The sequence below is a fragment of the Brevibacillus brevis genome, assembly GCF_900637055.1.
Taxonomy (GTDB): Bacteria; Bacillota; Bacilli; order Brevibacillales; family Brevibacillaceae; genus Brevibacillus; species Brevibacillus brevis.
The window spans coordinates 780172-837842 of record NZ_LR134338.1 but is presented as its reverse complement, the minus strand read 5'-3'; the positions used below and the strand labels follow the sequence as shown (position 1 = coordinate 837842).

Annotated in this window: 49 protein-coding genes (2 of these 49 only partly in view); 12 read left to right on the top strand and 37 right to left on the bottom strand. The window is 51.0% G+C overall.

The window, feature by feature from the left end; translation table 11 throughout:
* Both EL268_RS04355 and EL268_RS04350 read left to right on the top strand, forming a co-directional pair.
* A protein-coding gene (locus EL268_RS04355) for a BMP family ABC transporter substrate-binding protein (RefSeq protein ID WP_106656208.1) crosses the window boundary here: on the top strand, window positions 1-364 show its 3' end. 647 nt of this gene lie to the left of the window's left edge; the window shows 364 of its 1011 coding nt (coding positions 648-1011); its start codon lies beyond the left edge, outside the window; its stop codon occupies window positions 362-364.
* Between the two features lie 5 nt (window positions 365-369).
* The gene (locus EL268_RS04350) at window positions 370-2190 is read left to right on the top strand and encodes a sensor histidine kinase (protein ID WP_106656207.1); all 1821 of its coding nucleotides are present in this window, start codon (window positions 370-372) and stop codon (window positions 2188-2190) included.
* On the opposite strand, the gene EL268_RS04345 is transcribed toward EL268_RS04350, so the two are convergent.
* Complete coding sequence (locus tag EL268_RS04345) at window positions 2187-2987, bottom strand: alpha/beta hydrolase family protein (RefSeq protein WP_106656206.1); 801 nt, start codon at window positions 2985-2987, stop codon at window positions 2187-2189. The two genes, EL268_RS04350 and EL268_RS04345, sit on opposite strands and share 4 nt — an antisense overlap.
* A 5-nt stretch (window positions 2988-2992) precedes the next feature.
* On the bottom strand, window positions 2993-3880 hold the full coding sequence (locus tag EL268_RS04340; RefSeq protein WP_106656205.1) for a LysR family transcriptional regulator: 888 nt from the start codon (window positions 3878-3880) through the stop codon (window positions 2993-2995).
* A 118-nt stretch (window positions 3881-3998) separates the two neighbouring features.
* On the opposite strand from EL268_RS04340, the gene EL268_RS04335 reads away from it, so the two are divergent.
* A complete protein-coding gene (locus tag EL268_RS04335; RefSeq protein WP_106656204.1) occupies window positions 3999-4385 on the top strand; it encodes a rhodanese-like domain-containing protein in 387 nt (128 codons plus the stop codon).
* Window positions 4386-4438: 53 nt separating this feature from the next.
* Here the strand turns inward: EL268_RS04335 and EL268_RS04330 are convergent, their stop codons facing one another.
* From EL268_RS04330 to EL268_RS04310, 5 genes are all read right to left on the bottom strand, one after another.
* Window positions 4439-4852 (bottom strand): S1 RNA-binding domain-containing protein, encoded by a 414-nt coding sequence (locus EL268_RS04330; RefSeq protein ID WP_047073233.1) that lies wholly within the window; start codon window positions 4850-4852, stop codon window positions 4439-4441.
* 127 nt (window positions 4853-4979) lie between these two features.
* A complete protein-coding gene (locus tag EL268_RS04325) occupies window positions 4980-6098 on the bottom strand; it encodes an acetate/propionate family kinase (protein ID WP_106656301.1) in 1119 nt (372 codons plus the stop codon).
* 64 nt (window positions 6099-6162) lie between these two features.
* The gene (locus EL268_RS04320; RefSeq protein ID WP_106656203.1) at window positions 6163-6666 is read right to left on the bottom strand and encodes a VanZ family protein; all 504 of its coding nucleotides are present in this window, start codon (window positions 6664-6666) and stop codon (window positions 6163-6165) included.
* 109 nt (window positions 6667-6775) lie between these two features.
* On the bottom strand, window positions 6776-10024 hold the full coding sequence (locus EL268_RS04315) for an efflux RND transporter permease subunit (RefSeq protein ID WP_106656202.1): 3249 nt from the start codon (window positions 10022-10024) through the stop codon (window positions 6776-6778).
* Window positions 10017-11267, bottom strand: coding sequence for an efflux RND transporter periplasmic adaptor subunit (locus EL268_RS04310; RefSeq protein WP_106656201.1), 1251 nt, complete (start codon window positions 11265-11267; stop codon window positions 10017-10019). Before EL268_RS04310 ends, EL268_RS04315 begins: the two co-directional genes overlap by 8 nt.
* 265 nt (window positions 11268-11532) lie before the next feature.
* On the opposite strand from EL268_RS04310, the gene EL268_RS04305 reads away from it, so the two are divergent.
* The 3 genes from EL268_RS04305 to EL268_RS04295 all read left to right on the top strand — a co-directional run bounded on the left by EL268_RS04305 (window position 11533) and on the right by EL268_RS04295 (window position 13793).
* Window positions 11533-12225 carry a CoA transferase subunit A gene (locus EL268_RS04305; RefSeq protein ID WP_015893185.1) on the top strand — a complete coding sequence of 231 codons (693 nt, stop codon included), beginning with the start codon at window positions 11533-11535 and terminating at the stop codon, window positions 12223-12225.
* A gap of 46 nt (window positions 12226-12271) precedes the next feature.
* A complete protein-coding gene (locus tag EL268_RS04300; RefSeq protein ID WP_048034676.1) occupies window positions 12272-12928 on the top strand; it encodes a CoA transferase subunit B in 657 nt (218 codons plus the stop codon).
* Between the two features lie 100 nt (window positions 12929-13028).
* Complete coding sequence (locus EL268_RS04295; RefSeq protein ID WP_106656200.1) at window positions 13029-13793, top strand: alpha/beta hydrolase; 765 nt, start codon at window positions 13029-13031, stop codon at window positions 13791-13793.
* On the opposite strand, the gene EL268_RS04290 is transcribed toward EL268_RS04295, so the two are convergent.
* Window positions 13771-14985, bottom strand: coding sequence for an MFS transporter (locus EL268_RS04290; RefSeq protein ID WP_106656199.1), 1215 nt, complete (start codon window positions 14983-14985; stop codon window positions 13771-13773). The two genes, EL268_RS04295 and EL268_RS04290, sit on opposite strands and share 23 nt — an antisense overlap.
* 124 nt (window positions 14986-15109) lie before the next feature.
* On the opposite strand from EL268_RS04290, the gene EL268_RS04285 reads away from it, so the two are divergent.
* On the top strand, window positions 15110-16003 hold the full coding sequence (locus tag EL268_RS04285; RefSeq protein ID WP_106656198.1) for a LysR family transcriptional regulator: 894 nt from the start codon (window positions 15110-15112) through the stop codon (window positions 16001-16003).
* Between the two features lie 77 nt (window positions 16004-16080).
* Here the strand turns inward: EL268_RS04285 and purU are convergent, their stop codons facing one another.
* From purU to EL268_RS04260, 5 genes are all read right to left on the bottom strand, one after another.
* On the bottom strand, window positions 16081-16977 hold the full coding sequence (purU, locus tag EL268_RS04280) for a formyltetrahydrofolate deformylase (RefSeq protein ID WP_056492164.1): 897 nt from the start codon (window positions 16975-16977) through the stop codon (window positions 16081-16083).
* Between the two features lie 111 nt (window positions 16978-17088).
* On the bottom strand, window positions 17089-17769 hold the full coding sequence (locus EL268_RS04275) for a TetR/AcrR family transcriptional regulator (protein WP_007728114.1): 681 nt from the start codon (window positions 17767-17769) through the stop codon (window positions 17089-17091).
* A gap of 17 nt (window positions 17770-17786) precedes the next feature.
* Window positions 17787-18926 carry an ABC transporter permease gene (locus EL268_RS04270; RefSeq protein ID WP_106656197.1) on the bottom strand — a complete coding sequence of 380 codons (1140 nt, stop codon included), beginning with the start codon at window positions 18924-18926 and terminating at the stop codon, window positions 17787-17789.
* Window positions 18923-19681: an ABC transporter ATP-binding protein gene (locus EL268_RS04265; RefSeq protein ID WP_106656196.1), complete on the bottom strand. Its 759-nt coding sequence runs from the start codon at window positions 19679-19681 to the stop codon at window positions 18923-18925. The genes EL268_RS04270 and EL268_RS04265 overlap by 4 nt, the downstream gene beginning before the upstream one ends.
* Window positions 19678-20868 (bottom strand): HlyD family secretion protein, encoded by a 1191-nt coding sequence (locus EL268_RS04260; RefSeq protein WP_106656195.1) that lies wholly within the window; start codon window positions 20866-20868, stop codon window positions 19678-19680. The genes EL268_RS04265 and EL268_RS04260 overlap by 4 nt, the downstream gene beginning before the upstream one ends.
* Window positions 20869-21196: 328 nt before the next feature.
* Here EL268_RS04260 and EL268_RS04255 point away from each other — a divergent pair, with 328 nt between their 5' ends.
* Window positions 21197-21574 carry a VOC family protein gene (locus tag EL268_RS04255; RefSeq protein ID WP_173617000.1) on the top strand — a complete coding sequence of 126 codons (378 nt, stop codon included), beginning with the start codon at window positions 21197-21199 and terminating at the stop codon, window positions 21572-21574.
* Window positions 21575-21640: 66 nt separating this feature from the next.
* On the opposite strand, the gene EL268_RS04250 is transcribed toward EL268_RS04255, so the two are convergent.
* On the bottom strand, window positions 21641-23839 hold the full coding sequence (locus tag EL268_RS04250; RefSeq protein ID WP_106656194.1) for a DNA topoisomerase III: 2199 nt from the start codon (window positions 23837-23839) through the stop codon (window positions 21641-21643).
* Between the two features lie 246 nt (window positions 23840-24085).
* Between EL268_RS04250 and EL268_RS04245 the strand changes: the two genes are divergently transcribed.
* Genes EL268_RS04245 through EL268_RS04235 form a run of 3 tightly spaced genes read left to right on the top strand, consistent with a single transcriptional unit; the run spans window position 24086 to window position 26572 of the window.
* Window positions 24086-24595 (top strand): MerR family transcriptional regulator, encoded by a 510-nt coding sequence (locus tag EL268_RS04245; protein WP_106656193.1) that lies wholly within the window; start codon window positions 24086-24088, stop codon window positions 24593-24595.
* Window positions 24588-25028: an SRPBCC family protein gene (locus tag EL268_RS04240; protein ID WP_106656192.1), complete on the top strand. Its 441-nt coding sequence runs from the start codon at window positions 24588-24590 to the stop codon at window positions 25026-25028. Before EL268_RS04245 ends, EL268_RS04240 begins: the two co-directional genes overlap by 8 nt.
* Window positions 25025-26572: an MFS transporter gene (locus tag EL268_RS04235; protein ID WP_106656191.1), complete on the top strand. Its 1548-nt coding sequence runs from the start codon at window positions 25025-25027 to the stop codon at window positions 26570-26572. Before EL268_RS04240 ends, EL268_RS04235 begins: the two co-directional genes overlap by 4 nt.
* 86 nt (window positions 26573-26658) lie before the next feature.
* Here the strand turns inward: EL268_RS04235 and pyrH are convergent, their stop codons facing one another.
* The 8 genes from pyrH to EL268_RS04195 form a co-directional block, all read right to left on the bottom strand.
* Window positions 26659-27393, bottom strand: a complete 735-nt coding sequence (pyrH, locus tag EL268_RS04230) for a UMP kinase (protein WP_106656299.1) — start codon at window positions 27391-27393, stop codon at window positions 26659-26661.
* 172 nt (window positions 27394-27565) lie between these two features.
* Window positions 27566-28084: a ribonuclease FAU-1 family protein gene (locus EL268_RS04225; protein ID WP_106656190.1), complete on the bottom strand. Its 519-nt coding sequence runs from the start codon at window positions 28082-28084 to the stop codon at window positions 27566-27568.
* Window positions 28085-28201: 117 nt separating this feature from the next.
* The gene (locus EL268_RS04220) at window positions 28202-29623 is read right to left on the bottom strand and encodes a branched-chain amino acid transporter BcaP (RefSeq protein WP_106656189.1); all 1422 of its coding nucleotides are present in this window, start codon (window positions 29621-29623) and stop codon (window positions 28202-28204) included.
* A gap of 117 nt (window positions 29624-29740) precedes the next feature.
* On the bottom strand, window positions 29741-30208 hold the full coding sequence (locus EL268_RS04215) for a DinB family protein (protein ID WP_106656188.1): 468 nt from the start codon (window positions 30206-30208) through the stop codon (window positions 29741-29743).
* Between the two features lie 554 nt (window positions 30209-30762).
* Window positions 30763-34590, bottom strand: coding sequence for a helicase-exonuclease AddAB subunit AddA (gene addA / locus EL268_RS04210; RefSeq protein WP_106656187.1), 3828 nt, complete (start codon window positions 34588-34590; stop codon window positions 30763-30765).
* Window positions 34559-38056: a helicase-exonuclease AddAB subunit AddB gene (addB, locus tag EL268_RS04205; protein WP_106656186.1), complete on the bottom strand. Its 3498-nt coding sequence runs from the start codon at window positions 38054-38056 to the stop codon at window positions 34559-34561. Before addB ends, addA begins: the two co-directional genes overlap by 32 nt.
* A 15-nt stretch (window positions 38057-38071) precedes the next feature.
* Window positions 38072-41722: an AAA family ATPase gene (locus EL268_RS04200; protein ID WP_106656185.1), complete on the bottom strand. Its 3651-nt coding sequence runs from the start codon at window positions 41720-41722 to the stop codon at window positions 38072-38074.
* Complete coding sequence (locus tag EL268_RS04195) at window positions 41719-42960, bottom strand: exonuclease SbcCD subunit D (protein ID WP_106656184.1); 1242 nt, start codon at window positions 42958-42960, stop codon at window positions 41719-41721. Before EL268_RS04195 ends, EL268_RS04200 begins: the two co-directional genes overlap by 4 nt.
* Before the next feature lie 171 nt (window positions 42961-43131).
* Between EL268_RS04195 and EL268_RS04190 the strand changes: the two genes are divergently transcribed.
* Entirely contained in the window at window positions 43132-43881 is a 750-nt protein-coding gene (locus EL268_RS04190; protein ID WP_106656183.1) for a hypothetical protein, read from the top strand.
* 422 nt (window positions 43882-44303) lie between these two features.
* Here the strand turns inward: EL268_RS04190 and EL268_RS04180 are convergent, their stop codons facing one another.
* The 15 genes from EL268_RS04180 to EL268_RS04105 form a co-directional block, all read right to left on the bottom strand.
* Complete coding sequence (locus tag EL268_RS04180) at window positions 44304-45218, bottom strand: COX15/CtaA family protein (protein WP_106656182.1); 915 nt, start codon at window positions 45216-45218, stop codon at window positions 44304-44306.
* A 122-nt stretch (window positions 45219-45340) separates the two neighbouring features.
* Entirely contained in the window at window positions 45341-46276 is a 936-nt protein-coding gene (gene cyoE / locus EL268_RS04175; protein ID WP_106656181.1) for a heme o synthase, read from the bottom strand.
* Window positions 46277-46319: 43 nt separating this feature from the next.
* On the bottom strand, window positions 46320-46778 hold the full coding sequence (locus tag EL268_RS04170; protein WP_106656180.1) for a DUF420 domain-containing protein: 459 nt from the start codon (window positions 46776-46778) through the stop codon (window positions 46320-46322).
* Between the two features lie 43 nt (window positions 46779-46821).
* Window positions 46822-47694 carry a cytochrome c oxidase assembly protein gene (locus tag EL268_RS04165; protein WP_106656179.1) on the bottom strand — a complete coding sequence of 291 codons (873 nt, stop codon included), beginning with the start codon at window positions 47692-47694 and terminating at the stop codon, window positions 46822-46824.
* A 563-nt stretch (window positions 47695-48257) separates the two neighbouring features.
* Window positions 48258-49700, bottom strand: coding sequence for an NAD-dependent succinate-semialdehyde dehydrogenase (locus tag EL268_RS04155; RefSeq protein WP_106656178.1), 1443 nt, complete (start codon window positions 49698-49700; stop codon window positions 48258-48260).
* Between the two features lie 24 nt (window positions 49701-49724).
* The gene (gene paaD / locus EL268_RS04150; protein ID WP_106656177.1) at window positions 49725-50228 is read right to left on the bottom strand and encodes a 1,2-phenylacetyl-CoA epoxidase subunit PaaD; all 504 of its coding nucleotides are present in this window, start codon (window positions 50226-50228) and stop codon (window positions 49725-49727) included.
* 17 nt (window positions 50229-50245) lie between these two features.
* Window positions 50246-51079, bottom strand: a complete 834-nt coding sequence (gene paaC / locus EL268_RS04145; protein ID WP_106656176.1) for a 1,2-phenylacetyl-CoA epoxidase subunit PaaC — start codon at window positions 51077-51079, stop codon at window positions 50246-50248.
* A 17-nt stretch (window positions 51080-51096) separates the two neighbouring features.
* Window positions 51097-51429, bottom strand: coding sequence for a 1,2-phenylacetyl-CoA epoxidase subunit PaaB (gene paaB / locus EL268_RS04140; protein WP_015893218.1), 333 nt, complete (start codon window positions 51427-51429; stop codon window positions 51097-51099).
* 10 nt (window positions 51430-51439) lie between these two features.
* Window positions 51440-52408 (bottom strand): 1,2-phenylacetyl-CoA epoxidase subunit PaaA, encoded by a 969-nt coding sequence (gene paaA / locus EL268_RS04135; protein ID WP_106656175.1) that lies wholly within the window; start codon window positions 52406-52408, stop codon window positions 51440-51442.
* Between the two features lie 115 nt (window positions 52409-52523).
* Window positions 52524-53351, bottom strand: coding sequence for a methyl-accepting chemotaxis protein (locus tag EL268_RS04130; protein ID WP_106656174.1), 828 nt, complete (start codon window positions 53349-53351; stop codon window positions 52524-52526).
* Between the two features lie 84 nt (window positions 53352-53435).
* Window positions 53436-54623: an ABC transporter substrate-binding protein gene (locus EL268_RS04125; RefSeq protein ID WP_106656173.1), complete on the bottom strand. Its 1188-nt coding sequence runs from the start codon at window positions 54621-54623 to the stop codon at window positions 53436-53438.
* 51 nt (window positions 54624-54674) lie between these two features.
* On the bottom strand, window positions 54675-55418 hold the full coding sequence (locus EL268_RS04120; protein ID WP_017251564.1) for an ABC transporter ATP-binding protein: 744 nt from the start codon (window positions 55416-55418) through the stop codon (window positions 54675-54677).
* Window positions 55419-55440: 22 nt separating this feature from the next.
* Window positions 55441-56202 carry an ABC transporter ATP-binding protein gene (locus EL268_RS04115; RefSeq protein WP_106656172.1) on the bottom strand — a complete coding sequence of 254 codons (762 nt, stop codon included), beginning with the start codon at window positions 56200-56202 and terminating at the stop codon, window positions 55441-55443.
* Entirely contained in the window at window positions 56199-57230 is a 1032-nt protein-coding gene (locus EL268_RS04110) for a branched-chain amino acid ABC transporter permease (protein ID WP_232030250.1), read from the bottom strand. The genes EL268_RS04115 and EL268_RS04110 overlap by 4 nt, the downstream gene beginning before the upstream one ends.
* Window positions 57227-57671, bottom strand: the 3' portion of a protein-coding gene (locus tag EL268_RS04105; RefSeq protein WP_106656170.1) for a branched-chain amino acid ABC transporter permease. The gene runs 434 nt beyond the window's last position; only the last 445 of its 879 coding nucleotides appear in the window; its start codon lies off the right edge, out of view; it ends in the stop codon at window positions 57227-57229. Before EL268_RS04105 ends, EL268_RS04110 begins: the two co-directional genes overlap by 4 nt.

Here is a 57671-nt window from a genome sequence, read left to right as displayed (position 1 = left end):
AACTCGCGACATGATTTCACAAGGTGTGGATGTCATCTACACCACAGGCGACAGCTTCAATCTCGAAGTGATTACAGAAGCGCAGCGCGCAGGAGTATTCACCATCGGATATATTGCCGATCAGCGCTACATCGCACCAGACTATGTGCTGGCCTCCATGACGCAGGATGTTCGTCAGTGCTACCGCATCATCATGGAACAGTTTATTCAAGGGGATCTCCCCAATGGAAAAGTCATGTACGGACTTGCCGAAGGAGTCAACCAGCTCAGTCAATTTGGACACATGGTGCCAGATGATGTACGTGAAGATTTAGAACGGGAACTGCAAAATCTCATTCCTTCCCGTGGCTCGTATGGAGGTTAATCAGCATGCCCCTTTTCAGCAATCTCGGATTTCAGAAAAAAATCATGCTCAGCTATCTCGTAATGATGCTTCTCATCGGTTGCGTAACGACCTTGTTCAGCTATCAAATGACCAAGGTCACCTCTGATGAAGTGTATTTGACGCAAAACCTCTTACCGCAAACGAGTGCCTTACTGGAAGTCAAAAACCAGATATACACCAAGACCTATGCGTTGAACATGTATACATCGACACGGGACGAATCTTACCTGGATCAGTACTATACAAATCTGATCGATACAGCTCGCTTTTCCTCGCTTCCCAAAACCGAGGCGAACAGTGGCTTGTTTACCATCATTGAATCGATATCAAAACTGGACTTTATTTTTTTGAACAAAATCAATCCGTTGCTGCAAGCAGGGAATGTTCCAGCCGTCAGCTATGTCCTTACCAATGAAGTACAGCCATTGCTCGACCGGTTGGAACGAGATCTGTCTTTTTCACTCAATCAGCTGGAGTATCAGACGAATAAAGAGTTTCAGAATTCGAATGAGAGCATCAAAGTTTCGTTAATCCTGACGTATTCCGTTTCCGTAGCCTCTATCTTGTTTGGGCTATTCTGTACGTTTTACTTCCGCAATGAGCTGTTGCGACCGATCCAGTCTCTGATGCAGCAAGCGCGTGAAGTGTCGAAAGGAACATTCGGCCAACAAATCGTTTATACCCATCAAGATGAATTCCTTGAGTTGGCGCAGGAGTTCAACAAAATGTCGAGCAGCATCGCCAATCTATTCGCACAAGATGAAAGGCAACGGCAAATTTTGACCGAAGAAAAAAACATCCGGGAGCAAATCTTAAACTCTCTGCCTGTTGGGATTATTACCCGCTCCCATTCGACAGTCGGTCTTCATGTAAACCAGTTGGCGCAGCATTTGGTCAAGCTCGACGATCACGGCTACCCCGTGTCCAAGGATTCCTTTGAAGCACCCACATGCAATGAGCCGACTCCCTGGTTCGTCAATCGCAAAATGACCTTGTACAAAAAAGATGACACACCATTCATTGCCCTGGTCTCCTACATTCCTTTGCACAATCATCACCACGATCAGGAAACCGGGTGGATGGTCGCTTTCTTGGACATTACGGAGCAGGAACAAATTCAAGAGTACTTGAATCAATCCGAGAAGCTGGCCATGGTCGGTCAGCTGGCAGCGGGAGCCGCTCATGAAATTCGCAATCCGCTAACGGTCATCTACGGCTTTATTCAGCTATTGGAACAGCGTTTATCGAATCAAGAGCGCGATTTGTATTACTTGCCCTTAATCTTGCAGGAAATTGAACGGGTCAACCGCATCGTGACGGAGTTGTTGATGCTCTCCAAACCGTCCAAGCCCGATTATCGCGAGGTTGCGCTAGCTGGTGTCATTCATTCGATCCTTCCCTTGATGAAGGCCGAGGCCATGCTCCATGGGATTGAAATCGTAGACCGCTGTGATCCGAGCATTCGCATTCACGTCGATGTCGAGCAATTAAAGCAAATCCTGTTAAATTTAATGAAAAACAGCATTGAAGCCATGAAAGACGGCGGCGTTCTCTCCATTGAAAGCCGCCTGGATGATCAAGCTCTCCATATTCATGTCAGAGACACGGGAGAAGGTATTTCCCAGGAGTATCTGGTGCGTATATTCGATCCGTTCTTCTCCTTAAAAGAGGATGGGACAGGACTGGGGCTGCCAATTTCGCGGCGAATGGTCGAAAACCACGGTGGGGAGCTACACGTGAACAGCAAGCTGGGGAAAGGAACGGAAATCATCATCTCACTGCCGCTTACCCCAAAAGAAGATTAGGCTTTCGCATCCAGCCAAGCGAACATCTTGCGCGTATACATCTCTATATCTTCCCCGACAAACAGATGGCTGGCCCCTTGCGCCAGCCATTTTTCATACGGTTTGCCAGCCCGCGTCAGCGCATCTGCCAATTTATGAGCATGCTCCACTCCCACATTTTCATCTTCGGTTCCATGGATGATCAGCACAGGGCAAGAAATCTCGTCTATCCGATACAAAGGCGTCCGATCACGGTAGGCATCCTCCTGCTTACGCGGATGACCGATGATTCTGCGCAGCATCCTTCTCAGATCAACTCGCTCCTCATAGGTCAAAAACATGTCGCTGACGCCACTCCATACGACGCAAGACAGCACGCCCTTGCACTCCATTGCGGCAAACAAGGCCATGACACCACCGCGTGAAAAGCCGTAGACGCTGATTCGCCCCTTGTCCACCTTCTCCATGCTGCGGAGCATTTCAAATGCGGCAAACACATCATGCCTGTCTGCCCCACCGAATTCATCACGGCCCTCTCCGCCTTCGTTGCCACGGTAATGAGGAGCGAGGATCACGTAGCCAAAAGCAGCCATCTGACTGATTCTCTCGGGTCTGACGCGTCCCACTCCTTTTATCCCTCCTCGGCAGTACAGGAGAGCCGGCAGACATGCTCCCTCCTGAAAATATGCCTCTGGTACAGCCAATGCAGCTTTTACCAGCAAGTCTTGACTGTAGTAGCTGACGGTATAAAGCCGCACTCCCGGATAGACGGTCTCCTCAGGTGTACATGCGACAAATGGTGAAATATCTAGCTGCATCCTGCTCACGATTCCTCTCTCTGTGATCTCGTAATCGTATCCACAAGCGTCACCATCGAAGGTGATAGCCATTTCTTTTTATGATAGACAAGCTGAATGGAAAACGGCGGCTTATCCGACTGAAATGGGATAGCTGTGAGCACCCCTTCTGCGAGCTCTCTCTTGACCGCCATGGGCGGCAGCAAAGCCACCCCCAAGCCACAGCGTACACACTGCTTGATCGCTTCCGGATTGCTGAACTGACAGGCGATTCGCTGAGCCATCCCAGCCTCTCCAAAGGCCTCCAGCAGCATCCCCCGATACGTACAGCCTTCTTCGGTCAATACAAGCGGCTCTCCGCCCAAATCATGGACAGTGAGTGCAGTTGCTGTTGTAAAACGATGTGCGGGTGGCATGACGATCACCAATTCTTCCTCGCGAATGACGTGGGTGACTAACTCAGGGTCTGTACAAGGGCGATCGAAAATGATCCCGAAATCGAGATAACCATCCCTGATCTGTTGCACAATTTCTGCTTCCCCCGCCGTCCGCAATACCAAATCAACCTGAGGGTATTGCTGACAAAAAGCCTGCAAATACGGCGGCAGAAAGAACGCCGCCAGTGTATCGATCGTTCCAATCGCAATCGGACCTGTCGTCTGTTGCTTGATCACTTCTTTAGATTCCCCATACAGACGAATCAATTCCCGAGCGTACGGCAGCAAGGCTTCACCTGCTTGCGTCAGTCGCAGCTTGCGTCCGTATCTTTCAAATAGCGGGGCTCCATACGACTGCTCCAGCTTTTGCATTTGGGCCGTTACCGTCGGTTGAGCATAGCCCAGTTCTTCTGCTGCCCGTGTAAAGCTCCCATACCGGGCTACTTCGCGAAAAGTATGTAAATAGACCAGATCCATCCCGCTTCCTCCCATAGAAATCAGTAATGATCCTTATTAAATAGTATAGATAACTGTGATGATTGCTTCAATGCTATGCTTTGTACATCACCATCACAAGTAACGAGGAGGATTGGATATGTCCCATGTTTTGCAAACACCCGCCGCGTCACCTGAAGTAGCCCGCACTCATTTTCTCGACAAGCTTTCTCTCGAGACAGATGTAGCTGATGTATGGAATGACATCCAAAACCGTGTGGAAGGCTTCTACATCCTGGATGCTCGCAGCGAGAAAGCGTATCGGGATGGTCACGTTCCCGGTGCTCTGAATCTCCCCCATTCGCTTATTTCCACTGAAACGACGGCTGCTCTGGACCCGACCAAGCTCCTGGTCGTCTACTGCTGGGGGCCGAACTGCAACGGTGCTGCAAAGGCTTGCGCGAAACTAGCTGCTCTCGGCTTTCGAGTGAAAGAAATGCTCGGAGGGATTGAATACTGGGAAAAAGAGGGGAATCCTCTCGAATAGGAAACGCAAAAAAGGACGGGAGCTGATCCCGTCCTTCTTAGTTATCGCAAGGCTTAGTAGCCGCGTTTTGCGTTCTTTTTGTTGATTGTCGCAAGGTTCTCTTCGCTGTGCTTCAACCATTTTTTCATTTTGTCTTCGAAAGAAGCTCCGCTATCTCGTTTTGCATTCCCTCCGCGGTCGCCTCCACGATATCCACCGCCACGGCGCTCTTCACGTTCCGGACGCTCAGGCGCTGGGAGTGCTGCGCGAACCGAAAGCGAGATTTTACCTGCATCATCAATGGAGAGTACTTTTACCTTTACTTGTGCTCCCACGGTAAAGTGATCATTGATATCCTTAACAAAACCGTTTGCTACTTGGGAAATGTGGACCAGCCCCTGCTCCGTTTCGCTGACTGCTACGAACATCCCAAACGGTTTAATCGCTGTCACTTTTCCTTCGATGATGCTTCCCACTTGTACTGCCATCCAGTTTGCACTCCTTTTATTTTTTCAGAAAAATGGTGAGAACCTCAAACCAGAAGCCTCATTCTCTTAGTATAGCAGAGAAATTCCAATACTGAAAAGCCTATTCTTTCTAGGTGCACACTCCAGGCTAGTTATGTCCCAGTTCGAATGCATCCATTGCCATTACAAGTTCTTCATTTGTCGGGATTACCATGACTTTTACCGGAGAGTATTTGGTGCTGATGAATGCCTCACCTTTGCTGGTGCGGTTTACCTCACGATCCAGGTTTACCCCGGCAAATTCCAGACCAGAGCACACCAAATCACGCACGGCAGCACTATTCTCTCCAACACCTGCCGTAAAGATAATGCCGTCGACTCCATTCAGTCGAGCAAGGTACAGTCCCACATGCTTATGCAGAATGGTAGTAAATAATTCCAGGGCAAGTTTGCTGCGGAGATGTCCCTCTTCTGCTTTTTTCATAACGTCGCGCAAATCATTGGATACACCTGATACGCCCATGAGACCGCTCTTGTTATTCAGAATCTTAATAGCGCCAGCCGTATCGGTCTTTTCGATTTCTTCAATATACGGGATGATACCTGGATCAATGTTTCCGCTGCGCGTACCCATGGACAAACCAGCCAACGGTGTCATACCCATCGACGTATCATACGATTCACCATTTCGGATCGCTGTGATACTTACTCCGCTTCCGATGTGGCAGCTGATCAGGCGAAGCTGCTCTTTCGGGCGACCCATCATTTCTGCTGCACGACCCATTACATAGCGGTGAGACGTTCCATGGAAACCGTATTTGCGAATTCCGTATTGTTCGTAGTATTCATAAGGCAGTGCGTACAAATAAGAGGATGGTGGCATGGTTTGGTGGAATGCTGTATCGAAAACAGCGACGTGATTTAAATCAGGAAACAGACTTTGAGCAACTTCAATCCCGGTCAGGTTAATGGGGTTATGAAGCGGGGCGAAACGGGACAGGCTGCGAATTTCGTCTTTTACTTGGTCATTGATAATAACGGACTGCTTAAATGCTTCCCCTCCGTGGACAACACGATGGGAAACGATATCTATCGAATATTGTTTGAGGGATTCAAACACTCCCCGAATAGTATCTTCATATTGGTCCCGCTGAATTTGCTCCAAATAATCATGCGCGATCAATGTTTTGGAAGGCATTTCATACAGCTTGTACTTCACCGAAGAACTTCCGCAGTTCAGTACAAGGACATTCTTTTTTTCTACCACGATATAATCCACTCTCCAATCATTCATTCACAGCCTTCTCTCCTTCATAGGATGGATAGGCTCCCTACATTTTATAACGATATGCTCTTCGTGAATACAGGTAATTGAGAGCAATTATCAACAACATGGTGACAGATCCAGATGCATCGAGCAAAACATCCTGCACCATTCCAGTTCGATCCGGTGTAAACGTCTGGTGCCATTCATCCAAAACAGCCGTCATCACACTGCAAAAAGCGCTCCAGGGCAGTGCTTGCCCGAATGAGAGATGCTGCGAAAACACGCGATACCAGCTAAAAGCCAAGAGAGCAAAAACAGTAAAGTGTGTCCCTTTCCGTAACAAGAACTCAATAAAACCAGCCGCTCCCTTTTCTTCCAAGCTCACATCCTTGCCTCCATAAGGAATCGATATGTCGCCTATACGGTCCTGCAAGCTCTGTTCATCCACTAGCTTGTCTATCGTCCCTCGCATGTCTTGCTTGGCGTATGGCTGTGAAGAAGAAATGAACAACCCGAGCAGAATGGCAATCAAAAGCAAGTAATCCCATACTTTTCGATATCGACGCACGTGTTTGCTACCCCCTGCTTTCGATTCTCTTTCCTATCTTACCATGACGCATACCTGGTTAGTCGGTTACAGCTACGTGAACGATTGAAACAGAAAAACGCCAACCTGTTTAGCGGTTGGCGTCATGTGTAGAAGAAGAAAGAGGCAGGAAGTCCTCTTGTACAGGCACATACTCCCGGGAATCATGGTTCGCGGCTTCAGCTTGCCCTGTTTTTTGTGAGCGGGCCTGTTCCCGTTTTCTTTCTTTGATATCGCGGCGACGCACTTGGTTGTTTTCCCACCAAATCCGCAAATGACGTGCGAGAATCGGCAAGGACATCTCAGAATGGGCAGCCTGTCTTTGCACAGCTGCATATTGCATGCCAGGAAGAAGTGCCATTGAAGCAAAAGCCCCCATTAGAATGCCAAACAACAATACGCTGGCAAAGGACGCAAACGAGTCATTCCCAGTACCCAAGCCCCCAGCTAACGGAAGGCTGGCTAACGCGAGCGCCAAATACATCCCTGCTTGATTGACCATGGTGCGTTTGGCCCCCAGCTTGATACCGTCCCAAACACGCTCCTGTTCGGCTTGGGCCTTGTACAGCTCATCCACCGCAAGAAGTGCCTGCAAAACGATAACGGCAATGGCAGCAACCATTCCATAGAAGCTCATAACGTTCATGGGTCGATCCAACCACAGCAATCCCAGCGCAAATCCTCCAGACAAGACTGGCAAGAGAATGAGGACAAATAATCCATCGCGTGTTCTGCGTTGCAAAAGCAGGCTCATGATAAGTACGAGGGCAGCCAGACTGCCAATCGTCAAGAACCGGCTGCTCCAATCAACCTTGTTGAGCTTTTTCTCCTCCAATTTCTTCAGCTCATCGTCGTTATATACCGTATAGCCTTCGGGCATCGTCACCTTTTCTTGCATGGAATATGGTATGATGTAAGACCACAACTCAATTCGACTTGGGTCTGAGACGGCACTGCTTACCTTGAAAACATACAGTCCGTCTTCCCGTTGATAAATGGGCGGCTCGCTGCCGATCGACCAATCTACCAGCTCAGATAGTCGCACCGTACCTTGTGAGGTTCGAATCAAAATATTTTTCACTTGATCCGGATAGTCCATCCACCCGTCAGGGAATCGGACGTGGATAGGTACCTGACGCTCATTCCAATAGACACTGCCAGCTGTTTTCTCTCCCAAATAGCTCTCCAGCTGTCTCTTGATCTCCTCTTGCGTAATCCGGTAGCGTGCCAGCATCTCTTGTTTCGGACGAATGTCGATAAAGGTCCCCTCTGCACCCGGACCGATTCGTTCATCTGTTACCAGCTCTCGCCCCTCTTTATCCTTTGCACTCTGTTTTTCCATGAATGCCAGGACTTCATTGGCAATGTTCTGCGTCGTTTGCAGGGATGGCCCCATGATCGTCAAGACGAGACGCGTTGCCTTATCTGTATTAATGACCAGCGCAAACGGGTCTGTCTGAGGAATATCTCGCAGCTCTTTGTCCAGTACTTTTTCCAGCTCTGAGACTGATTGTGTCCAATCGTATTTGTCCACGAGCTTTAGTTGAAAGCTCAGATTTTCTTCGGAGGCAATCGTATAGACATCTCGGACTTCGTCAATGGCGAGCAAACGCTCCTCGGCTATTTGTGCTGCCCGCATGGCCTCATCGATGCTGCTTCCCTGCACCATTGGCAATGAAAGCGACTTGTCCCCATAATCAAGCTTGGCGTACGGATCTACAAGAATAAACGACTTGAGCAAAAAGACAAAGACAAGCGAGGCAACCAGTGTGATTCCATAAGGCAAATAGCCTTGTTCCACCAATCTCTCCCAGCGATCTTGAAAATAACTTGTCACTTTATTGGAGGCCCGTGGTGTTTTCTTCTCTACTCGTTCGGAAGCTTCCAGCCACGTTCCTGTCAGTACTGGCGTGATCAATCCATAGATAAGAATAAGAGCTAACGTCCCCAGCAAAAGAACTGGCCAAGCATCGTACAAGACAACCTTATCTTCTGCCTTGAGGAAATCAGTGAAAACGACACCTGTCCAACAGGCTGCCACTACCACAACCGTGAGCAAAAACGGCTTCATCAAACCCCACGCCACTTGCAAGCAACGAACAAACGAATACGAGGGCAATCGAGAAAACTGATGAAACAACGCAGAGCCCGCTCCTGTGAACAATAGCGAAAACAGCACGAGTGGTCCAAGCGTGGAGAGCGTCAATGGGATTCCCCAAAGCCACATGCCTCCAAGTATACTGCCGACCGCAAGTACGTTTGCCAAAAGCGCGAGTACAGCCCCTGCCCATTGTTTGCGGGTCAGGTACAAAAAGAGCGAACAGATGACAGCGGTTAGAGCAGCCAGTGCTCCAAGCTGTCTCAACGCAGCCGTGATGGTCTGCGCATCGTCACGGAACAAATCGAGGCGGTACTTGCCGCCTGAAGCCTGATTCAACTCTCCAACCGCTTCCTTTACTTGCTTGCTGATTACAGGCAACTGCCCGACATCTGCTGCGTACACCGTGATTCCTAATGCAGGCGAGCCTCGATACATCCCGATTTGTTCGCCTTTGCTCCCGCGTCGATCACGGAGATCAGCCAACGTATTTAGTGGCACGTATCCTTTATCGGTGGAGATCAAGTGCTTCCCCAGATCTTGCAGCCCTTCCGATTTACTCGTCCATTGAATCATGGTTCGATCCTTATCCGCTCCAACAGAGCCTACCTCTTCCCCAACCACATCTGTCGGCAGTTGTGACAGAACATCAGCAGGTGTGAGCCCGTAGGCGAGTAGCATAGACGGTCGGAAAATGATATCTACCTGCTCCTTCAAGGCTTGCTTGTCCATTTCGATGCGAGCGATTCCTGGCAGATTGATCAGTTTGTCGTAGACGATATTTTGGGCAACGTCAGACAAAGTCTGCAAGTCCGTGCCGTACAGGACATAAAAGCCAATTTTGCTATCTGCCAGATTGCTTTGACTGACGCTCCATTCCTGCACGGGCAGCTGCTTCGTGATTTCTCCCAGCTTCTTTTCCAACCGTTCCTTGTAATCCGAACCGATTTGTTCCGATGTTTTTACAGTAATAACCGCCGACCCCGTCCGAGATTCGGAAGCAATCGTAAGCACACTGCCCAATGAACGTACCGATTCCTCTACTTTTCTCGCGACCGATTCGTCTACTTCCGCAGAGGAGTGTTTGGGTGCTGAGAGACTGATTGTATATTCAGGTACAGACCGATCCGGAAAAGTCTTGATATCCAGCCCGAACCAAGCTCCTGCCGCAAGCAGACAGCAAATGACCGCCAGGATGCGGGCGAAGGAGGGGACAATCGATAAAAATGTCTTGTTATTCATCCGCCACCTTCACCGCCTCACCATCCACTACATACGACAAGCCTGCAGCAACAATCTGGTCACCAGGCACGAGACCTTCCACTACCTCATAGAAGGTTCCTTGCAATGCCCCCACTTTGACAAACGTCTTTTCCACTGAATTTTCATTGATTTTCATAACGTAATATTCTTCATCAGAGACACCGATGCTGCTAACAGGAACAAGCGCAACCTTTGACGCTGGCAGCGGGTACTGACAAGTGACAGTCATGCCACCCTTCCATGCTACATTCTTGCCGTCTACGGTCACCTCGACTGGATAAGACCCCAAGCTGGCATCCACAACAGGTGAGACAAACGTCACTTTTCCTTCTGCTTCACTGCCGTCCGGAGCTTTCACCTTTACCACTTTACCTGCCTGCCAATGGGCGATTTGCTCCCTTTCTACCTGCAGCTTGACAAGCCAGGAGCTCGTATCGACCATCCGAATGACCTCTGTCCCTGGTCCAGCTTGCTCCGATTCTGTCTTGGAGATCGCTGCAACCACACCTGTAAACGGAGCTTTGATCACCGCATCAGCCGCTTCCTGCTTCGCCCGGCTCAATTGAACGTTGGCCTGCTGGACACTTGCATTCGCTTCTTCGATATCCAGTGGATCGGCGCCCTTCAGCAGGTTGTTGTACGCCACTTGTTCTTCTTCCAGACTCAGCTCGGTCTGTCGCAGTGCCGATGCGAGCTTGTCTTTTTCATCTTTCGAGATGGCTCCATTCGCATACAGAACCTCCGCTTTGGTGAGCTCATCGCGAGCTTTTTGCATCTGTTCTCTCGCTTTTTCTACCTGCAGCTTCTGGGTCTGCACCTCATGACTCTCCGGTCCCTTGGCGGCCTTTTCCCGCTTGATCGCAGCACTTGCCACCTGTCCTTGGGCTGCATGAATCCCTTGCTGCAAGGCTGTTCCATCTAATGTCGCCAACGTCTGCCCCGCCTTGACAGTGGCTCCTTTTTCAACGAGAATGCCTGAAATTTTGCCCGAGGCGCCAAACGATAAAGCCAGCTCCTGACGCGGTGCCACTACACCTGCCACTTCCATCAGCCGCTCATTCTGGCCATTCTCCACCGTATACGCACTTACTGTTTTCACCGTGATGACAGTATCTTCTTCTTTCGTTCGTTTCAGACCTTCAACACCCTCATTTAGCTTTTCGCACCCGACGAGCAGCAGGACCACAACCGTGAGACTTATCCATTTATTCGTATTTTTCATTCCTGCAACCCCACATTTCTCACTGAATCTTCCTATACTGACAAAGAAACAACAAATATTGACAAAATATATTTTACAGAAAAAAATGGTATAGTTGTACTACTTTTCTGTCATTTTACATTATTTTTTATAATCCAAATGTCTCGTCACTTGTTTGTAACTCGTATCTAGTATGATAGAAGGGCAGGGAAACGGGGCAACTGCATCGCCCCTATTGTTAGCGCTTACACAAATCCTTTATTTTTTCATGCTGGGAGTGATCGTCATGGCCAAAATTTACACTTCTTACACGGACATCGTGGCTGATATTCACGATGGTGCCACTTTATTAGTGGGCGGCTTCGGACTGGTAGGAATTCCGGAGAATCTGATTATCGCCCTGCGGGACAAAGCAGTGAAAAACTTGACAGTCGTCTCAAATAACTGCGGGGTAGATGATTGGGGACTCGGTCTCCTTTTACGTGAAAAGCAAATCAAAAAAATGGTCTCCTCTTATGTGGGAGAAAATAAGGAATTCGAACGTCAATTTTTGTCCGGTGAGCTCGAAGTCGAGTTGACGCCACAAGGGACGCTGGCGGAGAGAATTCGCGCAGGCGGAGCTGGCATTCCGGCATTCTATACCCCAGCTGGAGTCGGCACACCTATCGCTGAAGGACGGGAAACGCGCGATTTCGCAGGGAAAGAGTACCTGCTTGAGTATGGCATTACGGGTGATTTCGCACTGATCAAGGCGTGGAAGGCTGACAAGATGGGCAATCTCGTCTTCCGTAAAACAGCCCAAAACTTCAATCCGATGATGGCAGCAGCCGGAAAAATCACCATCGTCGAGGTGGAAGAAATCGTAGAGACAGGTGAACTGGACCCTGAGCATATTCACACACCAAGTGTCTATGTGCAACGTGTGATACAGGCACCTTCGTTCGAAAAACGCATCGAACGACGCACTGTCCGCTCGTAAGCAAAAAAAGAGAGAACCGGATTACATTCAAGGGAGGAAAACACAGATGTCGCTTACACGTGAGCAAATCGCCACTCGTGCCGCCGGGGAAATAGAAGATGGCTTTTACGTAAACTTGGGGATTGGAATGCCCACGCTCGTCGCCAACTACATCCCGGAAGGAAAAACGGTCGTTCTGCAATCGGAAAACGGCTTGCTCGGAATTGGCCCTTACCCGACGGAGGAAAACCTCGATCCTGATCTGATCAACGCCGGAAAAGAAACCGTTACGGCTATTCCAGGTGCGGCCTACTTCTCCAGTGCTGAATCGTTTGCGATGATTCGCGGCGGCCATATCGACCTCGCTATTTTGGGGGCGATGGAGGTTTCGGCTGCGGGTGATCTCGCAAACTGGATGATTCCTGGCAAAATGGTCAAGGGCATGGGCGGTGCCATGGATCTCGTCCACGGCGCGAAAAAAATCGTCGTCATCATGGATCATGTCAACAAGCATGGTGAGACAAAAATCTTGAATGAATGTGCTCTGCCACTTACCGGCAAGAAGGTTGTAAACCGTATCATTACGGACAGAGCTGTCATGGACGTGACACCAGACGGGCTCGTCCTCGTCGAAGTAGCAGAAGGCTATACAGCGGAAGATATCCAAGCCTGCACGCAACCTACGCTACTTATCTCTCCAGAACTGAAAACCATTGGACTGTAACCTATTTTTCAGGAACAGAACCCCGTTAGTGAATAGCCGACTTCATCGCAGCTGCGTGAAGTCGCTTTTTCTTTCCTTTTTTTGCTTGGTGTGGGCACACTTGCGCGGTCGCCTCCTCCTCACCTTTTCGTATATAATATGGATGATCCATCAAATTTCCCAGTATCTGAGAGGAAGAGATTCCATGTCAGGAACAGTCGGTTGCTTACTCATCCATGGATTTGCCGGAGACATCAACGATATACTCCCACTCGCCAAAAAGCTCCGCGAGGCTGGCTATCAAGTGGAATGCCCTACCTTGGAGGGACATGGGACTACTCGTCGTCACATGGCAAAAAGCACCCGCCACGACTGGCTACGCTCGGCAGAAGAAGGCTACAAGCGACTGTCCATGCGCGCTGACACCATCGTGGTAATCGGATTTTCCATGGGGGGACTGCTCGCCTTTCACTTGACGACGAAATACCCCGTCGCCCTGCTGATTACCATCAACACCCCTTATAAATATTGGGATGTCAAAGAGGCGATGCACTATTTGCGTGAAGATTTCTCCACCCACTCCAAACGCTACATACATGGCATCGGCAGAATCCCTTTTAGCAGCATGCTGCAATTTCGCAGGCTGTTGGCAGAAACGAAGCCGCTTTTGCCTCAAATTACGACCCCTTACGTCCTGCTGCAAGCAAGGCGAGACGATACTGTACACGCCGTGAGCGCACAAATACTCGCAACCAGCGTGGACGAAGCTGCCTCCCCGCAAATCACCTGGTACGAGCATTCGAACCATATGCTGCTGCACGGTCCTGACAAGGAGGCAGCCATTGCTCACGTCATGACAACTATTAAGAAGCGCTTTCCATCTTGATCCGCTTTGGTCGCCACAGCCATACAAGACCAACCAGCAGCAAGATCATCGCTATTCCGATGTACATCGGCCCCAGACCTACGTGTTCATCCAGCCAGAAAGCAAGGAGCGGCCCCAACGCCGCGCCAAGATCACTCATGACTGAATACTGTGTCATTACCACTTGGCTGTTGTCCTGTCTCGCAGCTTCATCTGCCGCAAGGGTATCCAGCACGGTCGTGATAATCGTCGCGGTCAGCTGGATGCCGAATAAAATCGCAAACCATAGCACAAGCGAAGACGTTGTCTGCAACGAGGCAAACAGAACGGAGGCGACTAGCAACGTCCCGATAAATAGATTCGTCCGGCCATGCCTGTCCGACAATTTCCCTACAAACGGGGCAGCCCACGGCTCCCACCCCCAGCGAATGGCTTGGATTACACTAGCAATCACCGCTGCCCCCAGCACGACTCCGCCAATCATGATAAGCGGTTCGCGTACTTCGATCACTCTGCTTAGCGTGGAGGTAAACACCCCCTGGTACACCATCGTGACGAGCAATGCCGTCGCCATCGTCATCAGCACCTGCGCCTGATTCCACAAGCGTTTTCCTGTATCCATGTGCTTCACGTCTGTCGGATGCTGACTGGTAAAGGAAGGGCGTATATAGCGAAAAACAAGAATGAATGCAAACAAAGAAGGCACCGCAAGTACGATGGAGGCAACAGAAAGCCCGTACCAAGAGGCCAGCAGCGCTCCGACCAGCATGCCGCCAAGACTGCCCAATCGATACAGTCCGTTGTACAAGCCCATGAGCTGCCCGCGATTGTGCCCTTCGGAAACGGTCACGATCAAGGAATACGCACCCAGCCTTAAAAATGTCCAAGCCACTCCCCATAAGCATCGCATCATAAGCCACAGCCAAAAGCCTTCCAAGCTGTACGAAAGTGTCGTCAGAAAAGCCAACGCCACTGCCACAATCAAACCCATTCGTCCGCCCGAGCGCTCATACCATTTTCCAACAAGAGGGCCGAGTGGTACACGGATGAAGCGGTTCACTGCAAGCAATACCCCCACTTCCCATAGTGATGTTAATCCCGCCTCCTTCCAGAAAAGAGGAAGCACCACATACAGCATCGAATCTCCTATCATGCATAATGCTGTCACCAGTGCGACTGCCACGACTTGTGTCTTTCCACTGACTTCTCTCATCTCCTGATCCTTCTCTCTACTCGTTTTCTTTCTTTCTGAGCTATACCTTACGCGCAATCACTCATCATTTCTAATACATCTTTATCTATCACTCATAAACAAAAGTTATGAATCGAGGTACAGGATGAACTTACATGCACTCCGCATTTTCGTAGAAGTAGCGTCACGAGGCAGTGTCACCGAAGCAGCAATCGCACTCTCGATCAGCCAGCCTGCCGTAAGTGCCCAAATCCGCAAGCTCGAAAGTGAATTGGGCATGACCTTGCTCATCCCGAATGGTCGCGGCATTTCTCTCACCTACGAAGGGCGCTTTCTTTTTGAAAAAGCACGCCGCATTTACGACTGGGAACGCGAAATCGAATCACAGCTGACAGAAATCAAACAAGGAAAGAAAGGACGGCTAAGGATTGCTTCTACCTATCTCCCCTCCCATTATCTCGTGCCACAGTGGCTGGCTCAGTACAAGCGCGATTATGAAGGAGTCGATGTGGAAATTCGCACGCGTAATTCCATGCAATCCATTGAACTGCTTCTTGGCTGCGAGGTCGATGTGGCCGTCATTATCAAGGAATCGTGGGATGAGCTGCCTATCAAGCGGCTTCATTTGATGGATGTATCCTATTGGTTTATTTTGCCCGCCCATCATCCGCTTGCAGGAAAAGAGATCCGTATGGAGCAGCTCGTAGAGGAACCATTTTTGTTGCGGGAGCAAGGCAGTTCTACCCGCGATTGGCTTTTTGCCCTCTGTCGCGAGCATGGGGTGAAACGTCCACAGGTCGGTATGCAGTATCATGGTCTGGTCGAGTCTATCCACTCCGTCCGGGCGGGATATGGGACGATGTTGGCTCCTGCTCTGGCCGTTAGGGAAATGGTAGAGCGTGGAGAGGTCGGTCGAGTAACCGTGCCAGGGGTCGAGATTAAGCGTCCCTTGTATGTCTGCACGCGTGACGGTGAGACAGAGCAGCGGCCTGTTGTCGCTCAGTTTCTGGAGTTGGTAAAGCGTGAGAGGTCTTCTTGAGTGTAGCCTTCTCCCAGAAAACATGCAAAAAAAGAGGCTTTTCCTCAAAGGAATAGCCTCTTCATAACACGCAATGCTTATGGGAACACAATTGTTTTATTGCCGTACACCAGCACCCGATCCTCCAGATGCCAACGAACTGCACGTGCCAGCACCGTACGCTCTACCTGACGTCCCAGCTGCTTCAATGCCTCGACGTCTTCCTGATGCGATACACGCTGAACGTCTTGCTCGATAATCGGCCCTGCGTCCAGCTCTTCCGTGACGTAGTGCGCAGTCGCTCCGATCAGCTTCACGCCGCGGCGATACGCCTGCTCGTAAGGCTTCGCACCGACAAACGCTGGGAGGAAGGAATGGTGGATATTGATAATCCGCATCGCATAGTCCTCCAAAAAGCGCGGGGACAAAATCTGCATGTAGCGAGCCAGAACGATCAGATCAACGCCCTCTGCTGCTGCAATCTGCTCCTCTTCTGCCTGTGGCTTGTTATCCTTCGTGACGGGAATACACCGATACGGAATACCGAAGGACTCGACAGTCTCCTGCATGTCAGGATGGTTGCTGACGACAACCGCGATATCCGCGAACAGCTCCCCGGACTTCCAGCGCCACAAGAGCTCCAAAAGACAGTGATCTTCTTTGGAAACAAACAACGCGACCTTTTTGCGCTTGTTCGCTTCGACCAACGACCATTCCATGCCAAAGCTCTCGGCTACAGGGCTGAATGCTTGCTTGATCTCTTCACAGCGCTCGTCCAGATTGATGAGATCGAATTCAATGCGCATGAAAAACCGGCCTGTTTCCGGATCGGTCGTGTACTGGTCAGACTGAACGATGTTGGCTCCTTGTTGGAACAAGAAGTTCGACACCGCCGCGACGATACCCGCACGATCCGGGCAAGAAATCAGCATGCGCGCACGATCTTTGTTTTTCTCTCGGTACGCGAGCCATTCTCTCTCTGATAACAATTGCATGGTATACTCTCCTCCAAAAAAACAGCAAAAAGTTGTTTGCAATTATACCATTCCCAGAAGGGATTTCTATACCCAAAAAGAGAGAAAATGTTCACTTATCGATAAAAATTTTTAGATAGAGTGATTTCCAATCCCGTTTAGCAAAATATCTACGGTCAGGGCGATTTGCTCATCGTCGCTAAACTGCGTAAATTCATCGGTATCCAAAACTTGCCGGAACAGAACGAGCCCGATCATCGAGGACAGGATCGCCCGAAAGACAGCCTGTGTCGGGAGTGGACGCAGTTCGCCTACCTCTACCTTTGCCTCGATCAGCTTATTTGCCATCTCCTTCACACCCGTGAAAACCGTAGCAATCAGTGCTTCCCTGATTTCGTCATGAAAAAACGCTTCTTGCAGCAAAATGCGAATATGCTTTTCATTCGCCAGCACCAGGTCGATCCGGTTTCGGTACAGCTCTGTCACGATTTGGGAGAATGTTTTTTTATTCTGCTCTTTGAAGATCTCACGCACATCTTTCAAGATAAACGGCGCCGCGAATTTGACCAACACAGGTGCTACGACGGCAAGTAAAATATCCTTTTTCGATTTGTAGTGGCGAAAAATCGTTCCCTCTGCCACTCCTGCTTCTTTCGCAATTTCAGAGGTGGAGCTGGCATGAAAGCCTTTTTCGGCGAACAGCTTCACTGATGCACGCAAAATATTGCGCTGCTTCTCCGTCATCTCACTCTCGTCTTTCAACTCTTCTACATATTGCAACAGGCCTTCTACAAATGTTGGCGGCTTGTTCATCACCCATTACGCTCCTCTTATTCGATCTTCTTGCGGAATCGCAGGATAGCGACGGTCAGGATCAAGAGACAGAAGCTGCTCATTCCGACGACATCCTTCCAGAGCGCAGCGATGTCCACGCCCTTTAAGAAAATTCCCCGCAGGATTTCCAGAAAATAGGTCAACGGGACGAGCCCGCCTAACCATTGTATCACGAGCGGCATCGAATCGCGCGGGAACATAAAGCCGGAGAGAAGCACGCTAGGCAGGATAAAGGCGAATGCCATTTGCATCGCTTGAAGCTGGGTCTTTGCCACTGTAGAAATGAAAATGCCCAAGAGAAGTGTCGTCACCAAAAACAAGACAGACAACGTCACCAGAAGCGAAATGCTGCCTTTGACCGGGACCCCGAACCAATACGTTCCGACCAATAGCACCAGACAAAACGAAAAGAGACCTACGCCTACATATGGGGTAATTTTACCGAGCATCAGCTCCAATGGGCGTATCGGAGTCACGATTAACTGCTCCATCGTTCCCCGCTCCTTTTCACGTACGAGGGAAAACGCCGTCAGAATCATCGTGACGTTTTGCATAATCAAGCCGATCAAGCCGGGAATATTGAAGACAATACTCTCCATATTGGGGTTAAACAGCACGCGTGTATCCAAGCCGAGTGGTTGTTCCAGCTCCCCCAAGCCTTGTTTTTGCAGCTTTATTTCCTGCAACGTGATCGCTTGATGTTGGACGATCAACTGGGCTTGAGAGGTGGCAGTCCGGGCGATATTCGGGTCGGAGCCATTAATCAGCATTTGCACGTCTACCGGCTCGTTGCGATCACGCTTGCGGGTGTAGTCCGGCCCGATAATGAGCGCTACATTTACGGAGCCATCATCCAGCATGGCTTCGATCTCCTCGTAGCCACTTACATGGGCTGCCACCTCGAATACACGCGTATTGACGAACTGATCCACCAGCTCTCGACTGGCAGCAGAAGGGCTTTGATTCCAGACTGCCATCTGGATGTCATTGACGTCTGTATTGACCGCATATCCGAACAAAAACAACAGCATCAGCGGCATGACCAATGCAATCGCCAGACTGGGACGATCCCGCTTGATTTGGATGACTTCCTTCTTCACGACAGACCAGTAACGCTCCCAGACAAAATGCCTCATCGGACTCCCTCCTCCGCCGCCTGTCTGGCTTCCTCCTGCCTAACCAGATCGATGAAGACATCCTCCAGATTGCCTGCTCCCATACGATCAATCAAAGCTTGTGGAGTGCCTTCCGCCAGCAGATTGCCGAAAAAGATAAAGCCGATCCAATCGCATGTCTGCGCCTCATCCATGTAGTGTGTGGTCACCAGTACCGTGATCCCCTGTTTCGCCAGCTCATGAATCACGTCCCAAAAAATCCGGCGGGAAACAGGATCGACTCCTGCTGTCGGTTCGTCCAAAATCAACAGCTCCGGCTTGTGCAAAAGAGCGCAGGAGAGCGCGAGGCGTTGCTTCCATCCCCCTGACAGCGAACCCGCAAGCTGCTTTTCCCTGCCTGTGAGGCCTGCCATCTCAATCAGTTCTGCTTTCCGCTCCTTGCGTTCTGCTGCACCTAATCGATAAACCCCGGCATAAAAATCGAGATTCTCTTCCACCGTCAAATCTTCATACAGGCTGAACTTTTGCGACATATACCCGATCCGTTGCTTAATTTCCTCACTCTGTGTCATGACATCGAAGCCAAGTACCGTCCCCTTCCCCGTCGTCGGGGTCAGCAAACCGCAAAGCATTCGGATTGTCGTCGATTTCCCAGAGCCATTCGGACCCAAAAAACCGTAAATCGAACCTCTCGGAACTGTCAGCGTCAAACTGTTCACGGCTACTCGATCTCCGAAACGCTTCGTCAACTGCTCGCATTGGATAGCAGCGTTCATTGACCTCCCTCCTTGTCTGCCAGCAGCACATCGGCAGGCATACCTGGTTTGATTTTGTCGAGTCCATCTGTGATGTGAATCGTAACAGCGAACACAAGCTTGGTGCGTTCATCCGCCGTCTGTACATTTTTCGGCGTGAACTCTGCTTTTTCCGAGATGCGACTGATCGTTCCCGTAAACGTCTCTTCCGGATAGGCATCCACCTTGATGCCAACCTCCTGCCCTTTTTTCACCCGATTCAATTGTGCTTCCGGGATGTACACGACAAGCTCGAGCTGATCCGTCTTCATCATCGTAAACAAGGTAGCGCCTGTTTTGGCTACTTCCCCCTGTTCGATAGAGGAGCGCAAGAGAGTCCCATCGTCTGTTGCCGTAATCTTGGATTTTTCCAGCTGCAATAAGGCTTGATCCAGTTTCGCTTTCGCCTGCTGCTGGGTGGCGAGCAGTGCTCGAATCGCGTAATCGGTACTTCCTTCCTTCACCTGATCGAGATCCGCCTGCGCTCCGGCTTGCGCGGCTTGTGCTGTACCGATTTGGGCAGCAGCAGCAGCGATGTCTTCTTGTGCAGAACGGTACTGTGCCTGTACCTGTGCTACTTGTGCCGCCCATTGATCTGCCTGCGTTTTTGCCTGGTTCACTGCTTCTTTTTGCGTGTCGAGGTCTTTGGCAGAGATCGCTCCTTTTTCGTAGAGCGCTGTTGCTTCCTCGAGCCTTTTTTGTTGATACAAGAGGGTCTGCTGCGCCCCCTGCCATTGCGATTCTGCCTGTGTCATCTGCTCAGCAGCACGTGCTTTTCCCGCTTCCGCCTGATTTTTTCGCGCTTGTGCCAGTTGGATGTTCGCATTGGCCTGCTGGACGTTAGCCATGCTTCTTTGGATCGTCGTGTCGCGTGAACCAGCCTTCGCTTCTTCTAGTCTCGCTGTCGCTTGGTCCAGTGCTGCCTGTGCTTCTGCTACAGTAATTTGGTAGCTTCGTTTATCGATTTGGGCCAGCACTTGTCCTTTTTTTACCGCACTTCCCTCTTCTGCCGTAATGTTTGTCACCAATCCGCCTACTTCAGCTACGATTGGCAGCTCGATGGCCTCGATTGTGCCGGACAAAGACGGATGATTTTCGGATGTCCAATTGCACCCCGACAATGCCAGTAACAGTCCCCCGATACAGATGGAGCGAACAACTGGTTTCATAGACGCTTCCCCCTACTTACATAATAGAGTGAGTAATCACTTTCTTTTTATGAGAAAAAAACAAGCCACAGAACCAGGCTCGAGAAAACCTTTTTTGATTAGCGAGTGATTACTCACTTTTAATTGTGAGTATATGCTCCTGTTTCACCAAATGCAATTCCTTTTTCTAAAATGCGCAATCGAAAAGAAATCTTGTCTGATTATTCATGCTATGATGAAGACAAGCTAGACCACGTCCGTTGGCATCGGGTATCCGATACCGTCGGGATGGGAAAGGATTGGGAACGTCGGTTTTTAACTACCATGTAGGGAGTGGAAAATGTCCATGATGATTAGCAAAGTCGGTCAAATCATGTTGTATGTCAATAATCAGGATCAAGCAGTGAACTTTTGGACCGAAAAACTAGGGTTCCGCGTTGTTTCAGAAGAGAAGAACGGTGAAATGAGATGGATTGAAATTGCTCCCGCACAAGGCGCTGAAACAAGCATCGTTCTGCACAATAAGGAATTCGTTGCGAAAATGTCGCCCGGAATGAATCTTGGCACTCCTTCGCTTCTGCTCTTTTCGGAAAATATCGAGGAATTGCGTAACGACCTCATGAATAAAAATGTGAAGGTTGGAGACATTGTTACGATGCCTTCTGGCCGCGTCTTTAACTTCGCAGACGATGAAGAAAATTACTTTGCTGTGCTGGAGAAAAAGTAAATAGAAAGAGGCGGCTGACTTGAATGGTCGGCCGCCTTTTGTTTCACGCTTTTGTTTCATGCCTCTTTAGTCGAACTTTAATTTGGACAGTGCGTCTTTCAACGCTGAGTTGATTCCTTCGTCCTGCTCCTTGTCTTGCCCCTTCAAATACTTGGCTACTTCTTTCTTCGAAACCTTGCTGCCCTTTTCCTTATCGCGACGCTCCTGGAAGGTTTTCAATTTTTCCTTGTGCCCACAAGCACAGACAAAGGTTTGTCCTTCCCCTTCTCCGCGCAGCTCCAATCTTTTGTGGCATTTTGGACATCTGGCATTGGTCTGCTTGGCAATGCTTTTGCGATAGCCGCATTCCCGATCCTGGCACACCTGCATTTTGCCGCGCTTCCCGTTTACCTCCAGCAAAAACTTATTGCACTCCGGGCACCTGCTTCTGGTCAGGTTGTCGTGCCGGAAAGTCTGATCGCTGTTCTTGATCTGTTGGACGACTTCTTTGGCGTACGTTTTCATCTCTTCGATAAACGCTCGCTTGTTCAAGCTTCCCTTAGCGATGGCACCGAGCTTTTGCTCCCATTGGGCGGTCAAGGTCGGCGACTGCATTTCATCTGGGACGAGCTCTAGCAATTGCTTGGCTTTTGCGGTGACAAAAATATGCTTGCCGCGCTTCTCTAGCAAAAAGCTGTTGAACAGCTTCTCGATCACATCCGCGCGGGTTGCTACCGTACCTAGTCCGCCTGTTTCCCCAATCGTTTTGATCAAATCCTTGCTCTCGTTCGCCATGTATTTCGCCGGGTTTTCCATCGCAGACAGCAGACTCGCTTCTGTAAATGGCTCTGGCGGCTTCGTCTCGCCCTTGGTCTGTGATATCGACTGGATTTGCAGGCGATCTCCTTTGGCAAGAGAAGGCAGGATTTGTTCCTTTACGCCGTCCTTCGCATCGTCTTCTTCCACATCGTGGTCATACGCCTCTCTCCAGCCTTGGGAGAGCACGGTTTTTCCTTTTGCCAGGAACGTTTCATTCCCGATTTTCGCCTGGATGGTTGTTTGCTCGTATTCGAAAGCAGGCAGCAAAACGGCCAGGAAGCGCTTCACGATGAGGTCGAAAATCTTGCGTTCCTTATCGCTCAAATCACCGAGAAAAACAGCTTGCTCCGTCGGGATAATCGCATGGTGGTCCGATACTTTGCTGTCATCCACGAACGATTTGCTTGCTTTGATCGGCGCACGCAGGATTCTGGCGGCGAGGGGCGCATATGGCTTCATTTGGACAGCCTTGATTCGATCCGGCAGCGTCTCGACGATATCAGCAGAGAGATAGCGAGAGTCCGTTCGTGGGTACGTCACTGCCTTGTGATGCTCATACAGCCCTTGCATGATGGACAGCGTCTGCTTTGGCGAATAGCCAAACATCCGGTTGGCATCCCGTTGCAGCTCCGTCAAATCGTACAGCTGTGGAGCATACGTCTTTTTGTGTGCACGAGTAACCTCAATGATTTCAGCACTTTTCTCCTGTTTGAGAGCGGCTATTAGCTGATCAGCCTTTTCCTTGGAAAATGTTTTGAAATCCTTTGTTTGCTGATCCTGCCATTGGAGCTGAATCGGACCTTGGGCCACCGCAGACAGCCCGTAAAATGGCTTGGGCGTAAAGCGTCGAATCTCCTCTTCTCGCGTTGCCACAATAGCGAGTGTTGGCGTCTGGACACGGCCGCAAGAGAGCTGGGCGTTATGCTTGCACGTCAAGGCGCGGGTGGCATTGATTCCTACGAGCCAGTCTGCTTCTGCACGAGCAGCGGCGGAGGCAAACAAGTTTTCATAGTTTTTGCCGTCCTTCAGATTGCGGAAGCCTTCGCGGATTGCCTTATCTGTCACCGAGGAAATCCACAGGCGCTTAATTGGTTTATTCACGTGAACCAGCTCAAGAATCCACCGAGCAACGAGTTCTCCTTCACGCCCTGCATCCGTCGCAATGACGATCTGCCCGACATCATTGCGTCTCATTTGTTGTTTGACGACCTGGAATTGCTTGTTGCTTTCCTTGATCACGACCAAGCGCAACGGGGACGGCATAATCGGCAAATCCTCGATTCGCCACGAGCTGAATTGCTGCCCGTACGCTTCTGGATCAGCGAGAGTGACCAAATGCCCGAGCGCCCATGTCACAATATATTTATCTCCTTCAAAAAAGCCGTTTCCTTTTTTGTGACACTGCAATACTTTGGCAATGTCGCGTCCAACCGAAGGCTTTTCTGCCAGTACAACTGTTTTACTCATGTACGACATCCTTTCAAACCAATTCAACACTCTGTATCCATTGTAAACAAAAAAGCAGGAAGAAGGGGCTTAGAAATATTTCGAGAAAATAAAGTTTTAGACTCTTCGGGTTATGAAACGCTAACGGGCAAGTTCACTTTTGAATTGGAAAAAACTTCATAAGGCTCCTTGACCATTACGTAACGTAACGGTTTATAGTGAAATTACCGGTGAAACGCTAGCTAGCGATCAAGAAAGGGGCTGATCATGAAACGACATTGGAAAGTCGGAGAACTTGCGAAAATGGCAGGAATTACGATACGAACTTTACGTTTTTACGATCAGATAGGCTTGTTTTCTCCATCCGGCTATTCGCCATCCGGATACAGACTCTACACCGAAAAGGACATTTCACGCCTACAGCAAATTTTGTCCTTAAAGGAGTTGGGGTTATCGCTGGAGCAGATTAAAGCCGTTATGACCGGAGACCAACTCAGCCTGTCAGACATTGTTACCATTCAAATAGACAGCCTGAAAGAAAGTATCCGCATGCAGCAGAAACTCTTGCACGAGCTTGAAAATGTATCGAGTCGGATGCAAAGGAATGAACCGTTTACCGTTGAGCATTTCATGAACATCATACGGACGATGAGAATGAATCATGAGAAGTTTTTCGCCGAGAGAAAATCGAGTATGGATCGCCACCTCGACCGACTTGGTGAATATTTAGATGAGCATCCGGAAGAACCCGGACAAGGAGGTTTCGACTATGAGTGAAAGATCTGCCAAGCATTCCACATTTGTCATCGAAAGAAACTATAAGCATTCCCCTGCCCGTGTATTCGCTGCATGGGCGGGTCAAGCTGCCAAAGCCAGTTGGTTTCCTAAAGCCGACGAGTTCGACTTCCGCGTCGGCGGCCGCGAATTCAATCGCGGTGGTCCGCCTGGGGGACCCGTTTTCATATTCGATGCCTGCTATCAGGAAATCGTTGAGAATAGGCGAATTGTATACTCCTACACGCTGGATATGGAAGACAAGCGGATGTCTGTATCCGTGACGACGGTGGAATTCGATTCTGTGGATGGCGGCACGCGCTTGATCTATACCGAGCAGGGCGTTTTTCTGGACGGTCTCGATACGCCTGAACAGCGTGAGCACGGAACAAAGGTGATGTTGGATCGACTCGGAGAGGTTCTGGACGGCCAATGAAAGATGCTGCGCTTGCATCGAGTAAACGGGCCGGTTTGAACGAATGGATTGGACTTGCCGTGCTTTCATTGCCTGCACTGCTCGTTTCGATAGACTTGTCCGTCATGATTCTTGCCCTTCCTCACATAAGCGTCTCTATCGGCGCTGACAGTACAGAACAGCTCTGGATCATGGACATATACGGCTTCATGCTCGCGGGGTTTCTGATCACGATGGGCTCGCTCGGAGATCGGATCGGCCGCCGTAAGCTGCTGATGTTCGGCGCAGCGGCATTCGGTTTGGCTTCGGTGTTGGCCGCTTATTCCAGCACCTCTGGAATGCTGATTGCAGCACGGGCACTGCTCGGCATAGCCGGGGCGACGGTATCGCCTTCGTCCCTGGCTTTAATCAGCAATATGTTCCGCGATCATAAGCAGCGTTCCCTTGCCATAGGCATATGGTTCATGTGCTCCATGGGAGGCATGGCGCTTGGCCCAGTGGTCGGCGGGATGATGCTGGAGCATTTTTCATGGGGTTCGATTTTTCTACTCGGCGTTCCAGTCATGGCGCTGCTGTTGTTGACTGCGTCCCATCTTCTGCCCGAATATCGGGATCCCGCACCTGGTCATTTGGATATGACTAGCGTCATGCTGTCGATGTGCACCATTCTACCGGCAATATACGGCCTAAAGGAAATCGCTAAGCAAGGTTTACAGACTTTGCCGCTCATTGCCATCGCGGCTGGAGCTGTTTTCGGGACGTTATTCGTAAGACGGCAGCAACGGTTGGACAGTCCGCTTATGGACTTGCGCCTATTCGCAAACCCCGCCTTCCGCACGGCACTGGGCGGCATGTTCGGCATCACTTTGACAGGCGCTTCCATGCTCTTCATTGCACAGCATCTTCAATTCGTGGAAGGACTATCGCCGCTTGCGGCAGCGATGTGCATGCTCCCGGGAGTGGTTGCGTCGATGGCGGGCATGTTTTTGTCGCCGATCATCGCTCGGCGGGTCCGACCGTCGCTCCTGATCGGAGCAGGTCTTGCCATATCAGCGACTGGTTGTATTCTACTGTCCCAGGTAGAGGCGGGATCCGGGCTCTCTACCCTGATCGTCGGTTATATCTTTTTTAATGTGGGAGCAGCCCCGTTTGCGAGCTTGTCCAGCGATCTAATCATCGGCTCGGCCCCGCCGGCGAAAGCGGGTTCGGCGGCGTCCTTGCTGCAGACGAGCGGTGAATTCGCATTCGCGCTTGGTATCGCTGTATTAGGCAGCATCGGAACATACGTGTACCGCACTCAAATTGCCCGCTTCATACCGAGAGATGTTACGACGTTAACATCCGGAGCCGCCCGCGAAAGTCTGGCTGGGGCAGTCTCGGCGGCTAAAGCTTTACCCGAACCTATTGGTTCAACCCTTCTTCATGGCGCCCAGATAGCCTTTACCGACGGCATGCATGCTGTTGTGGCCGTTAGCGGCGGGCTCATGATCGCTATCGCCATACTCACCGTGATCAAGCTTCGGAATATCCCCCCCATCGGACAGAAAACGCCAGGTGAGATGTAATGATCCGCGGCAGTCCAGGACTTATTTTCTCGTCCTAGGCTGCCGCTGTCTCGCTTTACAAACGTAAACGCACCAACCTTTGCCTACTACTTATACAGTGCCGCAAGCTCTGTGCTAATGTACGTACCTACCTGCTCCCCTCGACAAATCCGCGCCATGGCTCCCGGCTGGTCAAAGTTAAACACGTGCAGCGGCAATTGATGGTCTCTGGCCAAAATCATCGCGGCCTGATCCATGACACGCAAATCTCTTCTGACCACCTCGTCAAAAGAAACCTCTACATACTGCTTCGCGGTAGAATCCTTGCGCGGATCGGCCGTGTACACGCCATCTACGCCGTGCTTTGCGACCAAAAGGGCGTCCGTGCCTACCTCGAGCGCCCGCTGAACAGCGGGATAGTCAGTGGTCACATACGGTTGACCATTTCCCCCAGCGAAGATGACCACATGCCCCTTTTCCAAATGATGAACGGCCCGCAGACGAATGTACGGCTCGGCGACTGCATTGATCGGAACGGCAGTCATCACTCTGACTTCCCTGTTTACACGGGCCTTCAAAACTCCGCGCAGCATCAAGCTGTTGATGACGGTAGCCAATGTACCGATGTTGTCCGCCTCCACCCGCTCGATTCCCCATTGATCGGCCATGTTTCCGCGAAAAATATTGCCCCCGCCGATCACGATGGCTACTTCTACGCCCATATCCAGTAGAGCCAGAATCTCCCCCGCGATATGCTCCAGCTGCACAGGATCAAAGCCAAACCCGTTTTCCTTGGCTACCGCTCCACCGCTTAACTTGACCAGGACTCGTTTATACCGCATGGCGCCTCCCCCTACGTTCTTTTCTTTGGAATGGATACCGTTCAACAAAAAAAGAACGAAAGCAAACATCGCCTTCGTTCTTCGAAGCAAAAAGAGTAGAATGGGAACTTCCCGCCCTTGTTATCCATTCCCATCCCCTCCTTTTTTTCACTATGGAAAACTCTTCACCATTCTATGCAAAGAAATTGGGAAAGTCAAAGGCATCGCGTTTCCCCGCTAAAATATCCTGTAGCATGCCATCAGCCGTCTTTGTGGCAAACTGGTGATCCTCTTTCGTGATAGCTCCTTTTATCAGCGCCTCGTCGAGTTCATCCTGATCAAGCAGGTATACTTCTCCTGTCGGCAGTACCACGATGTCGAGGTACAAATCGTCATACCAGATATGCCCGTCCTCATCTTTGCCATGTCCCCGGCAAATATCGATATACCATTGCACGGTATTCCCCAGCTCATCCATCATTTTCGTAACGGCATAAGCTTGACCATTGGGAAAATACTGCAAGTAAACATATCCTCGATCACCCACACACAGCGTTTTCTCCCCGACAGGCATGTAGGCAGGCTCACTTACTTCGTCCAGAGTCAGACGGACAGTGTACCCAGAGAAAGATAAAGATTCTACCCATTTTTGCTGGTAGCCCAATCGCTTCACGCGTCTCCAACCAGGTCGATCTGCTCGTTTTCGCTTCATAGCCTGCCCTCCTTCGTCGTTTTAATTGCTTTTACTCTACCACGAATTGGATCGCTTTGTCAGATAGCAAACAAAGACATGCTCAGTAGAACATGCCTAAACGGATTAACCTGCCATTTATGTTTGGGAGGAATCGTCTTTTGTTGCCAATCGACTGTGTTTGCGCCCATAAAGGAAATAGACGATCGCTCCGGCCGACAGCCAACCGAGAAAACCGACCTTTGTCAGCGTAGGCAGGTTGAAAACGAGATATCCGCAAAAGAGGACCGAGAGCAAGGGAACAAGCGGAACAAATGGAACGCGAAAAGCACGCGGTAATTGCGGATGAGTACGGCGCAGTACAACCAGTCCAATCGAGACCAAAATAAATGCAAACAGCGTTCCGATGTTGGTGAGCTGGGCCAAGCTGGAGAGGGGCAATAATCCGCCGAAGGTTGCTACTAAGGCTGCCACGACGAGCGTGCTCTTTTGTGGTACCTGTGTGCGGGGATGTACGTGCGAGAAAAGCTCGGGGAGCAAGCCATCTCGACTCATCGCAAAAAACATCCGGGCTTGTCCATACATCATGACTAACAAAACGGTCGTGATCCCGACAATGGCTCCCAGCGAAATGAAGCCTGCTACCCAGTCCTGATTGACATAGCTGAGCGCAAACGCGACCGGATTTTTGACATTCAACAATTTGTACGGAACAATCCCTGTCAATGTCAGTGAGACAGCAATGTACAAAATCGTGCACACGAGTAAGGAAGAGATGATCCCGATTGGCATGTCGCGCTGGGGATTGCGCACTTCTTCGGCCGCAGAAGACACCGCATCAAATCCGATAAAAGCAAAAAACACCGTTGCGGCACCAGTTGCTACTCCCGCAAAACCAAACGGCATGAATGGATTCCAGTTTTCCGGCTTGACATACATGACGCCAACGACGAGGAACAGGACAACTACCGCTACTTTTATTAACACCATAATGGTATTCAAGCTCGCAGACTCTCTCGTTCCCTTCATCAACAAAGCTGTAATGATGACAATGATGAGGACCGCAGGTAAATCGACGATCGTTCCTTTCGATGCATCAAACGCACTGGTGAGCGCATGCGGCAGGTGGATGTTAAACCCGGCTAGCAATCCTTGGGCATACCCCGACCATCCGCTTGCCACCGCAGCGCAAGCCACTCCGTATTCGAGGATCAAGTCCCACCCGATCATCCAGGCGACAAATTCGCCAAATGCCGCATAGCTGTATGTATAAGCGCTTCCCGACACCGGAACAGTCGATGCAAATTCCGCATAGCAGAGTGCGGCAAACACACAGGCAAGTGCCGCAATAACAAAAGACAAAACAAGTGCCGGTCCAGCGTGCAAGGCAACTGCAACTCCTGTTAACACAAAAATCCCTGTTCCCATGATTGCGCCGATGCCCAGCATTGTCAGGTCAAAAGCACCCAATGACTTTTTGAGAGAGCTTTCGTTTTTATCCACCTGCTCCAGCATTTTCGCAACTGACTTTTTCCGCAGCAATTGATTTTTCCATGACATCATGTGCGACCTCCCAAGCGGGTCATTCACTTCCAACCGTGATTGAAAACAGTTGGAGTATGATCCGTTAAGAGGAAAATTATGCACAGGCGCAGCTTGGATCGGATTTTGTCAGGGCTACCTGCGCGCTAATCCGCGCCCAATGACATTGGCGGAAACAGGCGCAATCCCGAGCTCTCTCGCCCAAATGGACAACTGTCCCATGTGATGAATCTCGTGGGCGATGACATGGCGCAGCAACTCTCCCTTCGTGTACACTTCATCATCCCAGGCTACCTTTACTGATTCGTTCTCCATCTCGTCTGACCAATTCTCGATGAAATCTCGCAACTCTACGCGCCAGGCATGTGACAGTGCGTTTACCTTTTCCAGAGACTTCTGCGTTTCGTATGCCACCTGAATATCCGGTTTTCCTTGTACGCCCCGAAGCCAGCTATACTCAACATCAGCAATGTGAAACAACGTATACAAAATCGTGCCAGCCCCACCTGTGCGCTCTCGCAGCAATTCTTCTGGTGTGAGCCGCTTACACCATTCCATCCACTCGTCCCGTACCTGCCAGTTATATTGGAAAAGCATCTTCATCGAGTTCACTCCTTATCTATTTGAGTAGATGAGTAGGAAAATTCTAACTAATAATAGCACATACGTTCTATTATGTGAGATTTTTAGTGGTGGTCTTCTAACAGTAGTGGTCGGGAGAAGCCCTGCCACATGTTTTCCAGTCGCCTGTATCCTCTCTTCGTTCGGGCGGTCTCCTTCCAAACATGTGACAGTGCTTTCGTATAGCTTTGATCCTCTTCTGGCTCTTAAAACATAATGAGGGACAGTTCAAAGCAGCTTCCTTGAATTCTTTTAACCAAAAGCCGCGTGGGAAGAAGCGTATTTCCAGTCCAAGCGCCTCTGGAGCCCACCTCAGCGCAGGAAAAAATGGCGGGGAATTTCAGCTTCACTTATGAACTACCTCCTCGAAACTTCTACGTTTGAAGCGCTCCCGCCATTTATTCCGGAGCGGACAGTCAATTCCCCCTTGCAGGGCGTAGGCCGAAGCGAAGACTGGAAATGCGCTTCTTCCCCCACCACAGCAGCTCTAATAAACAAAAAGACCGCCAGAGCTATTGCCCTGACGGTCTAACATACTAATCCATACTTTCATCCGAAAACGAAAGAGAGAATCCACCTGAGAGCAAATAAAGATAACTAGACACGTTCCCTTTTGGCTTGATGATCTGCTTGATTGCCCGGACATATAGCCTGATCTGGCCTTCGTATCTTCTTTTCATCTCTTCGATGGCTGCGGCAGTCGCCTCTTTTGCCATCCAATCTGTCTTGAAATCGATCAGGACGAGGCTTCCATCCTGCTCCTCCAACAGGCAATCAATGACCCCTTGGACGACAACCTGCTCGTCGCTCTCTTCACCTAACTCCGCTTCTATTTCATAAGCAGGAATCACGAGGGTAAATGGCAGTTCACGATGCACGACCGCCGCCGACTTCATTCGCTGCCCCAAAGGATCAGCGAAGAATCGGGCGATCTGGGGAACATCTACTGCTTGTACCTGCTCGTCAGTCAAAAAGCGGCGTGCCGCGAGTGCCGCCACCTGCTCCCGAATATCCGCTTCATCCAGCGGACGTTTCAAATCGAGATGCTGGAACACTAAGTGCGTGATGGTTCCTTTTTCTGCTGCTGTCAGTCGATTGGATTTTTGCTCAGACAAAAACTTTGGCTTTTCCGTAATGGACGGCAGCGTGAGTGGCTGTCCGCCTTTGCTAACTTTTGCATGTCGCTTTAGTTCGCTGACGCTCCATTTCGCAGCTACGCGTGGCGCAATTGGATGCGGGTCCTGCCATCCTAATCTCTTGTCGACAATCTCTCGCAAAGTGTCATCAGACGGTCGTTCCGCGATCGCCTCTCGTCTGGTCATTCGCTCCCACAGAGACGCATCGTCGTTGGTTGACTCTCCTTGGGCACGGAGCTCATCTGCCTGATAGAAGTGAAACGACCAAACCGAATCATCCGGCACACTTCTGACTCTCACGACTTCTCCTGAGCCTTGTTGCTCTGGATATGCCCGCAGCAATCCCGCACCAGGATGTCGCAACATCGCACGCCCCACCCAGTCCAGGTATCCCTTTGCCTGAATCAAGTCTTCGTCACTGAGCCGCTCGTTGTCATCCTGTCTGCCCCAGTCTGTTACACTTTTTGCGAGATCCTTGGATGAACCGACAAGAATGAGCTTCTCGCGTGCACGCGTCAAAGCCACATAAAGCACACGCATTTCCTCTGCCAGCATATCCCGACGCAGCTTTTGCCGGATGCCCAGCGCAGCCAGACTCGGATAGCGCAGTTGCAAGGAGGGCTCAACAGCCATCGGGCCAAAGCCCAAATCTTTATGCAGCAAAAACTGGCTTTTCAAATCCATCGTATTAAACTGCTTGCCCATACCCGCCACAAAAACAACCGGGAACTCGAGCCCCTTACTTTTGTGGATCGTCATGATGCGTACGACATCCTCGTTTTCCCCGATGGTTCTTGCTTCGCCCATATCATTGCCCGCTTCTTGCAGACGGTCGACAAAACGCAAAAAGCGGAACAAGCCACGATAGGAACCAGCTTCGTATTGTCTTGCGCGATCATAGAGCGCACGCAAGTTGGCCTGTCGCTGCTGACCGTTTTCCAGAGCCGCCACATAATCGAGATAACCTGTCTCCCGGTACAGCAACGTCAGCAGTTCCGATAAAGCACCTCTGCGAGCCTCTGTCCGCCATAGATCCAATCGGCCAAAAAACTGTCGCAGCCTTCTCTCCCACGACTCTTGGGGCGGGCGTTCTTCTGCATATTGGAGAACAGCTTGGTGAAACGGCCCTGTCGCGTAGTGAATGCGGATTTGAGCAAGCTGCTCCTCCCGCAAGCCGACGATGGGAGACCGCAATACAGCTGCCAGTGGAATGTCTTGGAGCGGGTTGTCAATGACACGCAGCAGGGAAAGCATCGTTTCTACCTCTGTCGCCGCGAAATAACCCGCAGTCTGCTCGGCATACACGGGAATTCCTGCCGCGTGCAGCTCTTCTTGCATCGTTTGCCCCCAGCCTGAGGTCGCACGAAGCAAAATAACGATATCGCGATAGGCCAGCGGGCGCATTCCCCCAGCCTTTTTATCGAAAACGAGCAGTGGCTCTTCTCCCTCGCCGGGCTCCATCCAGCGACGAATACGGCTGGCGATTAGTCGAGCTTCCAGCTGTGCAACACTCGCTTCCTCTGCGGACTCTCCCTCGGGAATACCTGCTTCGCCCTCATCTGTCCCCTCTGCAACTACTGCCTGACCTTCTTCTGCTATCGCTGTATTCCGGTCGATCAAATGCATCTCTGCCTGCAAACGGTTCGGCTGTGCTTCTGGATAAGACGCACGGTTGATCAGCTCCGCCGAAGAATCATAACCGATCTCACCTACCCCGTGAGACATGATCTGACGAAACAAAAAGTTAACGGCATCTACGACTTCCCTTCTACTGCGGAAGTTCGCCGCCAGATCGATACGCCGACCGATGCACGTTTCGTCAGCATCCCCATCTTGTTGATAGGTCACATATTTTTCGAGAAACAGCTTTGGCTCTGCCAAACGGAACCGATAAATACTCTGCTTCACATCACCCACCATGAAGCGATTCGCTGGCTGACCATTCATCCCGTCTCGGGAAACCATTTGCAAGATTGTCTCCTGCACGAGGTTAATATCCTGATATTCGTCTACTAACACTTCAGCGAACTGTTCACGCAATTGGGTTGAGATAGACGAAGGAACAGTCTCCCCGGACTCATTCGTTTCGGTTAGAATGCGCAGAGCCAGATGCTCCAAGTCGCCAAAATCGACTAAGCCGCGCGAGCGCTTCTCCAATTGAAAAGCATCCGAAAATGCTGTCACCAGTCTTGCCAATGTCTGCATGTGAGGAGCAATCCGCTGCAAATCTGCGACGTACTGCTCGGCTGTCGTAGAAAAGTATTGCTCGATTTGCTCTGCCAGTTCCTTTTTCACGCTGTTTCGCAGGTCCTGCACCTGTTCCTTCACGAGCGGATCTGTGCCTTTCACTGGAGGCAGCTTGGCAAATACAACCCCCCGAACAGCTTCGACGGTCGCTTCCCAACCATCTCTGCAAGCCGCTCCTGCACGCTGCAGGGCAGCTGCTTCCGCCTCAAGCAAAGGCAAATAGCCAGCAGGCCCTTCCGGTGAGCCCGCCAAAAGAACTGCCCTGCGCATCTTAGCCGTCATTCCACCGAGTGCCAGCTCCACAGAACGCAGCACGCTTCTGGTCCACTCCAGCCCGTCCAAACCGTTTTTATCGTGAACCGCAAACATTCCGGCCGCTTCTCCGAGCCATTGTTCTGGTGCCGGATGACTGCGCGAAAACTCATACAGCCTGAGCAGCAGTAGGGTGAGGGCATGATCGTCCTGACCGTCCAGCATCACATCAGCTAATGCATGAAAATCAGCGTCGTTTTCGTACCAGCTCTCCAGCTGTTCCTCCAAGACATCCTGCCGCAAAAGCTCCCCTTCCATCTGGTCGGCTATGCGAAAATCAGGATCGAGTTCAATCAGATAGTAATACTGGCGCAAAATACCCAAGCAGAACGAGTGAAGTGTCGTAATCGTCGCCCGCTGGAGCAGTGCCAGTTGTCTTCGCAGGTGAGAAGAGTGCGGGTCATCTTTCAATGCCTTTCGCAATGCATCGCCAATCCGGTGACGCATCTCTGCCGCTGCCGCATTGGTAAAGGTCACCACCAACAGCTGATCGACTCCAACCGGGTCCTTCTCGTCCATGATGCGTCGGATAATCCGCTCAACCAGGACGGAGGTTTTCCCAGAGCCTGCCGCCGCTGCCACCAGGAGATTATTCCCGCGCTGGATAATCGCTTGCCATTGCTCGTCCGTCCATTGTTCAGGCTTGGCCTGCAATTGTTGATCCGCCATCGGTCATTCCTCCTTCTCCTGCCATCTGCTGCTCTGCCAGCATGCTCCATATTTGCTTGTTGTTCCATTTGGCAAGCTGTCGGTGCTCATTCCCGCCTGCATCTCCGTCGAACTTGCATACTGGCCTGTACGAACAGTAATCGCAAGCGGTCATCGTCCCGTTTGTGTATGGTTCGATCTGGATTTCCCCGTTGGTCATGCGCGTACTGATTTGCTTCACAGTATCGCGAACATAGGAAGTCAAGGCTTGGAACTGCTCGGCTGTTGCCACGGATGATCGTGACGAAAGCGTTCCGTCCTTTTTGATTTCAAATGGCACCAGCTCTGACGCCCCTTGCTCTACATAGCCATCCATCATTCGTGCCAGTTCTGGATCTGCGAGCATCAAGCCTTTCATGCGCAAGCGCTTTGCCCGCTCCTTTGCCGCTTCGTCAGCTGTTAGCATGCGTTTTGCCGTCACAAAAGGATCGGCTACCTGATAGTAGAAAACGCCTCCCATTTCGGCTTTTTTCCCCAGCCATTCCTCGGCATTTGCCACGACAACATCGAGATAGACGAGCAGTTGCAAGTTCAGGCCATTCCAAACGTCGGAGAGAGACAGCTGCTTGGGACTGGACTTGTAGTCAATCACGCGCAAATACGGGACCTCACTATCCAGTGATTGGTCAACGCGGTCAATTCGTCCGATTAACTGAAGCTCCACACCATTTTCAAGCGTTAAAGCCAATCCCGGCAAATCTGAATTCGGCCCAAACGAAACCTCCAGTCCTACTGGTGCAAAACGGCTGCGCTTCGCATGCTCCCCGAGTACGTAAATCGCGCGGCCAACTGCTCGCTTCAGCTTGCCGGACAAATAACGGTACCGGGCTGTCCGCGTCAAAATGCTGCTGCGAGTCGCAGGAACCAGTTCTTCTACAACCACGTTTGCCAGCTGCATGCTATTGTCTTCCGTCAGCTTGCTCCACTCCAGATTGTCTTCGTTCATTTTTTCAACGGCTCGCTTGAGTGAAGCGTGGAAAAGTTCCCCCACATCGAAACGCTCCAGCTTGTACATCGTTCTCTCCGCCAATCTGAGACCGTGGGAAGAGAAATGCGAGAACGGACATGACTGGAATCGCTCGAGACGAGACACGCTCATTTTCAGTTGTTTGCCGTACAAGGTCGTGCTCGTTTCCAAATCCAGCTCCTGCGGTCGATTGAAGTAACGCAAGCCGGACAACAGCCACTGTTCCCGTTTGACATCGGGAGAAGCGCGAATATACCAGTCGTATACCTCCCACCAGAAGTCTGGCAGCTCTCCTGTTTTCTTCATCGATCGCAATAGCGTCAAAAGATGGCGGAACACACGTCTCGGATGTCCGAGCAGGAATGCATCTGTCTCGTGCTGCCCCGTCGGTTCATTGTAAAAAACCTGATGCGGGATATCCGGCAGTACTTCCCGGATGCGGGTAAACACAGAGGAAGGCAACAGGGCCTTGCCCTCTTCATCTGCCAACGCGCAGCTCAGGATCAGCCTCTCCGACGGTCTCGTCATCGCCTGGTACAGCAAGTAAGGCTCAGCCATCAGCCGTTGCTTCGCACTCGGTGCGAGAGACATGCCCATTTCAGCCAGTCGCTCACGCTCTGCCTCATCCAAAATTCCTTCTTCTTTTGGACGCAACGGAATAATGCCCTCGTTTACGCCAAGCAAAAACAGAGCTTTGACATCCGGTTGACGAGAGCGCTCCATGGCCCCGATCAGCACTTGATCCAGCGCCGGGGGAACAAGTCCCAATTCAATCGTCTCCAGACCGCTGTCGAGCACACGGGCAAATGTCGCCAGGTCCATGCTCTCGTCGCCCATGACCTCCACGACCTGATCCATCAGCTCGATCAATCCTGTCCATACTTGTCCGTGCACCTGTGCCGCATCGAGATCACCGTTATTTTCTGCCTTTCGCTGCCAATTCTCCAGCTTGTTAGGCACATCCAACGCTATCAGAAGGTTGTACAGGGCAAGGGTCATCTCCTGTACGTTTTTGCCCGTTGCTTGCTTCATCTCTTGTTCAAAGGCCAAGAGCGGCGCTGCGTATTTGCGTCTCAACTCATCGATTTTCGCGTCTTCCTCAGCGCCTGCTTGCCCACGGAAATGCCAAGCAGATTCTTCTGCCCATTGATAGCCAAAGACACCATGAGCCAGCACGTAGTTTTCCAGTCGGTCGATTTCCTTCCGGGCTGTATGCTCATCGGTGCTATCCAGCAGGAGCAGGTCTGTTTTCAAGCAGCGGAAAACGGCGTCGTACCGCCATTTTGTAACAATGACCTCCAATGCCGATCGCACCAGCTCCACCAAGGGATGGTGCATGACGGAGCGCTTCTGGTCCAAGAAGTGCGGGATGCCGTATTCGGTAAACACAGCCGAAATCTCATCAGCGTACGTCCCGATTTCCCGAAGCAAAATCGCCATGTCCTTCCAGCGATACCCCTCTTCTCTCGACAGAGACAGGAGCTTCAACGCCACAGCCTCTACCTCTGCACGCCTGTTCACCGCGGAGAGCATCGTCACTTCGTCCGCACGTCCGGGCTGATCCGGGATCGGCGGGTCCCCCCATTGGAAATACACTTGTTCGACCTGACGCAGCCACGGACTGCTCTTGAATCGCTGTGCCTCGGTCAATAAAAGCGGCTTGGCGATTGATACTCCCGATTCACGCGCCATCAGTGTCAAGGCTTGGTACGTTCGCAGCGTAGGGTGGAACAGCCCCAGTTCATCCACAGAGGCATCACGTTCATTCGGGTCAAGCGTCAGCGCAATCGTCACGTGCTTAGCGTGCTGCATCAACTGTTCGATCAAGCGCAGCTCTTGATTCGTAAACCCGGTAAAGCCATCAATAAATATTTCAGCTTGCTTGATGTACATGGAATCACGCACCATCGTTGCCACTCGGTTCAGGATGTCGTCCGCATCACAATACCCCTCTGACAAGTAAGCCTCGTACGCATTCATAATCAAGCGAAGGTCATGTATTTTTTGATTGAGATTGGCCCCTCCCCACTCCACATTCTCGGAATGGGTGAAGGAAACACCATACGACTTGCACTCGCTAATCAAGCGACCGAGCTGAGAAGCGAACCCAGGCTGTGTGGCCGAACGTCCGAATACATTCAGCTCTTCCTTGTGCCGCTCCAAAAGCATACGCAAAACCATATGCTTACCCAGATCGTCAACAGGCACGGTAGTCAGATCGCCCAGCTCCTGCATGAGCCTGTGAGCCAATCGACCGAAGCTAAGCACTTGTGTCCCCATCACACCGCCTAGCTCTGGCAGTGTGGCGAGCGCATACTCTTCCTGAAAGCTGGCCTGTTCTGGCACGAGCAGAATCATAGGCGAACCCAACGGCTTATCCCGCAGCCGGGCTTGCATCTGCCGATGAATCGATTCTGTCTTCCCCGTTCCTGCCCGTCCCAGTATAAATTGGACTGCCATGATTTTTCCCCTTCCCTACTCCATTTCCAGATGCAGCATGCTGCCTTTTCCCATCGGTTCTGCAGGTGTCACGACCAGACGACGCGGCATGCGCACACGTATTTCCGGTACGTGGCTAATGACCCCGATGGTGAAATCGTCCATGCGCAGTCGCTCAAGCGCATCCATAACGACTTCCAAAAGCTCCGGATCGAGTGTCCCAAAGCCTTCGTCCAGGAAGAAAAACTCCAGGCGCCCGCCACGCATTTGAATCTCCATCGACAGGGCAAGTGCCAGCGACAAGGAGGTCAGGAATGTTTCCCCGCCAGACAATGTGCTTACTGGACGGCGCATTCCTCCAGCTCCCTCATCCCTCAAAACAAATTCGCCCTCGTCGCCGATTTCCAGCCCGTAACGGTTGGCGGTCATCCGCTTCAGGTGATAGGAAGCGTCTCTTGCGATTGATACCAGTTTTTCCTCCGCAATGAACTGGACAAACGCCTTGGCTTCGAACAACTTTTTCAACTCTTCCAAGCGGCTCTGCTCATCCTGCTGCTGTACCATCTCTTTGTGAAGCTCTTGCCATTTGTCATGATTTTTTTCCATGCGATCCACTTGCTCTTTGGCGACAGCGACTTGCTTTTGCGCCTCTTGGAAGGCTTGCTCCCATTGATCCCACGCCTCTTTTGCAGTGGTGAGCTCTTCTTGCGTAAACGAACGGCCTGCTATTGCTTGCTGCAGCCTTTCTTCCTCGTAACGAAGCTGCCCTGCAATACGCGTATAAGCCTCGACTTGCTCCTGTGCCTGTGGCAATTGTTCGCGCTCTGCGTATCGTTCCCGTACATACTCGACCGTACCGAGACCAGTTTCCTGCAAGGCTTGGTACAATGTCTCGTGAGCTTCCGTGCGTTGCCGTGTGAGGATAGCCAGCGTCTCCGAATACTTTACCAGATTGTTTTGCACCGTTTCCCGCGCCTCGGCGGTCTCTTTGCGCTTTGTCTCTGCCAGCGTGACTGCCTGACGCAAATCGTTAAGAGTATCCTCTACCCGCATCAAACACTCCTGCGCAGTAAGTCCTCCCGTGCGTTCCAGCCATTGAGCATGCTTTTGTTCCCACATGCGCTTTCTATCTTCAAGCTTTTCCTTCAGCGCCGCTTCCCGTGATTTGCCCTCTACCTTGCGCGACTTGGCGGCTTCTACCTGCATCATCAGCTTTCCGCGCAGCGCTTCTTTCTCTGATCGTACCTGCTGCAGTTCTGCCAATCGGCGATCTGATTTTCCGATTTCCTCGTACCGCTGTTCGATTTCCTCGATAGGAAGTTCATTGCGCTTCGCGTCCAGCTCTTCTCTGGAATGCTTTTCTTGCATGGATGCAGCGTCCAGGCGAGCTTTATTCTCATCGATTGCCTTCTGCGCCTGCTCGAGCAACAGCGCGCTCCGCTCCATTAAGCGTTTCTTTTCCGCTTCTTCCTCACGCAAGGCCTCCAGCTGCTTCTGCAATTGCTCACGCTCTGCTCTAAGTCGCTCTCTCTCCGCTTGCTTGGCGATCAGTTCTTTTTCCTCGCGCTGATAGACGGCGAGAAGCTCTTCAAAAGAATCCACGATCCAAGGCTGTCCGTACCCTCGGCACTCTGCCTTGATCGCTTCCAAGCGCGCTTCCAGCTGTTCCTGTTCAGCCTTTGCGCTTGCTAGGCGCTCATCAAAAGCAGCAAGTGCCCCCTTTGCTGCCAACCAGGCTTCCTTGGTCTTGCCTGCTTCTTGTTCAGCCGTACGCAATGCCTCTTCTGACTCTTTGATTCGAGCACGCAGGTCATCACCCTCCGTTCCCGCTTCAGACGCTTTTGTATGGTTCTGGTGGCCGTGTGGGTGGTGTTCGGAACCACATACCGGACACTCCTTGCCTTCCTCTAAACGTTCTCGCAAAAATCGCGCCATATTTTCCTGCTGCCAGCGTTCCCATTCCTGCCGCAGCTCATCTCGTTGGGCCAGGTGACTTTTCACAAGTGCTTCGCTTGCCTCTACTGCCCGAGTCAGCTCTTGATTGCGCTCATCCAACTGCTTACGCTCCTGGACGAGGTGCTGCGACTTCTCCTGCCATGATGAGAAAGCCTGCAATACTTCCCGCCACTGGCGACCTACCTGCTTCATGTCAGCCAGTACATTTCTTGCTTTCTCCCATTCTGCTTCGCTCATCAAAGCCGAGTCGGCTGGTGCTGTCAGCTCTTCTCTTTTTTGTGCCAACCGATTCGCACACGCTTCCCAGCTGCGCTTGTGCTCATCAGCAGTATGGGTTGTCGACTGGATGTGCTCTTGTGCTGCGAGTTGTTCTTTTTCCAGCTCACGTACCTTGGCATGGTCCCTCTCCCACTGCTGCTTCGCTTCTCTGGCTGCCGCTATTTGGGATCGCCATTCAGGAGAGATCGTGACCTGCTTCATCTGTTCTTGCAGATCCGCCCACGCAAGCTCCCAGTTTTTTAAGTCGGCTTCATCCTTTTCCAGCTGTTGTTCTGTGTTGGTCAAGGCGACTGACACTTCATTCCACTCTCGCTCCAGACCTGTCCACTCTTCCCGGATCGCCTTTAGCTCCTCTTCCCACTCCTGTGCCTGTACCAGCCTGCCTTTTTGCTGAATCAGTAACGGCTCCTGTACAGCCAACTCGGCATGAACCTTCTGATACGCTTGCTCTGCCTCATCTACGGCCAAACGAGCACTCTCCTGTTGTTCGCGGCTGCGTTCCAATGCCGCACCGGTCGCATGCCATTCCTGATCCAAACGCTCATATTGCTGGAGTAATGGCCACAGTCGAATACTCGACTCCCATTCGCGAATCTTCGCGGTTAGAGATGCCATTTCCGCTTCATTTGCTTCCTGCTGCTGTAGTTGTGCCTGGACCTGCAATAGCTCCTGATGCCACTGGTTAAGCTGCTCCAGCTCCTTGAGCTTCCCTGCCAGCTCCTGTTTTTGCTGGGTGAATTCCTGCTCTTTTTGCGCTGCTTCCTCCCACGTTTGTCTCGCCAACTCCAAGGCTTCCGGCCCTGCGTCACCCAAAGCTGCACTCGCCAGTTGCAAACGATGCATCTGTTCCTTGACCTGCTCCAACGCATGCCGTACGCGCTCGCTCAGCTTTTCCCCATAAATATGTAGGCGGAACATCCGTTGCAGCATTTCATTGCGCTCACTGCCCTTCAGCGTCAAGAAGCGGGAAAATTGACCCTGTGGCAAAACGACCGCCCGGGTAAAGTCCTGCAAAGTGAGACCAATCAGTGCCTCAATTGCGGCTGTCGCGGACGTGGCCTTGGACTCCAATACGACATCCGGCTCTCCGGTCAAGGCTCCCGATTGAATCAGCCTCACTTCCGGCTGTCGCTTGTTTCCCTTTTTATCCAGGCCAAATTCCCGTTCCACCGTGTATTGTTTGCGTTCATCGCCAGTCCCCAGCTCAAAGGTAAAGGAAACGAAAACGCGCTGCTCCAGCTGGTTCAGCACTTCTTTCGGGTGGTTTCCCCCGCCCAACCGGACGACCTGCCCGTACAACGCAAGCGTGATCGCGTCCAAGATCGTCGATTTCCCGCTTCCAGTCGGGCCGAATATCCCAAACAGTCCCGCCTGACATAGCATTTCGAAATCGACCTCTTGCATTTCTCGGTAGCTGTGCATCCCTGCCAGCTTCAAACGTATCGGTCTCACTCTTCTTCCCCCTCTCCTCCGGTTTCGGCCAATAGACGCTGGAACAAGGCCACCAGCTGCTCATCCGGCTCTGCTCCCCGTCTTCGTTCATAGAAGCGTTTGAACAATTGATCGGACGTCAGCTCTGTCAGCTCGACCCGCTGTTCCTCTTCCTCCTCACGCTCTTCCCTCACGACAACACGCTGTATTTTCAAGAAATCATCCGAAAGCTTGCGGACACGCTGAAATTCTGCCGGGTCGATCACGCCAGACACATGCAGCTCCAAATCAATCCACGCCCCTGCATCGCGTCCCTCTGCCAACCAGCGCTCTACCTGCTCGATTCCCTCCGTCGCCTTCCAACGTGCCAATGGCCGTGCGCTCGTCAAATAAATGATCTCCTCACGCACTTCTTGCCCTGGCTCTACCTCGACCAGTACGACTGCCTTGCTCTGACCAGCTTCGGAAAAGCTGTACGAAATCGGGGAGCCGCTGTAACGCACCAACGGCTTGTCGCTGAGCTTTTGCAGTCGATGGAGATGGCCGAGCGCCACATAATCAGCGTTCTTCGGAAAAGCCTGCGGCGATACAGTCAACGCTCCCCCAATTTGAATCGGTCGCTCGGAATCTGTTTCCTTGCCGCCCATGACAAACAAGTGACTCGTGACCAGGTTGACCGTATCCTCGCGAAAATGAACAGACAGTTCAGCAAGCAATTGCGCAATGCGCTCGGAAAAAGCAAGTTGCATCTGCTCCTGGGTAAAGCTTTCGCTCAACAGCTCCTTTAATCGCGATTCAGAAGGATAAGGCAATGCCAAAATTACCGCATTCGCGGCGCAGCCAGGGATCTTCATTTCCAGCCAAGAAGGGCCTCCCTGCACAATTTGCACGCGATCAGGCGATGCTTCCTGTGTGAGAAGTGGCGCTTCCTTTGGCAACCCCAGCAAAACGATCCCGTGCTTTGTGGCTAGCGGTGCTGCAGCTCGAACCCGCTCAGGCTGGTCATGGTTCCCCGCGATCACGACAACACCCCGCCTGCCTTCTGAAGACAAACGCTCTAATGCATCATAAAAAAGCTCTTCCGCCCAAGCAGGCGGATTGACCGAATCATACACGTCCCCAGCAATGAGCACCAAATCCACTTGACGCTCATCCGCTATGTGACAAAGCTCGTCCACAAATGCCGCTTGCTCAATACGGCGGTCCCGCCCTTCCAGCTGCCGCCCGAAATGCCAGTCGGCTGTATGTAATATCCGCATAACTACTATCACTCTCCACGATCATGTGTTTGCTTTTCATTGTAACAAAAGACAGCGCTGTTCGCGGTTGAAATTTACTCCACTTCTTCGTAACTTTCGCCCCTGACTGCTCGTCTTCCAACTGAAGGGTCGTGTTTGAACGACCTCATCCCGGAAAGGAGCTCGTTACCGTTGCGTAATTCCCGCCTGTTGCTCACCTTGACCTTGGGGCTCGCCATCCCTTATCTCGTCCACGCTGCCCCCGTCTCCCTTGCATCTAAGAACCCTACCAAAGCCCAAGTCATCGACTGGATTAACAAGCAAGCCAAAGATCCCGTTGTGACCGACTACTTTGATTTTCAGCTCCTCAATCTGGATGATGACCCGGAACTGGAAATTGTCGCCAAGCATAACAGCAGCGTGCATATCGGAAACTTTTACATTTTGGATCAGAAGCCAGATCGTACCTATGCCCTCATTGCGGAAGAGGACTGGAATCCATCGCGCCTGCAATTGGATCATTGGGACTATACGTGTGAAGTGAATCACTCCGAGATCGACAACAACGACGACGCTGAACTGCGTTTGCTCGCAGATAAACGGGTATTTGAAACCGTCCATCATACTGGCGGCACCGGCATTTGTGTCTACGAGTCGAATCTGTGGTATTTGGATAAAGGACGCCTGGTCAAGGCATGGGAGGGATTGTTACGGCAAACAGTTTCCGTGCCGGGTGGTCAACTTTTCCAGACCGTAGGAAGTTATCAAATCCTTCATGACGACAGTGAAAAACCTTTGCTTTACCACTGGCAAACGCAGCAGGAGCTGAATCCGGATACAGGTGAATTACTGCCGGGCAAACCTGAGACGACACTACAGATTTACCATTGGGAAAATGGTGTTTTTGTTCCGATGAATGTTGAAAAACCGTCTGGGCAATAGTCTGACGGTTCGTAAATTCGCTGTCCGCAATTGGTTGTGGTGGGGTCGAAGCCCTGCCACCAGCTGTGTATCTGACCCGATACTTTTACACCATTGTGAAAGTATGACAAGGAGCTTCTTGAATTTACTCGCAAGGTGTTTAATAAAAAGTCGCGTAGGAAGAAGTGCATTTCCAGTCCAAGCGCCTCTGGAGCCCTACCCAGCTTAGAAATAAATGGCGGGGGTTTTCAGCTTCAACCTCTGCGAATACTTCCTCGATACACTACTTTTGAAGCGCTCCCGCCATTTATTTCTGAGCGGACAGTCAATCTCCCTTGCGGGGTGGAGGCCGAAGCGTAGACTGGAAATGCGCTTCTTCCCCCACCACTACAGCTACATAATAAAAAAGCTGCCCTCCCACGATCAGGAGCGCAGCTTTCCTCTTATCTTCTCAACTTTTCATTTGTCGGTGACTTCAACGTCTGCAAACACATGTAGCAGATGATCCCGAACAAAATCGTGATAATCATGGAGTGAGTAAGCGTCGCGTACAGGTGAAGCTTGTAAATAATTACGAAGCCGCCGCTGAACACCTGAGCAATGCAAAGAATAAAGCTCAGGATACTTGCACCGTACAAATCACGCCGTTTTTCCTTGAAATGGCGCATACAGTAAATCATTGTCCCCAACAACAAGAATCCCAACACCAACGCAGCGATTCTGTGGGCAAAATGAATACCGGTCTGTCCGTACAACTCTGGGATGACCTGTCCCTGACACAGCGGCCAGTCACTGCATGCCATACTTGAACCCGTATGTCTGACATACGCTCCGAGATAAACGACAGCGTACGTATAAGTAGCGACGAACCACATCCAGTTGCGGAAGCCTTTTGAGACGGTCGTCTTCACCAAGCTTTGCGTTTTTTCCCGCTGGTAAACGAACACACTCAACAAGAACACGCCTGAATAAGCAAGCAAGGAGAATCCGAAGTGCAGAGCCAAAACAGATGAGGACTGTGGCCAAATGACTGCAGAAGCACCGAGAATGGACTCCACTACGATGAAAAACAAACCAAAAATAGCGAGATTGCGAACTTCTTGGTTGCCTTTGTAATAGCGCCAGCAGAGTACAGAGAAAATCACGACAACAATACCGGCAACACCTGTAATCAGGCGGTGAGAATATTCAATAATGGATGCCAATGTGTATTCCGGGACCCATTTACCGTTGCACAGCGGCCAGTCATTCCCACAGCCGAGTGCTGAATCTGTCTTGGTAACAAGCGAACCCGCTACCATCACGATAAACATGATCAAGGTAGCAAGAAAAGCTAACGGCTTCAGCCATTTTTCCATAGTAATTCACCCTGTTTCTTGTGAGGATCAAACAACACCTCGTTCTATGTCCTCTTTTACGATAATGAAACATCCCCTGCTAAGCAAGGGATGTTCCGTGAACATTTAGTGAGTGTTTCGTGTCAATAATAGTTGACCATGGTACTAATGACGATCGCTGCACAAAACACGGTCAAATAAAGGATGGAATAACCGAACAGTTTGCGTGCCCAAGCAAGTTCATCCTTGGTTTTAAACCCTTGGAAAAGCAGAACCAGGTACACAATCCCCATCACGCCCATGATGAGCAAATACACATAGCCTAGGCTGGCATGGACAAACAGCAGCAAAGAAGCCGGGAACAACACCGAACCCCACAGCACCATTTGTCGTTTCGTCTCGGCAAAGCCTTTTACTACCGGTAGCATCGGCAGATTACCTGCACGGTATTCTTCTGTTTTCAGCATGGCCAACGCCAAAAAATGGGGTGGCTGCCACAAGAACAAGACCAGGAACAACAGCCAAGCAGTCATGTCCATGGTGCCTGTTACCGCTACCCACCCAATCACCGGAGGAGCTGCACCTGAAATACCGCCAATCACCGTATTGAGAGTGGTCACTCGTTTCAGCGGCGTGTAAATCAACACGTAAAAAATGTGACCGATCAATCCCCAAACCGCCGCCAAGGGATTCGCATATACAGCCAACACAGTAACCCCTGCCAACAGCAGGCCGATTCCTAAGAGGATCGCGTTACGTGCAGAAATTCTTCCGGTCGCTACCGCACGATTTTGCGTCCGCTTCATTTTTTTGTCTAGATCACGGTCGTAGAAATTGTTCAAAGCCGCACCCGACATAATGACCAAAGCGGTTCCTAGCATGGTGAAAAAAGCCAGTTTCCAGTTCGGATAACCGTAGGACGCTAACCATAAAGCAGCAAAAGTGGTCATCAAGTTTGACAGGGTAATACCAGGCTTCGTCAGTTGTACGTAATCTCGAAAGGTAGCAGGCCCTACCGGCTGTGTCTGCAAAGAAGCATCGGTATCAAGCGATTCCTGCACGGTCATTTGCTGGTCCACGTTTTGTACCTCCTGTTTCCTTCTATCTGAACATCCGAAACGACTACTTACCAAAAATTACATCCAGCACGCCAGACGTCTCGCCACCTGGATAAATCCAGTACAGCAGCAGATAAACCGCAGCTCCTGTAATGGAAGTGACAAACCAAACAATGGACGTCCAAGGACCGATCTTACGATGAGAAGCATAGTTTTTCGTGTAAGCGTATCTGAGTGTAATCAGGCCCATCACACCACCGACTGTTGCCAGAATGATGTGGAAGAACAAGAACGTCTGATAGATTGGCTTGATGCTGTCTGGTCCGCCAAAATGCGTGTTTCCGATAAAAGCCGTTCTGGAAACATACGTGATGAAGAAGATCGTGGCACAGATCGCAGCCCATTTCATAATCTTCATATGCTTTTCTACTTGCTTTTTCGCAATGGCGTACCAGCCAATCGCAACGAGTATTCCGCTAATGACGATAAAAGCCGTACTTACCGTAGGCAATAGGAGCCCCATTTTTTCACCTCATTCAACAAACGTTTCTGCTGTTCGCGCGTATTTAAAAAGTCGGCTTTTCCGCACCGAAAGATTGATCCATCGGCATGTCGTCCTGCTTCTCTGCCTTGTACCAATGGTAGAAGACATAGGCCAGCACACAGCCGTAAACAAGCTCCTGTACCAGCTTCATAATGATTCCGCCAAGACGCTGGTCGTTAAACGCGTCGAGGCTCTGGAATAGCTGTGGAGCAGCTATATACGTAGTGTACAGTGGTTCCGAAGCAAAAATAATCAGCGCACAGGCTGGCGTAATCAAGACACCATTTGCAAAAACGTACGACAGTTTTTTCAATCCGGCCAGTTGTCGCTTGTTATCAGACAACGGACTCACAATTGGCCACCACATCGCAAATGCTGCAATCACGAGAATGACATGATAAAACGTCATCCATTCATGATTGATCGCGATGGCATCGAAAATAAACGGAACATGGTAGAAGGAAAATAGTGAGTTGAACAACAGCGCTGCTACTAACGGATGTGTCAAAGAGTTAAGGATAAACTTCAGTGCTTTCGGACGGAAAATCTTGGCCAAAAGCCATTCAGGCATTGCCAGAAGCATAAGCGGTGGCAGGGCAAAGTACAAGATCGATTGTTGGAGCATGTGCAAACTAAACATGTAATGATGGCCGTAATAACTGATAGGGCTTCCTTGTGCGGCGTAAAACAACACGATTGCCAATACAAAAAGTAAGCGTTGCTTCGTCGTAGCCGGTGTAGCATTGGCAAAACGTTTATGCATGGGACCTGTTATGAGAAAGTAAGCGGTTGCTACAATCAGCGTCAAAAGCATCACGTCAGGGCTCCACAAGTCCGAAAAGGACGCTGGCCCCATTCCTGATGACATCTCGTGCATTTGATGTGCATTTCCCATGTTTATATCCTCCCTTCCAAATGGAAATTTTTTGGACGAAACCACACTCGCTGGGCGTCGTCATATGTACGTTTTGTGTCAATATGAAATACCAATTTTTATCTATTAAATGTTGCCCTTGATCCAATCTCCATTATACCGTTGATTCCCTTTTTCTTTGTAGACAAAAATGAACAAAGTGTTGAACAATACAATTCACAAAATAGACATATTAAAAGACAAGACCCTTTTTCGTTTGAGTCAACATAGTGGAGGAGAAGAAAAAGCACAGTTCTCTTCGACTCTGACACGCCCGCAAGGGGGATTGACTGTCCGTCTCCACTTCCAAAAGGGCACCGTCGAGCCAAAGCCACCCTACGGGCGGAAGTTTCTCAGAGAAGAAGTGTTCGACAAGCGTGGTCCCCTTTTGGAAGTTCCAACTGGGTAGGCGTTGTCAAGGTCTACGAGCCCTGTGCTTTTTCTTCTCACCAGCTTTAGAGGTTAAGCTGTACCTTTTAATACACTTCCTATATGAAAATAAAGAAGAGTCCAGATCTTATCTGAACTCTTCTTCGCTTCTTATCTTACAGTCCAAAGGAAACGAACTTGGTTTCCAAATACTCATCCATTCCGTAGCGGCCACCCTCACGGCCGATACCACTTTCCTTGAAACCGCCAAACGGCGCTTGTGTCTGGGTTGGCGATCCGTCATTGATCCCAACAATTCCGTATTCGAGGAGCTCAGCCATACGGAAGCAACGCTGATTATCGCGGGTGTACACATAAGCAGCCAAGCCGTAACGGGTGTCGTTTGCCATCTGTACGACATCCGCTTCCTCTGTAAAACGCACGAGTGGAACGACAGGACCGAACGTTTCCTCATAGGAGATTTTCATATCCGTTGTAACGCCAGCAATCAAGGTTGGTTCGCAATAGAAGCCCTTCGCATAATCACCTTCAACCAAACGATTTCCGCCGTATACCACTTGCCCGCCTTTGTCCTTGGCGTCCTCGATGTGCTCGAGCACCTTGTTCAAGGCACGCTCGTTCACCAGTGGACCGATCTCCGTCTCTTTCTGGCGGCCATCCCCTACCTTTGCACGCTTCAGACGCTCTACCAGCTTTTCTGTAAACGCATCTGCGACATCCTCATGGACGTACAAACGATTCGTGCAAATGCACATTTGACCGGAGTTGCGGAACTTGCTCTCAAACAGACCTTTTACGGCTGCATCCAGATCGGCATCCGGGAATACGATGAACGGTGCGTGACCACCAAGCTCCATGCTGACGCGCTTCACTTGCTTCGCGGCGCCCTCCATCAACAGCTTGCCGACACGAGTGGAGCCTGTAAATCCGATTTTGGAGAGCTTCGGATTGTCGATGAACTCCTTCCCAATCGATTCAGGATTTCCAATGACGAGGTTTACGACGCCTTTTGGAAAGCCAGCCTGCTCAATCAGCTCAAACATGCGTATCGCAGACAGCGGCGTGCTTTCTGCTGGCTTTAAAACCACCGTGCAGCCCGCAGCCAAAGCCGGAGCGATCTTACGTGCCACCATGTTCACTGGGAAGTTCCACGGGGTAATCGCCCCTACCACCCCTACAGGCTGACGCAGCACCATGATGCGCTTGTTCGCCACGGAGGATGGGATCGTTTCTCCGTTGACACGCTTGGCTTCTTCTGCGTACCAGACAAAGTTATCAGCGGCACCCAGCACTTCGCCTTTTGCCTCGCCCAAAGGCTTGCCCATTTCAGCAGAAATGATGCCCGCCAGTTCATCCCGATTGTTTTTCACCAGCTCGGACAAGTTGTACAAATATTTGGCGCGCTCGCGAGCAGTCAGTCGAGACCAGCTGGCAAATGCCTGATGAGCAGCGTCGATGGCCTTGTTGGCATCGCGACCATCGCCAAAGGTTACTGTGCCAACTGTTTCACCTGTAGCAGGATTCGTAATCTGAATGGACTCGCCACTCTCGGCAGTCACCCATTCTCCATTCATAAACATTTGTTTGTACTCTCCCATGACATTCGCTCCTCTCAATCTCTCTCAATAGATTGGTTTTAGGGCCTCAAACGGATTTTTGCAATGCCGGCAATACAAAATACTTCGACAAGCAGCAGGGCCAAACAAATTTTCCATTTGTGTATACGGGGAATCACAGTAGGGACAGGCTACTTCCCATGTATCTCCCGGTTTGAAGTCAAGCGGTGGCGGCGCGATGCCAAAGCTTTTCAGCTTATCGCGAGCATCCAAGGCGATACGATCAGAAGTCCAGGCTGGATCATAGACGAAAGCTACCTGAACCTGATTGATTCCTTCTGCCTCCACCAGCTTTTCTGTGATGTTCTTCTTCATGATCTCGAGTGCCGGACAGCCGACAAAGGTAGGGAGCACCTCGACGTGAACGACGTCTGCCTCGACGCGCACTTTGTGAATCATCCCCATCTCCACCATGCTGATCACCGGAATTTCGGGATCTGTTACTTGCTGCAGCAGTTCCCAGCATGTCGCTTCAAGCCCTTCATGCAGTTGCAGTTCTTCTTGCGCCATGAGAGAATCACTCCTTTTTACCAGCCTGCAGCCGGATCAATGCGATACACTTCAGACAAGGTAGCCAATGCTTGCACCAGATCAGCAGTATGTTCACCGTGACGGCCACGCTCTTGTGGCACGCCTGGCTCACCCCGCCAATCAAGGCCAGCTTTATCGAAAATGTCTTTGGTCAGTGTCAGCCATTTTTGTTTCAGTTGCTCTTCTTCTGCAATCAGACCAAATTGAACGATATCGACCTGATTGGGTCCAAGATAAGGCAGCTCCCCTGCATCCTTCCAAACTTTTGCGATGGCTGCCTCCAGCCTCTGACGCGCATCAGCCGTACTGTTTGCCAATTGCTTCAACCAAACTTGCCAGTGCATCAGATGATAGCGATGCTCTGTCATCATTTTGCGACTGACCAGCGCAAGTGGTGCGTATGACGACTGTGTAAGAGCCTCCAAGCGAATCTGCTTGTATAAGCCGTACACATAGCTGCGAACAATGGCATAAGCCCAGTCGTAATGAGGATGATCGTTGTATTCGCCGTCACCGTTTTTACGCTCTACCAAGATCGCATTGGAAAACGCCTTCGCCTCGCGTAGCTGTGCGAGATCGTCTGCTTTGCCCACCCCTAGTTGTTCAAGCATTTCATAGAACATCACGGCATGGCCCATCATGTCCTGAGACATCGATGAAAACGCCACATCTTCTTCAATATGCGGAGCCAGCCCCAGCCATTCCGATCCACGATAAGCCAATATAAAATCGTCATCAGCAAGCTGGAACAACAGGTCGGTTAAGGCTTTTGCAAATGCCGGGTTTTGTTTTGCTGCTTCCACTGTTTCTACATGTAAACGGTCGCCCATGATTGTATCCCTCCTGCTTAGCTGCCGTTGCCTGCATGCTTCTGTTTTTCTTCGTACTGCTCACGATGGTGGCGCCATCTCGACTGCAAGTCGCCGTATCCTTTGGTCTCCCGATAGCTCTTGTTGTCGAGTCTCTCCAGGAAAGGACGCTCCTCTGGGGGCAGTCCAAAAATGTCGTCGCGCTTGACTACCCATAAATTAAAACAAGGCTCACGGCGCAGGAAATTCTCCCTCGCCATGCTCAATGCGACTTCTTTATTGGGTGCCAACAAACTGAACTGTTGGACGAACGGAGCATTTACGCTTTTTTGGCTGAATACTTCGTATATGAAAAAGTTCTCGTTGCTCATCCTCATTCACCTACCCTACTTGTCGGCCGTACGACATAATCGCGTCGCGCACCCATTTGGTTTCCTCATAAGACATTACCCGAAGATTCAGACGGTGAGCGGAGCGTGGTCCGTTTCCCTTGACGATTTGCTTGAACTCTTCCCAGTCAGGCTGCTGGTAGACCCATTTGTCTGCTGCCTCGTCGAAGTAAATCGTATCGTCTGGAACTGTGAAGCCAAGGTGGAAAATACGCGGCAAATACTTTTTCAGGAATACTTGGCGCAATTCTTCATTGGTCTGTGTACGAATCTTGTAGCGCATGTTGGCTTCTTGATTGCTCGTAATGTTGCCGTTTTCCGGCGGCCCGAAAAACATCAAGAGGGCAGGCCACCAGCGATGGATGGCATCTTGCAGCATTTGGCGCTGTTCATCGGTGCCTTCTGCCAACTCCAACACGATGCTCTCCCCGTGTTGGGCGTGGAACTTTTCTTCCGCACAGATCCGATGCAGAGCGCGGGCGTAAGGTGCATAAGATGTATCGAGGGACATCGATTGCGTAATGATAGCCGCTCCGTCAACCAACCAGCCAATCACACCAGCATCAGCCCAGGTAGGCGCTTCCATGTGAAATACATTGTGAAATTTCAGTCTTTTCGAAAACAAATCATGCATGATATCCTCGCGCGTCTTGCCCAATGGTTCAAGCAAATCTTCTGCGACGCGAAGCAGCAATTGACCATGCCCCATCTCGTCCTGGACCTTCGCCATAATCGCCAGCTTTCTGCGCAGCGTCGGCGCCTTTGGTACCCATTCTTTTTCCGGCAAGGCACCCATGATCTCACTGATGCCATGCATCGAGATCAGCTTGATCAACTGGTTGCGATAGTCGTCTGGCATCCAATCGTCTGCCTCTATTTTTTCCCCGCGGTCGATTCTCGCTAAAAACGCTTCCAACTTTTCGTTTTCAGTCAGATCCGCATGTTCGAGCCTCATTTGCATGGAGAACGCCCTCCTTTTATCAGATATGCATTATGTTAAAATTATAATACGTTTTTATAACGCAATAATAACATAACGTCATACGTTTTTGCAATACGCTTACATAGGGACTCATCTATTCTCCGCGCCCAGTTATTTCTGCTGCCTTTTTCAACTGCTCGGCCATGTGCCGCAGCTCTTGCATGACTGCATCCAGCTCCTGTATTCGTGTCGACTGCTTCACACTGTGATTCATCGTCTTCTCCATTTCGCCCGTTACCGTCCCGACGAGTGCATTCATTTCATCTAATAGAAGGAAAATACCCTTCGCTGAACTAGCGGTCGTCTGGGAAAGCTGACGGATTTCCTCTGCGACCACGGAAAAGCCACGACCAGCAGCCCCTGCACGTGCCGCTTCGAGAACGGCATTCAAGCCGAGTACATTGGAGCGCGTCGAGATATTGCGGATCAGTTCGTTAATCTGGGTCGTTTCTGCAATTTTCAGCCCTAATTGACCAGCTGCATCACTCAGCGTGTGGCTTGCTTGTGCCAAATGGTCCGCGTCCTTTGCCAGACTTTCTGTGTGCTGTGCGATATTTTCCAGCGCGTCCGTCAAGTTTTGAGCCAAACCGTGCAAGTGATCCTCCTGATCAGTCGTCACGCCTGTCGCCAAGCAACCGACTACTTGCCCGTTTTCGACAAGCGGATAACCGACTGCGATATAAGGAATGCCATAGAGCTCTTTGGAAATCTTCTTCACTACCCGCTTGCCCTCTTTTACCGCTGTCGCATTGATACTCCCCGGGCGCAATTCGTCTCCTACTCGAATCCCCAGGTTCAAGCCCTGTGCCGGATAATAGGCGAGAAACTTCTCTTTGTCGGTGACTCCTACCATACATTCAGACAAAAATGCTTTTTGTAAAATCGGTGCGACCATTAAGACGCTATTCAGCAATTGAGACATGCATGATCCCCCTACCCTTGTGATGAAAACAACGATTCCCCCCGCATTCTTCATCAGTACGCGGAGGGAATTCACTTCTTTCACTTATTTAACGAGCTGGAATTTTCCTTCCTTCACTTCAACCATGATCATACTGTCTTCTGTCAGACCATTATGATCATCAGCCGTGAACTTGAATTCTCCGGTTACCCCTACGTATTTTACCTTTTCTAATACTTCGCCCAGCTTGGATGTGTCGCCGCCTGCTTGCTTCAAGCCTTCCACGAGCAAATTCAAGCCGTCATATCCGTATCCCGCGAAGCCGTCTGGCTGTGTATTGTAGGCAGCTTGATAGCCATCCACGAATTTTTTGATGATCGCAGATTGCGGATCGTCTGCCGCTACTTGTTCTGGGATGAGCAGTTTTCCAGCTACCATCAGGACACCCTCGCCAGCGTCTCCAATCAGTTCGAGGAATTTGCTGTTCGCAGAGCCATGGCTGCTAATGATCGGAATAGTGAGGTTCAGTTGCTTGGCTTCCTTCACGATCGTAGCGGGTCCAGGATTCGTACCTGCCACAATCAGTGCCTGCGCATCCGTTCCTTTGATCTTGGTCAATTGGGAGCTCATGGACGGATCTTTTGTGCCGTACTTTTCTTCGGCTACAATCGTGATACCGTATTCAGGCGCATATTTTTGCAATTGCGTCGTCCAGCCACTTCCGTATGGATTGCTGTCATTGAGCGTAGCGATTTTCGTAATGCCTTTTTCCTTCAAATATTTGAAGATGCGCTTCGTTCCGTGCACGTCCGTGTGCGGTGTTTTGTAGATGCCTGCACGAACCGGATTGGTGATTTGGTCTGCGGCTGCCATCGAGATCAGCGGGAGCTTTTCTGCTGCGGCATACTCAGCCATCCCGAGAGACGGACCACTGCCTGAGGAGCCGAGTACAGCTACGACCTTTTCTTTCGAAGCGAGCTTTTTGATCGCTTTTACCGCTTCCGTATTGTCAGACTTGTCGTCTTCAAAAATGACTTCCAACGGTCGGCCATCCACTCCGCCTGCGCCGTTGATTTCTTTTACCAGCAGCTCTACCGCTTGCTTCTCCGGTACGCCGAGCGGACTGTTCGGACCAGTCAGCGAGAAAATTGCTCCGACCTTGATCGGGTCCTTGCTGGCGCCACCAGTGCCTGACTCTGCTGCTGGTGTAGCGCCGCCTCCACAGGCGCTCAAGAATACGAGCGAAGCGACTGCTGCTGGAAATAGCCATTTTTTGAATGTTCGTTTTTTCATGGGTGTACCCCCTCATGTATGTGGTTGATCTTGATCAAACTGCTAGTGTTACTAAACTGCTTCGTGGGAGCTTCCCAAATAAGCAGATTGCACACGCGGGTCATTGCTAATCTCGTCTGCCTTCCCTTCCAGCATGACGGTTCCCGTACTGAGTACGTAAGCCCGGTCGGAAATAGCGAGCGCTGCGCGAGCATTTTGCTCGACCAACAGCACCGTGGTGCCCCATTCCGAGCGAATCTCCTGCACAATCGTCAGGATTTCTTTGGCAATCAGTGGAGCCAGTCCTAGCGAAGGCTCGTCCAACAAGAGGAGCTGCGGTCGAGACAAGAGCGCCCTGCCAATGGCGAGCATCTGCTGCTGCCCCCCGGAAAGCGTTCCCCCGAGCTGCCATTTTCGCTCTGCCAAAATGGGAAAACGCTCATACACCGTCTCCATTTCTTTGGCAATTTCCTTTTTGCTCGTCTTGGGCATCCGATGAGAAGCACCCAACCACAAATTGTCCTCCACGGTCAGCGTCGAAAAAATTTGTCTGCGCTCCGGTACATGCGCCATGCCCCGAGGTACCACCAGCTCCGCAGGAACACGCGTAATGTCCGCGTCACGAAACCAAATCTTTCCTTCCTTGTCGCCGTGCAGACCGCAGATACAGTTCAAAAGTGTCGTTTTGCCTGCCCCATTTGCGCCTAACAGGGAGACGATTTCTCCCTCGTTCACTTGCAGAGTAATCCCGTGCAGCACTTCCACCGGACCGTAGCGAGCCGTGATGTTGTCTACTGTAAGGACTGCCTTCCCCATGTTTGTCCACCTCTTTCGCGCTTCATTCTGCACCCAGATACGCCGCAATCACGCGCGGGTTCTCCTGAATCTCACGCGGGGTTCCTTCTGCAATTTTTGATCCTTGATCCAATACAACGATGCGGTCCGCAATCGTCATAATCATGTCCATGTCATGCTCCACTAGCAAAATAGCCGTTCCGTTGTCGCGAATCTCGCAAAACATGCGGCTCATCTCCGCGGTCTCGGTATGATTCAGACCTGCGGCAGGCTCATCCAACAAGAGCAGCCGCGGCTGGGCTACCATCGCGCGGGCAATCTCCATCAGCCGCAGCTTCCCGTATGGCAAGCTCCCAGCCAGCGAGGACGCTTCCTCCGCCAGTCCTACATTCGCTATCCACGTCTGCGCCTGCTCCTGCATCAGCTTCTCTTCCTTGCGGGACTTTGCGAGATTCATGCCGCAGGAAAAGAGACTCGCACTTGTCTTGGTATGCATGCCGACCATGACGTTTTCCATGACGGTCATATCGTCAAAGGTCTGGAGGTTTTGAAAGGTTCGCGTGATTCCCAGTCCGGCATATTCGTAGCCTTGCACACGTGTCAACGGCTGGCTGCTGAAGCGAATCTCTCCTTCCGAAGGCGGGATCACACCCGACACCATGTTGAGCACGGTGCTTTTCCCAGCGCCATTCGGACCGATTAGCGCAAGAATCTCTCCTTCCCGCACCTGAAAATCTACTTGATTCACTGCCCGTACGCCGCCAAAATCACGAGAGAGCTTTTGCACATCCAAAAGTGTTGTCATGTTGCAGCCTTCCTTTCCACCTGCTGCTTTCGCTGTGCTTCGTCAGCCATGGCCTTCGCCTTTTTCCCCTGCCCTTTTTCGAAAGCAGCCCGGGTGCGCGGAACCAATCCTTCCGGCATGAACATGATGAACAGCACGAGAATCGCACCGAATACAATCGTGTCCACATCCCCCTGCAAGCCTGGCACCACTTCGCTCAAGAGGATCAGCCCTTCACTGATAAAGCCAATCAGGATCGTCCCGATCAAAGCACCCCAGATGCTTGTCATCCCGCCGATGACGACCATCGTCAGAAACTTGATCGACTCGTGCAGTCCGAACGGCTGCGGATCGAGAATTCCCATGTAATGGGCGTACAAGCCGCCGGAAATACCAGCGAACATGCCGCTTACCACAAAGGCATTCAGCTTGAACTTGCGGACATCAATTCCCATCGAGGTTGCGGCAATCTCACTTTTGTGAATCGCCCGAAACGCTCTGCCTACGCGTGAATTCAGCAGATTGAGAGAGAAGAGCAGCACACAGGTGACGATTCCCCAAATCAGAAAGTACATGGATAGCTCGCTTCCACCGAAGAAAGTCATTTGTGGAATGCTGATCATTCCGTTTGCTCCCCCTGTGACGGACTCCCATTCCGTAATCCCGATCTGGACGATGTAGCCAAATGCGAGAGTTGCCATGGCGAGGTAGTAGCCTTGCAGCCCCGCTATCGCCCGCCCGAGGATAAAGGCGAATAACCCCGGGACAATCGCAGCAGCTATGAGGCCGATAAATGGCGGCAGACCGTACTTCGTCGTCAATACTGCCGACGTATAGGCGCCTATCCCCCAAAAAGCTGCTTGTCCCAGCGAAATTTGTCCGGCCAGCCCCATCACGAGGCATAGCCCGATGGTTACGATTGCTTGAAGACCGATAATAATTCCGACAGAACGATAGTATTCATCCGGCATAACGAATGGGAAAAGAATCATGAAAAACAGGTAGATCCCAATGCTTTTGCCCCACTTATCGATGATCTGCTTCATCATAGCCCTCCTTTGCCAACGCTGCGTTCTCCAAAGATGCCGGATGGCTTAATCAACAGCATGCCGATCAACACCAGAAAGGCGATCGCGTCCTTCATACCAGAACTGATGTAACCAGCTCCCAGCGACTCGACGATCCCGAGTAAAAAGGCGGCTACGGCTGCACCCAATGGATTTCCCAATCCGCCAAGAATGGCCGCGGAAAAGCCTTTGATTCCGAGCAGCACGCCAATATCGTAAGACGTCACAGAAAGCGGCGCGATCACGATTCCTGCAATTGCTCCTGTCGCTCCACTGATGGCGAAGGCCAGCATACTCATCTTTGTCGGGCTAATCCCCATCAGGCGAGCGGCCATCGGGTTGACCGAACAGGCGTTAATTTTTTTGCCGAGAATCGTCTTGTCCATCAAGTACCAAAGTAGAAAAAGAATGATAAGAACAGCA

What these genes read in the sequence shown, in the direction of transcription:
- EL268_RS04215 (WP_106656188.1), bottom strand. Translation starts at nt 30,208, where the DNA reads ATGAAGATGCTTTTCCAATATAACTGGCAGGTACGGGACGAGTGGATG.
- EL268_RS04265 (WP_106656196.1), bottom strand. Translation starts at nt 19,681, where the DNA reads ATGAACGCTGCTATCCAATGCGAGCAGTTGACGAAGCGTTTCGGAGAT.
- addB (WP_106656186.1), bottom strand. Translation starts at nt 38,056, where the DNA reads ATGGCAGTCCAATTTATACTGGGACGGGCAGGAACGGGGAAGACAGAA.
- EL268_RS04245 (WP_106656193.1), top strand. Translation starts at nt 24,086, where the DNA reads ATGAAACGACATTGGAAAGTCGGAGAACTTGCGAAAATGGCAGGAATT.
- EL268_RS04220 (WP_106656189.1), bottom strand. Translation starts at nt 29,623, where the DNA reads ATGTCATGGAAAAATCAATTGCTGCGGAAAAAGTCAGTTGCGAAAATG.
- EL268_RS04110 (WP_232030250.1), bottom strand. Translation starts at nt 57,230, where the DNA reads ATGATGAAGCAGATCATCGATAAGTGGGGCAAAAGCATTGGGATCTAC.
- EL268_RS04255 (WP_173617000.1), top strand. Translation starts at nt 21,197, where the DNA reads ATGATTAGCAAAGTCGGTCAAATCATGTTGTATGTCAATAATCAGGAT.
- EL268_RS04345 (WP_106656206.1), bottom strand. Translation starts at nt 2,987, where the DNA reads ATGCAGCTAGATATTTCACCATTTGTCGCATGTACACCTGAGGAGACC.
- EL268_RS04125 (WP_106656173.1), bottom strand. Translation starts at nt 54,623, where the DNA reads ATGAAAAAACGAACATTCAAAAAATGGCTATTTCCAGCAGCAGTCGCT.
- EL268_RS04290 (WP_106656199.1), bottom strand. Translation starts at nt 14,985, where the DNA reads ATGAGAGAAGTCAGTGGAAAGACACAAGTCGTGGCAGTCGCACTGGTG.
- EL268_RS04340 (WP_106656205.1), bottom strand. Translation starts at nt 3,880, where the DNA reads ATGGATCTGGTCTATTTACATACTTTTCGCGAAGTAGCCCGGTATGGG.
- addA (WP_106656187.1), bottom strand. Translation starts at nt 34,590, where the DNA reads ATGGCGGATCAACAATTGCAGGCCAAGCCTGAACAATGGACGGACGAG.
- paaC (WP_106656176.1), bottom strand. Translation starts at nt 51,079, where the DNA reads ATGGGCGACCGTTTACATGTAGAAACAGTGGAAGCAGCAAAACAAAAC.
- EL268_RS04300 (WP_048034676.1), top strand. Translation starts at nt 12,272, where the DNA reads ATGTCGCTTACACGTGAGCAAATCGCCACTCGTGCCGCCGGGGAAATA.
- paaB (WP_015893218.1), bottom strand. Translation starts at nt 51,429, where the DNA reads ATGAGCAACGAGAACTTTTTCATATACGAAGTATTCAGCCAAAAAAGC.
- EL268_RS04155 (WP_106656178.1), bottom strand. Translation starts at nt 49,700, where the DNA reads ATGGGAGAGTACAAACAAATGTTTATGAATGGAGAATGGGTGACTGCC.
- EL268_RS04130 (WP_106656174.1), bottom strand. Translation starts at nt 53,351, where the DNA reads ATGTCTCAATTGCTGAATAGCGTCTTAATGGTCGCACCGATTTTACAA.
- EL268_RS04275 (WP_007728114.1), bottom strand. Translation starts at nt 17,769, where the DNA reads ATGAACAAGCCGCCAACATTTGTAGAAGGCCTGTTGCAATATGTAGAA.
- EL268_RS04310 (WP_106656201.1), bottom strand. Translation starts at nt 11,267, where the DNA reads ATGAAAAATACGAATAAATGGATAAGTCTCACGGTTGTGGTCCTGCTG.
- EL268_RS04225 (WP_106656190.1), bottom strand. Translation starts at nt 28,084, where the DNA reads ATGAAGCGAAAACGAGCAGATCGACCTGGTTGGAGACGCGTGAAGCGA.
- EL268_RS04305 (WP_015893185.1), top strand. Translation starts at nt 11,533, where the DNA reads ATGGCCAAAATTTACACTTCTTACACGGACATCGTGGCTGATATTCAC.
- EL268_RS04260 (WP_106656195.1), bottom strand. Translation starts at nt 20,868, where the DNA reads ATGAAACCAGTTGTTCGCTCCATCTGTATCGGGGGACTGTTACTGGCA.
- EL268_RS04120 (WP_017251564.1), bottom strand. Translation starts at nt 55,418, where the DNA reads ATGGGGAAGGCAGTCCTTACAGTAGACAACATCACGGCTCGCTACGGT.
- paaA (WP_106656175.1), bottom strand. Translation starts at nt 52,408, where the DNA reads ATGCAAATGAGGCTCGAACATGCGGATCTGACTGAAAACGAAAAGTTG.
- paaD (WP_106656177.1), bottom strand. Translation starts at nt 50,228, where the DNA reads ATGGCGCAAGAAGAACTGCAACTGCATGAAGGGCTTGAAGCGACATGC.
- EL268_RS04350 (WP_106656207.1), top strand. Translation starts at nt 370, where the DNA reads ATGCCCCTTTTCAGCAATCTCGGATTTCAGAAAAAAATCATGCTCAGC.
- EL268_RS04115 (WP_106656172.1), bottom strand. Translation starts at nt 56,202, where the DNA reads ATGACAACACTTTTGGATGTGCAAAAGCTCTCTCGTGATTTTGGCGGC.
- EL268_RS04235 (WP_106656191.1), top strand. Translation starts at nt 25,025, where the DNA reads ATGAAAGATGCTGCGCTTGCATCGAGTAAACGGGCCGGTTTGAACGAA.
- EL268_RS04165 (WP_106656179.1), bottom strand. Translation starts at nt 47,694, where the DNA reads ATGGGAAATGCACATCAAATGCACGAGATGTCATCAGGAATGGGGCCA.
- EL268_RS04335 (WP_106656204.1), top strand. Translation starts at nt 3,999, where the DNA reads ATGTCCCATGTTTTGCAAACACCCGCCGCGTCACCTGAAGTAGCCCGC.
- purU (WP_056492164.1), bottom strand. Translation starts at nt 16,977, where the DNA reads ATGCAATTGTTATCAGAGAGAGAATGGCTCGCGTACCGAGAGAAAAAC.
- EL268_RS04330 (WP_047073233.1), bottom strand. Translation starts at nt 4,852, where the DNA reads ATGGCAGTACAAGTGGGAAGCATCATCGAAGGAAAAGTGACAGCGATT.
- EL268_RS04170 (WP_106656180.1), bottom strand. Translation starts at nt 46,778, where the DNA reads ATGGGGCTCCTATTGCCTACGGTAAGTACGGCTTTTATCGTCATTAGC.
- EL268_RS04285 (WP_106656198.1), top strand. Translation starts at nt 15,110, where the DNA reads ATGAACTTACATGCACTCCGCATTTTCGTAGAAGTAGCGTCACGAGGC.
- EL268_RS04270 (WP_106656197.1), bottom strand. Translation starts at nt 18,926, where the DNA reads ATGAGGCATTTTGTCTGGGAGCGTTACTGGTCTGTCGTGAAGAAGGAA.
- pyrH (WP_106656299.1), bottom strand. Translation starts at nt 27,393, where the DNA reads ATGCGGTATAAACGAGTCCTGGTCAAGTTAAGCGGTGGAGCGGTAGCC.
- EL268_RS04250 (WP_106656194.1), bottom strand. Translation starts at nt 23,839, where the DNA reads ATGAGTAAAACAGTTGTACTGGCAGAAAAGCCTTCGGTTGGACGCGAC.
- EL268_RS04240 (WP_106656192.1), top strand. Translation starts at nt 24,588, where the DNA reads ATGAGTGAAAGATCTGCCAAGCATTCCACATTTGTCATCGAAAGAAAC.
- EL268_RS04195 (WP_106656184.1), bottom strand. Translation starts at nt 42,960, where the DNA reads ATGCGGATATTACATACAGCCGACTGGCATTTCGGGCGGCAGCTGGAA.
- EL268_RS04180 (WP_106656182.1), bottom strand. Translation starts at nt 45,218, where the DNA reads ATGGAAAAATGGCTGAAGCCGTTAGCTTTTCTTGCTACCTTGATCATG.
- EL268_RS04315 (WP_106656202.1), bottom strand. Translation starts at nt 10,024, where the DNA reads ATGAATAACAAGACATTTTTATCGATTGTCCCCTCCTTCGCCCGCATC.